Source organism: Planctomycetaceae bacterium, from assembly GCA_039680605.1.
GTDB lineage: Bacteria > Planctomycetota > Phycisphaerae > SM23-33 > SM23-33 > JAJFUU01.
This window is the reverse complement of record JBDKTA010000044.1, coordinates 115,343-173,013: the sequence shown is the minus strand read 5'-3', so window position 1 is coordinate 173,013 and position 57,671 is coordinate 115,343. Positions and strand designations below refer to the sequence as shown.

Here is a 57,671-nt window from a genome sequence, read left to right as displayed (position 1 = left end):
GGATCGCCTCGGCGGCGATTTCGCCGCGCGTGAGTTTCCGCACGACCTTATCGGCCCCGTGCTTGGTGCGCGTGAACACCAGCGCGCGGGAGATTGCCGCGTCGCGCAGCAGGTGCTCCAGCAGGGCGATCTTGGTCCGCGTCTCGACGAAGTAGATCGCCTGCTCGACGGTGTCTGCAGCCGGCGACTCGGCGGCCACCTTCACGTGGACCGGGTCGCTCAACAGCGTGTTAGCCAGGTCGCGAATCTCGCGGGGCATGGTGGCCGAAAACATCAGCGTCTGGCGCTTGGCGGGGATCTGTGCGATCACGCGGCGGATGTCGTGGATGAACCCCATGTCCAGCATGCGGTCGGCCTCGTCGAGCACGAGGATCTCGACGCCCTTGAGCGTCAGCACGCGCTGATTGAGCAGGTCCAGCAGCCGCCCGGGCGTGGCCACAAGAATATCCACTCCGCGATGCAGCGCCGTGGTCTGCGGGCCTTGCTTGACGCCGCCGAAGACCACCGTGTGGCGCAGCGAGAGGTTCTTGCCGTACGCGCGGAAGCTCTCGCCGATCTGGGCCGCCAGCTCACGCGTCGGCGTCAGCACCAGCGCCCGGACGGGGCGCCGCTGACCGCCACTGTCGGCCGGCCGGTGCGAGTGCAACCGCTGAAGGATGGGCAAAGCGAAAGCCGCTGTCTTGCCCGTCCCGGTCTGGGCGCAGCCCAACAGGTCGCGCCCTTTCAGGACGTAGGGGATGGCTTCCTTCTGGATCTCGGTGGCGATCGTGTAGCCTTCGGATTCGACAGCCAGCAGCAGCGGTTGGATGAGGTCTAGGGTCTTGAATGGCATGGGGGACGCTTGAGTTTCTTGTTCTGGAGGATTCTGAAGGCGGAAGTGTACCAGCAATACCCGGCGGATACAACGCTATAAACAGGTTCATGATTGACCGGGGTGATCCATTGCCATAGAATGGTACCGTCAGCCGCCCGATTCATCAGCGTCTGACATGCTGGAGAGGTGGCTGAGTGGCTGAAAGCGACGGTTTGCTAAACCGTTGTACGGGGTCATGCCCGTACCTCGGGTTCGAATCCCGACCTCTCCGTTAGATTCGCAATACATTTCCACAACACGCTGTAAGTCTGTGATCTCCGCGACACGGCGGTGAGATATCCGCGCTAACCCTCTCCGGACCGGACTGGACGGAACCTGTAGAGCGCGTATCCCTGCGGTTCAATGCGGACGGCGATTCTTTGGAGATCGCGGCCTCGGATCTTGCCCAGGTCATCCCAATCGCGCTGCATGCTGTCCAGTCGCCAGACGTGATAGGTGGCATGGCGACGGATAGCGTCGTGCGCCAACAACGGTCCCACCAGCATGCGATGGCGCGAGCTGGCGAACAGGAGGATGGATTCGTCCGGTCGCTCAAAGACGGCCGCTGTCATGCCGCCGGTCAAGGGCTCGACGCTGCTGCGCAGGCACTTGCGATAGCGATGAACCGGGAAGTGGGACTTGATGTCGCTGCAGGTGTACAGGTGCAAGCCGTCCTTCTGGCGCGTGACGAAGAACGAATGTCGGCGTCCGCGAAAGGCCAGGTTGTCTACCTGCATCCAGGACCACTGGCCCGGGATCCTGGGGTTGACGGTGAATTGCTCCTTTTTGATTTCCACTCCGGCCAGGCCTTCCAGGGCGGCCCAGATGAATCTGGGCGGCGCCCAGGGGGACAGGGGCATGCCTCGATTGACGAGGGTCTGCCCGTCGCACCACTCGTTGAACTGCCCGGGCACGGTGTTGTAGGTCTTGGGGTCCTGGACGATGTACCGGTACGCGCGCTCGAGCGAGTCGCCCATGATGCGGTTGTGCATGCCCAGGCACCCCATGGCAAACCACCAGGTGGCGCCGGGCCAGACCCCGCCCAGGCAACCGGACTGCCCTGAAGGATCCCATCGGGGGCTGTTGGAGGGCAAGGCTCGCAGCCCGTGGTCGGACATGAAGTCCGGCGAGAACAGGCGGGTGATGACGGCTTCCCGAACGTCCGGCGTCGCCACGTGGAACAGCAGCGGAAAGACCATCTCCACCGTGGGCTGGGTGAACCGGCGCCCGTCAATGTCGATGTTGCGGATGTACAGGTGAGTTCGCGGGTCGACGAGTTTGTCGTTGATGCGATCTCGCAATCGCGAGGCTTCGTCATCGTATCGCGACGCGTCAGACGCTTCGCCTTTGGCGCGACAGAGGTCGGCCGCGCACCGCAGGGCGTCATAGCACTCGGCGTTGACCTCGGTCACCGCGCCGTTGATCTGATCGTGCTCAAGCACGTTTCGCCACCCGCAGATGCCCTTGGCTCCGATACCGCGGGCGGTGCAGAAGACCAGTCCGTCGTCGTTTCGCTGGGACAGGATCAGCTCGGCGGCCTTGCGCGCGGGGGCGTACAACTCGTCCAGGCACCGCCGATGCCGCGTCACGGACCAGTGATGGTCGACAGCCGTCACGAACAGCGGCGTGTTGTCGTTGATGTTGAAATCCCAGTATTCCGCATCGCCGCTGACGGCGTCGACGAACTCCGGGATCAGCCCGTCGCCGCGCTGATGGTTGGCCAGCAGGGTCAGGAGTCCGCAAGCGGCCTCGGGACGCACAAAATCGCAGCCGTGGACGTACCAGGCCGCATCCCGCCCCACGACGTGCGAACTGTGTCCGGGGTCGTTGGTGAAGGCGTTGCCTTTGGGATAGCGCGCCAGCGGACGGAGCATGTTGGCTTTGGCCCACTGCATGCCCTGGGTCAACATGTCGCTGGGAATCTTGAGGTCGCTTATGGCGATCTGATCTCGACAGTGCTCAATCGTGTCACGGAGAAGGGCGTTTTTCTTTCTAAGGGCGCGGAAGGCCTTTAGGGCAGCGGATCGGCCTTCCAGACTGAAACCGGCGTACAGGCGGATCTTCTTGCGGCGGGAAGGCAGCAGCAGAAAGTCGAACTGAAGCGCGCCGGTCAGATCGCCGGTCTCCTCCGTACCGTCGCCCAGGGGCTGGCTGGGCGAGAAGGCTTGTTCTTCATCGCAGGTCGCCAGGTAATGATCCGGCCGCTCCGAGGCGCCGAAATAACGCACGTATTCAGGTTGGGACTGATTCCATGCCAGCAGCACCCCGCTGCCACGGTCATAGGTGGCCGCCAGGTCGCCCTGGGTCTGGCCGCGCAGGTCCAGACACCCCACCACGTTGATGCGGATCGGATGGTCCGTGGCATTATGAAGGCAAACCGTCGTACAGGCCACCGCCGGATCGTCCAGACCCGTCCGGGGCACAAAGAATGAATGCAGCACCTGCAGACCGTCCCCGATGACAAACTCCCGTTGCTGAAGAGCCGGATGAAGATGGAGCTTGCCCGTGGCATAGGAAATCGTGGCTGTCAATTGGCGTCGCCCCCCCGAGCGCCGACCGCTGCGGCCGAGCACCGACAGGTCGGTGAACGGCAGCAGGTATCCGATGCTCATGCCACCCAGGAGCTGCAGCGACGTGAGGGTGCTGGTCAAACTGAGCATGTCGCCGTTGCCCTTGGTCAGGGCCCAGACTGACCCGTTGCCGAAGGAGGCCCCGTGTCCGAGATGGTTGTCGGGAACATGATAGCAGTAGATGCCGTCCTGCTGACTGGTCGTGACGGCATCGGAGATGTTGTAGTGCGGAGAGGCCGAACCGGCATGGTGCGTCTCCAGATCGTCGAATCTGCGGCTGATCTTTTCCACCCAGTCCAGGATCGTGCCTTCCAGACTCATCGCTAGCCCCTCGATTGCAGGACGCCTCGCGCGTGCTGGATCATCTTGTCGACGGCCAGACCCGCCTGGTAGATGCCGCCGAAGCCCATGCCCTCGATCATTTCATTCTGCATGTAGGACTGGGGCACGGGCGATCCGGGCACGAACGCCACGCGCGGGTCGTACTTGTACTTGTCCTGTGCCGCATCGTCGAGCACGATGTACGGGCCGTCCTTGAGGTGCTGCTCGAAGTCCGGGTCGTCCGCGTCGCCGAACAAGAACGTCGGCGTGCCCCGCAGCGTGAAAAGCTTCCACAGGCCCACTCCCATCCACCCGTCGGCGATGGTCTTCCAGTGCCCCAGTGTGCCTTCGATCGTCGCCCCGCGCCGGCCGACGATCACGTTGCACGGAAAGCGATGCACGCTCGGATCGGCGGGTTTGACCTTGCGAAAGGCCTCCTCCAGCGTCGCTCCGGTCAATTCGATCTGCTCGGGGTCGCAGACGCCCGCTCCGATCTTCGCCGCCTCGTTGGCCATTCGGATGTTGGTGTGGTCCAGCCCGAACAGCCGCGCGACGGTCACGTCGACGGCCACCGGGTCGGTCGAGGCGAGGATCCATCCCCACCAGAATGGGTCGTTTCCGCCGGGGCCTTGTCCCTCGCCGGCCCAGGCGCCGTCGACGACATTGAGCGTTGGGCGGAACTTCTTGAGCAGCCAGGCGTTTCCGGCGTAGTAGGGTTCAACCTCGCGCTGGGCCCAGAGGCGGAAGCTCATGGGCATCACGCCGATCCAGTTCTTGCAGGCACAACTGATCGGGTCGACAAAATGCGTCTTGGCCTTGGGCACGTTGATGATGACGTCGGCCCGCTCCATGATCTCCGGCACGGGCATGTAACGCACTGCCCCGGCCTGGGGCCCGAAGTCGACAACCTTCTCTGCGATCTCGTCCAGGAAAATCAGGTGCGCCATGGTGTCTTTGACCCCATGCACCATGCCGGTGTTGGTCATGACGTTGCGGCTGCGCTGGGCGTGCCCTGCCGCTTCGCCACTGCTCCAGACCCGCGGGCTCATCCGGGAATCGAATCGCGAAGCTTCTCCAGCAGGCGCCGGCCTTCGTCTACCGACGGCGCCGACGTGCTCATAATGATGTTCCGCTTCCGGGGCCACTGGCCTCTGAGCAGGCGTTCGATCTGGGGACTCTTGCCGTCGAAGTAAGTCACCAGGACCACCTGCGGGGGCGTGCGGTCGCAGAGGTCGAAGAAGTCGTGCCGCCCGACGTCGATGTCCAGGCCCGTCAGTGCGGGGATGGCCAGGAAGTCGTCGATGACCGCGCCGGTGATCCCGCAGTAGTGCATTCGCCCGCCGCCGATGGTCTCCAGGAATCGCACGTCTCGCGACAGGACGTGGCGGCGGTACAGCTCCGGCGAGATCAACTGCATCGTGCAGTTGCTGATGCGGGCGGCGCCTTTCCACATCGAGCCCCAGTCGAAGAACCAGTCCCGGTCGTCGCTGATGGCGGCCTTGACGTGCCGCGTGATCGCCAGCATGAAGTCGGTCACCTTGTCCAGCAGCAGGTCGAGCTCGGCCGGGTGGTCGAAGAAGTCCGTCATGATGTCGTTGCCGCGGATCAGGTGGGCCGAGTTGAAGGCGCTCTGGATGTCGGGGTGCTGGATATGCACGCCCGGCGGGAGGTTGGCCTTCCAGATCTCCGTCCACTGCGCCAGCTTGCCATACCATCCGGCGTCGAGAGGCGGAATCTCCAGGTCGTACACGTCTTGGGCGCGCGACATCACGCTGGTGCCCGCGGCAGGGGGGCTGTCTTCGTTGATGTGCATGCGGCAGCCGAAAGCGGCCGCCACCTGCGCCGTGCCGAACTGGACCCGCACCGTGGGCACGCGGTCGTCGCCGAGTTCCAGGTGCGGACGAATCGCGTCGAGCTCCGATTGCAGCATGACCAGCGGATCGGCCAGTCGCTGCTGCCACGTCGGCTGGGGCGGCAGGGGCGTGTTCACGATAATCATCGGCTGACAACCGCCCGGGTCGTCGTACAGCCGCCGGTAGCGGGCATACATGTCGTCGAATCGCCGCAGTTGGACATCGTCGATCACGAGATAGTCGGTCAAATTCATCTCAGTCCCATTGTGCCTTCCTCTTGTTCGGACCCGGCGTCCGCTTCACGGACAACGGGCGGGCCGCCATTCTAAGGCACTTGATGCCTGTAGGGAGCTTTTTTGTATTTGGCCAATCTCGCGGCGGTTGGCGGGTCCTTGGGATCGATGTGCGGAATCTTCGCCAGGATCTCGCCCAGGCGATTGCGGGCGGCCTGGACCTCCGGATCCTTTGAACCGGTCACTTCGCGGTAGGGGCGGCCGCTGCAGTCGTACATCCGGCCGGCGGCTTTACCGCCCAGCGGATCGACGCCTTCGAGCAGCCATCTCCGGTCGCGGATCATCCGGGCCGTGCCGATGTAGCTGTAGATCCACTCCCGCGTCGCGCCGGCTTGACCGGCCAGGAAGGGCGCCAGGCTGCGCCCGTCGAGCTCATAACCCTTGGGCAGATCGGCCTTGGCGAAATCCAGCAGTGTGGGCATCACATCGGCGAAATCGGTCAGGGCGCTGGTGGCCCCGCGGGCCTTCACGCGGCCGGGGCAGTTGACGATCATCGGCACGCGCGCCCCCTGCTCGGTCGCCCATGTCTTGCCTCGCGGGCCGTCGCCGTTATCGCTGGTGAACAGGATGATCGTGTCCTCGCGCAGGTGCAGTTCGTCCAACGCCTTGACGATGCGTCCGACCAGAACGTCCAGATAGCTGTTGCAGTCGTCGACGGTGCCGCCGGTGTTCTTGCCCGGCCGCCCGGACGCGGGCGTTGTTGGCAGCCCCCCGCCGGCGATGCCATGCACCAGGTCCATCGGCAGGTACGTCAGGAACGGGCGGTCCTTGTGCCGCTTGGCGAAGTCGATCGCGAAGTCGATGTAGATGTCCTGCCCGAAATCCCGCGGGCCCGTTTTGACGGCCTTGCCGTTGCGGACGATGCAGGGGTGCCAGTAGCGGCTGGGGATTGGCTTGGCGTTGGGAACCTTGTACGAGCCCTCAGAAGGCCCGTCGAACCGCGAGCCGTCGGGCAGCGTGAACGACTCGTGGTTGACGCAGTGCTCGTCGAAGCCGACCTCGGGCGAGCCGAGCTTGCCGCCGAGGGTCATTGTCTTTCCGGCGATGGCCGTGGCGTATCCGGACTCTTTGAGCACGCGGGCGAAGGTCAGGTGCTGTGAGGCAAACGCATTGGGATTCGCTCCCCTGACCGGGATTGACAGCGAATTGTGATAGATGCCCGTTCGCGAGGCGTAGTGCCCCGTCGCCAGCAGCGCCCGCGATGGCCCGCACATGGGCGTGGCCCAGCAGGTCCGGAACGCCACGCCGCCGCGGGCCAGGGCGTCCAGGTGCGGCGTGCGCGCCTTGGCATTGCCATAGCAGCCGTAATGGCCGGCGCCGATGTCGTCGGCCAGGATGACGATAAGGTTAGGCCGCCGCGCCGCCGGCGCCGACTGCCCCAAAACCAACCGCGGCAGCACTGCCGCCGCGGCCGCCGCCCCCGCGGCACGGAGAAACTCACGTCGTTTCATTCATTTTCCTCAATCGTCAACGAGTGAACGCATCGGTCCCGTAGCACGGGCGGCTTGGCATGTCGCGGCGATTTGCACGGGCGGGACGCCCGTGCTACTCATGGGCAAGATGCCCATGCTACTTCTGAGATAGCCCCGCGTCCAGCCCACAGCGCCGCTGTCGCCGGCCGACGGCCTGCTGCAGCTTGCCGATCACCGGCAGCGCTTCCGACGACGCAGGATCATCCCAACGGCCCCGATCACCAGCAGCGAGGCGGAGGCGGGTTCGGGGACGGGCGTGAACATGCCGCCCAGATGGTCGGTCCGCTGGCCGGAGGCATCGACATAACCGCTCAGGCGCGAAACGATCATCGCCAACTCTCCCGTGAAGGTTGTCCCCGGGGCACAAAGAACCGGTGCGGGCACCTGGCCGACCAGCGAGACCAGCAGATCGCGCATGCCCGCGTCGAGTTGGCGGCGAGGCACGAGCAGGATCGTCTGGTCGATAATGCTTCCCTCGGCCACATCGTACATCGTCAGCCCGGGAAGAATGCCGATCCCGTTGTTCCAGTCCATCGAGTTCACCTCGTACTTGTCGGCGGACCCGTCGGAGACAATCTGCCTCTTGCCGAAGACCAGCCCCACGGCCGTACTGGAGGCATAGGCGTCTTCATCGTAGACCACGGCGTAGCCGTTTGTTTGAGTATCGACGTCGAAGCCCGGGTACATGGGGATGTTGTACCCCGCGCGGTACCACCAGTTGGGATTGCCCGCGGCGTCGAGGCCCAGCGCCAGGGCGTTGAAGGTCGTGCTGGAGCGGTCGAAGGGGCTCCAGCCCTCGATGTAGAGGTGATCGAATGTGGCGGGCGCGCCCTGCAGCGTCACCGCTCCGACTCGGATGACTCGCCGGACGGCCAGCACACCCTGGTCGAGCATCTCATAGCGAGTCAGGGCGCTGAACTTGCTCTGCATGGCCGCGGCGTTCTCGGTCTTCCACTGGTCCTGCGGAACGGAGTAGACGTCCAGACGTCCGGCGGCGGGGTTGTACTCGACGGCCATCGTCGGCGAGATCGTGCCGGCGAAATTGCCGCCCTGGGTTAGGTTGAATCGCTTCTCAAAATCGGGAAGACTCGTCGCCTCGTAACGGACGGTATTGGACCAGGCCGTCCACTGGACGATGCGGTCGGTGGCTTCTCCGGCGTAGCTGGGGCTCAGAAGGCGCTGATACGCGTCGGGCACGTCGCGCATCTCGGAGATCGCCCCGCTGGCCCCGATACGATAGTCAAACGTCGGCACGCCACCGCCGCTGCTGGCCAGCCAGATGTCCCCCCCCGAGACCGCCACGTTCCACGCCCAGTCCTGCCCCCGCGCAGAGGCGGAAAGGGGGATCAGGATGCACGCTGCCAGAAGGGCCGGGCAATATCTCATGCCCGCCTCCGCCTCAGCATGGCCACGGTGCCGGCGGACAGCAGCACAACCGTCGCCGGCTCGGGGATGTACGTGATGGTGATGTTGTCTTCCATGGTGATGTAGTCGCCGCCCGCGGGGGCGTGCGGCTTGATCCCGAACTGGATGAAATCACCGGCGTCCAAGGTCAGCGTGACGGCGTTGAATGTAAAGATCGACGTGGTGCTGTAGAGGGTTGACGCCACGCTGCCCGGCGCGACAGCGGTGTATGTGTTCGCTGAAGCGTCATACCACACGGCGGCGAAGTCGTAGTTGCTCGTCCCTACCGTAGTGCTGCGCGTCAGCGTCCCGTTGATCTCAACGACCGTTCCGTTGCCGGCGGGATTGATCCACTGCACCAGAGGCGCGTAACTGGCTGATACACCGCTCTGAGATGCGTAAACCATGGCTGAGCCCCAAGCAACCGGGGTCTTGTCATTCGCGCGAGCCCACACTGCGCCCCCGCCAAACCACGACGAATCCCATATCAGGGCCGTGCCGGTCTGTTGATACCACTTCGCGCCGCTCTGGTACGTGAAACTGCCCCCCGTCGAATACGCGCACCTCCAGACGGCATTGCCTTGGCTGTCATTGTCGGGATTCGTGATGGGCGCCAAAGCAAAATCGGCCGAGCGATCCCACACGTAGCCGTACGAGTACGCCGCATTTGCCGCCGTCCCCGCGGCAAGCACGAGTGTGGCCGTCGCGATGAATGCCCATGCCATCTTTTTCATAACCGTATCCTTCCTTTCAGAACTCATGGTGATGTCTTGCGCAGATGACCGCCTATCTGTATTGAGTATATCATGCAGCCGTATTTTTACAATATATGTTGTTATAAACAGGACTTGACATTATTATAATATGCGTCTGAACCGCCACAAGGAGCCTGCGATGAAGAAAACGCGCCGCCCCAAGGCCGTCAGCGCCTCGCCTCGACGGGTGCTGTTCATGCACACGGACCACTTTCACCCGCTGGCCTTGGGCGCCCTGGAATACGCCGCATCGGCCGGGTGGGTCCTGACCTTCTCTCACCGGCGCAATCTTCAGCCCTCGGCCGAGATCCATCTGGCACAAGCCGAGGCGGTGATCGCCGGCCAAGTGCTGTGGGCCGACGAGGCGGACTGGTCTGACGTGCGCGTTCCCGTCGTCTGCGCGACCTATCCGCCCCACCCGGTGGTTCGCGCGGGGTACGTGCTGCTGGACTTTTGCGCCAGCGGGCGACTGGCGGCCGAGCACTTCCTGGCGGCGGGCTTTCGGAACCTGACCTACTGCTGGATGGGCGAAAGCTGGGCGCTGAACGAGCAGCGCAAGGGGTTTATCCAAGCCGCCCGCGCGGGCGGGGCGGCGCTGCACGAACTGGACTGGGCCGCCCGCGGCAGCGAGTACACGTGGGACTTCGAGAGTTTCCGCCGCTGGCTGGGCGTGCGTGTCGGCCAGATGCCCAAGCCGCTGGGCCTGATGGTCGACAGCGACTGGACGGGCATCGAGGCGGTGACGGCCCTGCGAGCGGCGGGAATCCTCGTGCCCGACCAAGTGGCCATCATCTCCTGCTACAACATGGAGCCGATCTGCAAGGGGTGCATCATCCCTCTGTCCAGCGTGGACATGGACTGGCACGCTCAGGGCTACCAGGCCGCGGCCATGCTCGACCGCCTGCTCAACGGCGGCCGCCTCCCCCGCAGGCCCCTGATCGTCCCGCCCAAGGGCGTGATCGTGCGGCAAAGCAGCGACGTGATGGCCGTGCCGCACGCGGGCGTGGCCAGGGCGATGCACATGATCCAAAACGATTTTGGCGACCGGAACCTGAGCGTGGGCAGCATCGCCCGCAGCGTGGGAATCTCAATGGTCGGTCTGAACCTGGCCTTCAAGAAGCATCTGGGCCGATCGCCCAGCAACCTCTTGAGCCAGAGACGGCTGCGGGAAGCGAAGAAGCTGCTGGCCGCCACCGACCTGATGGCCAAGGACATCGCCGCGGCCTGCGGTTACGGCACCATCGAGCAGTTCATCCGCAACATCAAGACCGCCACCGGCCTGCCCCCCCGAGCGTGGCGAAGAAAGACTAACGCCCAGACATCAGAAGATGCCCTGGACTCCTGCAAAGAACACTAAGACCGCCAATCAGTAGAAGCACTGCGGAGGCGGGTTCGGGAACGGGGACGCTTTCCCACGTCAGCACCAGTTCCGGCGGGGTCACATCGTAGGCGCCGCCGAAGTACTTGGCCGTCAGCGAGAAGCCTTCCGTGCCGCGGAGGCTCAGGCCGCGATTGCTCGACGGGTCGACCAGCCAGGCCTGTACGATGGCCGTGATGTCGATGTCCTGATAGAAGTCCAGGTTCGCCGCGTCGTAACCGAACGACATGCCCGACCCGACGGATTGGTTGTACGCCACGGTCGCGGCAGTCCATTGCGAGAGAACCTCGTGCAGTTTCACGCTGCCGTAGGTGCTGCCCGTACCGTCAGCCTGGTAGAGCCGCAGCGTGGCCGCCAGAAGCTTGCGGCCTTGCGGCGCATCGGACAAGTCGAAGACCAGGAATGCGCGGTTGTCGCTGCCGGCGGTGGAGTTGGGGTTGCCGGCTACCAGGTCGCCCGTGGTCACACGGGTGCCGTCGGGCTTGACGTACAGAGCTGCTGCCAGCGATGCGCGGGTCTGGTTGGGCGCCAGCCATGAGGTGAAGCTCGCCCCGGCGGTCCAAGGCGCAACACCGCGCTCGAACGCCCCGGCGTCCGGGGCGGCGCCGGTGTAGCCTTCGGTGATTCCGGCGATCACGCGGCCGTAGTCGATTGCCGCGACGCCGTCGCGAAGCTGGAAGTTCCCGGCCGCCGCCGAGACGAACGGGCTTGTGGTGGTGGAGAGGTTGTTGCCCTTGGAGTTGCCCAGCCAGGTGCCCTGGTTGGCGAGGTTGTTGTAGGTCTGGCAGCCGGTCATCGTGCCGCCGTCGACGGCATAGGTGGCCATCGCGGCCGAGACGCCCCAGAGGGTGTTGTTGGCGATGACATCGTCGGAGGCGGGCGTGTTGAGGCGGATGCCAGTGGCGACGTTGTAGACGACGTTGTGGTGGACGGTGGTGCCGGAGTTGTAGTTGTCGAGGTAGATCCCGTCAGCCAGTCCCGGCGAGTCGGCGTCGTGGACGACATTGTAGGCGATCTCTGTGCCCTCGCCGGTGCTGCCCCAGGTGTAGGTGCCGCCGAGATCCTTCGTCAGTTTGCCATAGCGGGAGATGTCGTTGTGGGTGATGGTGGTGTTCTGCGTCGCGCCGCGGTGGAGCACGCCGCTTCGGCCGGCGTTGTACATCGTGTTGTGCATGATCGTGTTATCCGAGGCGCCGGAGGTCTTCACGAATGCCCCGTCGGTGCCAGACCAGTCCACGTCGTGGATGACGTTGTTTTGCACCGTGTTGTGCGAGTTCTGCAGCGTCACGCCGTCACCATAGGAATAGGCGATCTCTGAGTTGCTCAGAGTGTTGTACTGCCCGCTGAAGGTCACGCCGGCCGGACTGGCCCAGCCGCCGGGATCTGTCGGGGCGCTGGGGTAGAGGATCTGGCAATTCGTGATGGTGTTGTGGTCGCCGGCCGCCTTGACCGTCGCGGCCTGAAACCGCACGCCGCTGACCGTGACATAAGACTGATTGCCGATATCAAGGCCGACGTCGCGCGTGCGGATTTCGACGTTCTGGGTGGCCGGGCTGCCGCCGCCGGGGGCGACGAAGTAGAGCTTTCCGGCGGTGGAATCGTGATACCACTCCTTCTGGGCATCGACGGCCGCCACGGTGCCGTAGAGGTAGTACGGATTGCCCGCCTTGGGGCTGTAGCTCGACGAGGTCGAACCGGTCCACTGGATCGACAATGTGCTGCCCGACTGACCGGTGACTGCGGCGCTGGAGGTGACCCACTGGCTGCCGGAGGTGACGGCCACTTTCGCGCCGGTCCAGGTGCCGCTGGGAGCGGTGATGGCGCTGTCGGTGATGGTGGTGGTCGCCGGGGCGGCATGCACCGAGGCCGCCTTGACCGTCGCCATATTCGCATCCAGCGGGTTGTTGTAAACCGGGTTGGGCCAGCGGGCCTGGTTCATCGCCTTGCCGTCGACGAAGACCTGGCTGACCGGTGTCGAAATGTCGGTCTGATAGATCGGCCCGCTGTAACTCGTCCACGTGGTACTGACCGGATCCAGGCCGGTGATTGTCACCAACTCGCCCGCGCAGGCCTGGAAGGAGATCGGCGCCGCGGCCGTGCCCGAATGCTGAACCGTGACGCTCTCGCGATAGGTCCCGCCGCGGATCAGGACGCGGTCGCCGGCCTGGGCGACGTTGGCGGCCGCCTGGATCGTCGCGAAGGGGTTGGCGGCCGTGCCCGCGTTTGTGTCGGAGCCGCTGGTCGAGACGTAGTAGTCGGTTGCCCCTGCCAGTTGCGGGCAGACTGCAACCGCCAGGAGCACCAGGACTGCAAGTTTCATTGGGACCTCGATCAGTCGGCGGTCCGCCGCCTGCGGAGGAGCACCCCGGCCAGGCCAAGGCCCAGCAGGACCATTGTCGCAGGCTCAGGAATGACGATGGCACTGAGCGTGTAATTCAGGTCACCGGCGTTGCTGTGGATGGTGATATCGGTGGAGTAGTTGCCCTCGGCCAATCCGGTCGGATCGAAGCTGAACATAAGGTTTTCGAGGTCCGGCCCGCTACCGGAGACCCCGTCGCCGACGAGGGTGGCGTTGGCGTTGCCGCCCTGAAGGCTGAACCCATTGCCCAGCCCGGTAATGCCACTCAGGATCAGGTTGGATCCCGCGTCGAGAGTATTCTCAACCGCCAGGCCAAGCGCCAGCGGCGGTCCGCCGGCGCCCACGCTGCCCAGGTCCAGCACGCCCGGAGAGGGAGTTCCCGTGATGGCGGCCAGAAGATAGTCGATGACCAGCGTTGGCCGGCGGCTGGCGGTGCTGTACTCGGCCGAGGCCAGGCGAAAGCCCGTTTGAGTGAATCCTTCGGTGCCTCGGATGCTCAAGCCGTAGTTGGCCCCGGCGTACCAGCTTTGGACGGTTGAGGTAATCGCCTTGCTGGGCGAGGAACCCGCGGTAACCGGCGAAAGACCTCCCAATGAAGTCACGCCCAATGCACGGATCGTGCTGCCGGCCATGGCGGTAGTCCAGGCAGAGTTCACCTTGTACAGGTCCAACCCGCCAAAGTTGTACTTCTGCGTGACATAGAAGGTGACGGTTGCGCTGGTGATCGTAGCGCCAACTGGGATGCCGCTAAGGTCGAAGTGGATGAACGCGCGGCTGTCCCGGTTTGCCACCTGCGAGTCCCAATTACCCGCGTCAAAAGTCGTGCCCGTCCAGTTGGCGACGGAGTTGTAAGCAACAAACCCGTCATAGTTGGGCGTCAGCGTGATCGTGGCCGCCGAGGCCGAAACGTCCATAACCGAAAGCAACCCAATCGCCAATGCCACTCGCGATTTCATGCTAGGCATCATTCTGCGATCCTTTCTGCTTTTGACAGCAGACTCAATCTCATCTCCCGCAAGACGTAATTAAAAGATACTCAGACGCTCTTATTTGCCACACCCAAATCAGGTCGTCGCCTTGACACATCGCCCGATTCACGTTATAAGATACATCGAATCCAAAATGCGCCAAGGTCTGAAAAGAGCAAGCGTGTTGCCCCAAAAGAACATCGCCAATTCCTTCCTTTATCAGCCCGGTCGCAATTACGATTGCTGGATGTGCGATGCCGTAGTGCTGCCGGCTCTGGAGAGGTTGGGCATCGAGAAGGTTTACATCGTTACCCACTGCGGGAAAGACCAGTACCGCGAGCCGTCATTCCCCTGCTATCTGGTGTCGGCCCAGGTCCGGGGAGCGGGGGCATCTCTGTTCGACGGAACCTGGCATATGGTGTCTGCCCCCGGCGTTCACCTCTGTTGCCCCGGCCAGCAGGTGCAGACTCATTCGGTCGGCCGCCCCCCGCATCAGTTTGTCCAAGTCCGCTATCGGGCCGATTGCGAAGATCCAATTGTGCGAGGGATCACGTCCCAGCAGGTGCTTTCCGCCGACATCGATTCGTTGCGACTGGCCGCCGAAGGCCTGCGGCACGAGCATCAGACCAGCGGCAACCAACACCTGATGGCCCACTGGGCGGGGCTGATCGATGTATGCGCGAAGGAGTTGATCGATCGCTCTCGCCCCCCCAGCCGGTTGCGACCAGTCTGGAAGGCCGTCGATGCCGACCTGACCCACCGCTGGACGCTGGACGAGATGTCCGAAATCGTCAACCTCTCCGTCCAGCACTTGCGGCGCGTCAGCATCGCCGAGACAGGGGTCAGCCCCATGCGCTACGTCGCGCGCCTGCGTCTTGAGCGGGCAGCGATACTGATCCGATCCGAAAGAACCAGCATCGAGCGCGTTGCCTGGGCGGTCGGATTCTCGACGCGCCACGCGTTTACGCGGGCATTTATCCGGCACTTTGGCACGACGCCCGGCAGGTTCCGTCAACAAATGAAGGGATAGCACCGGCGAATTTGAAAACCTCTTGTCGACTATTTTCGACGCCGGCGCGCCAAGGCCGTAACGGCTCCCAGCGCAAACAATGACACCGAGGCGGGCTCGGGGATGACGCGGATGAATCCGTCGCCGCCGGCGGTCAGACCGCTGGTGTCCCACGTGAGGCCGGCGATGCTGGGCAGGATGATCTGGTCGAACTCGCCCGTCAGCGTGTCGGCCAGCAGCAGGCGGTATGCCCCCGGCGAAATCGCCGCCCCGTCCAGCAGGCCGATCTCCAGGATCGAGCCGTTGAGGTCGAGGATCGCCTCGTTGACGGCCCCGAACTTGTACGCCAGGAGCTGGTCGAAGCCCGCGAGGTCGCCCAGTTCGAAGACGTAGGTCTGCCCCTGGGCCATCGTCGTGATCGTCTGGCCGAGGTCCACGTACACGCGCAGGGCGGGGCGCTCCGCCTCGCCGCCCTCGGAGGTGGTCACGTCCATGCCCTTGGTGTCGAACAAAGCCGTCGGCGGCAGAGCCCAGCCGTAGTTCTCGTCGGGGTGATCGGAGAAGTACGCGATCTCGCCGGTCATGTTGATGGCGTACCGGAAGTACGCATAGCGGGCGCCGGCCGGGATGATCCAGGCGATGGCGTTCTGGGCTTCCACGCCGTCATACTGCAAGCCCGGCTCGGTGTTGCCGTTGAGCGTGACGTTGTCCCAGGTGAGCGTGTCTTCATCCCACGAGCCGTTCATCCGGCGGGCGTACACCCACCAAGGGGCGTAGCCGATGCCGTTGGTCTGCGAGAGGTCCAGGACAGCCGTATGCACGGGCGTGCCCGCGGCAATCTGCCCGGGCCCGCTGCCGAAGATGCCCTGGAACTGCAGGAATCCCTGCGCCTGGTCGTAGCTCGACCCGCTCGCCGATGGGTCGATGGTCATGCTGCCATCGTTGCCGTGGGTGTTGGCCGTACCCGCGTCGCCCGCCCATACGTACGTGTCCTGCGTGCCCGTGTAGACCACCGGCTGGGGCTCGCCCTCGACGACGGTGGTCACGGCTTGGCCGTTGATCGTAATCGGCGCATCCTGGCGGAAGACGTACTCGGTCGTCAGGTCCGTGCCGATTTCGCTTCGCACACCGGCAGCGCCTTTGCCGGCGACATTGATCTTGCCGTCGACCAGGACCGTCAGCCGCGCGTTGTCCACGCCGCCGTACATGTACACGCCAGCGGGGTTCTGGTAGGCGTCCAGGCGGATGTAGAGATGGTTGCCCGCGTCGGCCTCGGTGGCGGTGTACTGGAAGTTGAACTCGCCCGTGCCGGTGGCGACCGCCACGGTCTGCGCAGCCGTGCCGCCCAGGGGCGCAGCGGCCCGCAGGGTGTCGGCGTCGGCCCCGCCCGCAACGCCGATGAAGCTGCCGATGGCCTGGAAGGTGTTGGGGTTGATTCGCGAGTTGAACGCCTCTGCCGTGAAGATATACGTCTCGCCGGCCGTCATCACGCCCAGGTCTTGCGCGATGCGTCCGGTCTTGTACGGCGTGACCTGCCCGTCCGGGTCGGCCAGGCGAAGATAACGGCTGGTGCTGGGGGTCGACTCGTAGGCCGCATACTCGCCACAGGCCATGAAGGCATGCGCCGGGTCGAGCGTCAGGTTGATCCAATTGGGCAGCGCGTAGCGCCCCTCGGTCTCGCCGAAGACCGCGTGCCCCGTCAGGTCGGCGCCGAAGGTCTCAAAGTCGCCGTTGAGCAGGACCGGCTCGCCCCAGGCCGCCGCCGGAAGAACGGCCACGGCCAAGACCAGCAAGATCACTCTAGAGATTCCACATTTGTCCGACATGCCCTGATCTCCTGCCCACACAGCCTGATGAGCCAACGGGCGCCCGCTGCACTTTTGAGTACTTCGCATCTGACTATTTCCATCGTCGTCGGCGTGCTGATGCCGCCAAGGCACCGAGCACCAACAGCAAGGCCGAGGCGGGCTCGGGAATGGGGGAATATTCGATCACCAGTTGCGGACGCATGGCGGGTGTGGCCGACTCGCTGGAATGAACCTGCCAGGAGGCGTTGTAACCGCCGTAGATCTGGAACCCGGCGTTGTCGGACCCGCCGCCTCGCGTCCAGAGATCGACGATCTCCGTCAGCGTGTCGACATTGGCTGCCAGAGCAGCGGGGTCGACGTTGATCTCGACCATCGTGCCGACGGGGGTAGTCGCGGTGGACAGCGTGAAGGTCGCCACGGCCCCGTAGACGTCGGCCGCCAGCCGCGCTCCGCTGGTGCCGCCAAGCCACTGCTGGGTGTTGTACACGCGATAGTTCCACGTTGAAGTGCCGGTCTCGGTCGTTCCGTTAGACGATCCCTCGACCCATCCGGCGTTGCCTTCGCGCAGCAGGTTCAGGTTGAAGGTGGCGCTGGAGGAGGTGTTGGAGACCCAGAATCGCAGCTTCATCGACTCGATGCTCTCGTACTGCCCGGCGATCGAGCTCAGGTCGAACTGGATGATGGGAGCCCGCTGCTGGCCGGAACCGGGCGGGCCCATGATGAGCGTCGTCCGCCCGCCGTAGTTGTTGTTGGCTGCATTCTGCACCAGGGACGTGTCTTCAGTGCCAGCGTAGCTGTTCAGTCCGTCCTGGAACAGCACCTCCGCCGCCGGCGCCGCCGAGGCACCCGCCAGCACCGCCGCGACCAGAACTGAGATCGCCAGATGCTTCATTTTCTATGCCTCATGCGCTTCAGCAGCACACCCAGCCCGCCGATGGCCAGCAGGCAGGCCGTCGCCGGCTCGGGGATGACCGTCAGGAGAATGTCCTGGCCGGAATCGTCTACGCTCAACGTGGCACTGTATCCACCGATGGTTCCGCTCAGGTTTGCACCCAGCGCTCCGCTGTTTCATCATCCTGCTCCTTCCGTTTTCGGCGACATGACAGAGACCAGAACTGATGCCACAACCACTGCCGTCGCCTCATTTGTCCGCCCATATGGCCCTCGCCCCATGGCCAGGCATTGTCCATCGTGGCCTATTATGCCACAGACTCGGTAAAAGGATACCCCATATCTTTATTTTTTATGTTACGATTCGTATAACCATGGAAAGGAAGAAAGGCCGTGCCCCCAACCTCCGGCGATTCTCCTCGCGTGCTTCTTCTGGGACACGACGTGTATCATCCTTTTGCTCGTGGGGCGGTCGAGTACGGCAGACGGGCGGGATGGGCAACGGTCTTTTCCCATAGACAAAACCTTACCCCCATGGGGCAGGTACAAATGTCCCGCCCCGACGCGGTGCTGACAACAGGCGTGTGGGAGTGGCAGATCCGCCCGGACGAGATTACGGTTCCCCTGGTCGCCACCGAATACCCACCCAACCCATCCATCCGCGCCGCCTACGTGCTTCTAGACTACCGCGCCAGCGGGCAGATGGCCGCACAGCACCTTACCGACGCGGGCTTTCGACACTTGACCTACTGGTATATGGGCTCAAGTTGGGCCCTGGACGCACAGCGCGACGGGTTCGAGCAGGCCGCCCGCGACGCGGGAGCGACCGTGCATGAACTGGATTGGTCGAAGCGCGGGCCGGGGTTCTTCTGGGACTACGCCGACCAGCGCCGCTGGCTCGTCCAGCATGTCTCGGCCATGCCCAAGCCGCTGGGGCTGTTCGTCGACAGCGACTGGACCGCCCTGGACGCCCTGGCCGCGCTGGACGAGGCCGCAATCGCCGTGCCCGAAGAAGTCGCCGTCATCTCCTGCTACAACATCGAACCGATCTGCGAAGGCGCGTCGGTTCCTCTGACCAGTATCGACATGGACTGGCACGCCCAGGGCTATCAGGCGGCGGCCGTGCTCGATGGCATGCTGAAGGGCAAGAGACCGCCCCGCAAGCCGGTGTACGTGGCGCCGCGCGAGGTGGTGGTGCGCCAGAGCAGCGACGTGACTGCCGTGGCGCACCCGGGAGTCGCCAAGGCCATGCAGATCATCCGCCAGCGCTATGGCGATCCGGAGTTGACGATCCAGAGGCTGGCCGACGATGTGGGGATCTCGATCATCGCGTTGAACAAGGCTTTCAAGAAGCACCTGGGCTGCTCGCCGAGCACGCGTCTGCGCCAGCGGCGGATACGGGCGGTGGAGGAGTTGCTTAAGAGCACAAAGCTTCACGTCAAGGAGATCGCCGCCCGCTGCGGGTACGGGACGGTCAACCACATGATCTACATCCTGCGCCAGGCCACCGGCTTGTCTCCCACCGCGTGGCGAAGAACCTTCACCGCGAATATCGCGTCGCGGGATTAGTCCGCAGATATTTCTTCATGTAATCATGGCGGGCAGATCGGCCGGCGCGGGATAATGATGCCTTTGATAAGGAATCGGCCCATGATCGAAGGTCTGAAGATCCAATGCACCGCCCCTCGCACAGCGATGGTGGAAAAGTGCGCCGAACTGCTGGAGCGCGTCGCCAGCCGGCGATGCTCTGCCGCCGACGCGAGCGTGCGCCTGGCGATCGCCGCGGGGATCGGGACCCAAGGATATTCCATTGCCGACGCCGGCGAGTCCGCGGTGGCCATCACCGGTAACGACGAGCGCGGGCTGCTCTACGGCGTCGGGCGGTTTCTGCGCGACGCCTCGTACGACAACGGGCGCTTCCGGGCCGGGGCGTGGCGCGGCACGAGCGTGCCGGTCAAGCCCGTTCGGGCAATGTACTTCGCCAGCCACTTCCACAACTTCTACCATGACGCGCCGATCGCCCAGGTGCAGCGATACGTCGAGGAACTGGCCCTGTGGGGCTGCAACGCCCTGAGCGTCTGGTTCGACATGCACCACTACCAGGGCATCGACGACCCGGCCGCACGCGAGATGATCGACCGCCTGCGGGCTATTCTCAGCACCGCCAACTCCGTCGGCATCGCCGCGGGGTTGACCACGCTGGCCAATGAAGGCTACGCCAACAGCCCCCAGCCACTCCGGGCGGACTGGACAGCCGGGCACGACGGCTACACCAGCCCCCCCGGCGGACACTATCACGTGGAAATCTGCCCCAACGTACCGGGCGGCATCGAGCAGATCGTCGCCGACCGCCGACAGATGCTGGAGGCTTTCGCCGACCTGGACATCGAGTACGTCTGGATTTGGCCGTACGACCAGGGCGGGTGCACCTGCAGCCGCTGCGCCCCCTGGGGCGCGGCGGGATTCCTCAAGGCCGCCAAGGCCGAAGCGGGCGTCATCCGCCAGGTCATGCCCGCGGCCAAGGTGGTCCTGAGCACCTGGTACTTCGACCACTTCACCAGCGGCGAGTGGTCCGGGCTGAGTCGCACGTTCGAGGCGGAAAGACCCGACTGGGTCGACTACCTGATGATCGACGACTACGGAACCTTTCCGCAGTATCCCCTCACGCACGGCGTGCCGGGCGGTTTTCCCGCCGTCAACTTTCCGGAAATCAGCATGGAGGGGATGTATCCCTGGGGCGGCTTCGGGGCCAACCCGCGGCCGGCACACTGGCAGAAACACTGGGACAAGACCCGCACCCTGGTGGAAGGCGGATTTCCCTACTCCGAAGGCATCTACGAGGACATCAACAAGATCATCCTGCTGCAAATGGAATGGTCGCCCGACCGCCCGGCGCTCGATGTCGTGCGCGAGTACGCCCGGTACGAACTGTCGGCCGCCGTCACCGACGACGCCGTCCGCCTCGTCGAGGCGCTGGAACTGGCCCACGGGCACTACAGCGACTGGAAGATCGGCGAGTGGCCGCGAACCCCGGTCAATCACATTTTGGGCAGCGTGACAGCCGAGACGGCCGCGAGAACGCGGGCCCTGGCGGAATCTATCGACGCCAAGCTGCCCCCCTGGGCCCGGACCGCATGGCGGTGGCGCATTCTGTTCCTGCGGGCCGCCCTGGATGGCGAGCTGACCGCCTCGGGCGGACAGGCCACCGAGGCCTCCGAGCGGTATTTCCAGGAATTGGGCGACATCTATCATTCCGCCCGCGCTCTGCTGCACGTCTCGCCGCCGGGCGCCAAGACGTTCGACCGCGTCGCCGCCGTCGGCCTGGAACAAACCTGAGGACTGCCTGGCGGCCTGTCCAGGTGCGCGATAATCGTTTTAGGCGAAACGGCAACTGGGGCTGGGGGTTTTATCTCCCGCGAACTATCGGGATCACCCAATGCGATTGTATCTGTCCAGTTTGACGTGCTTGCTGCTGGCTGCGGCGTCTGCGGCAGGCGAGATCCATGTTTCGCCTGCCGGCAGCGACGCGGCCGACGGAACCGCTGCGGCGCCCTTTGCCACCCTTGCCAAGGCGCGCGACGCGATGCGGGCGACGATCGCCGGCGGGATGTCCGCTGACGCGACCATCGTCCTCCACGGCGGCAAGTATTACCTCGACGAGCCGCTGCGCCTCGACGAACGCGACGGCGGGCGAGGCGGACACTCTGTCGTCTACAAATCCGCCGCCGGCGAGCAGGCGGTGCTGTACGCCGGCAAGCCGGTCACCGGATGGCAGAAGTGGAAGGGGCAGATCTATCGCGCGCCGGTGCCCAAGGACCGGCGGTTCTTCCAGCTCTTCAACGGTCTGCGCGACGAGCCGATGGCCCGCACGCCCAATCGCGGCAGCGGGTATCTCGGCGGCCGCGGCGCCGGGCGCGACGGGTACTTCTACCCCGCCGGCGTGCTGCCGGACAAGTTCGACTTCGCCGACGCCAACGTCTTCATCTGGATGAAGAGCAACTGGTTCTCGAACTTCTGCCAGGTGATGGCCGTCGACTTCGCCGCCCGCCGCCTGACGGTCAGCCCGCAGGCGGGGCTGGAGCCCTACGGCGGTCGGGCGTGGATCCAGGGCGTGCTCGAACTGCTCGACGAGCCTGGGGAGTGGTGCCTCAAGCACAAGGAAGGCTGGCTGTACTATTGGCCTCGCGGGCCCATCGAGCGCCAGGAGATCGTCATTCCCACCGCCCCGCGCGTGCTGGACATCCGCGGCAGCGGGCCTGACAAGCAGGTCTCCAACATCCGCATCGAAGGCCTGACCCTCGGCGGGACCGACTTCGCGTCGAGCTTCGGCCTGGCGGGCAACAACAGCTTTTCCGACGCCAACGGCGCCATCCACATCGAGAACGCCCACCACATCACCGTCGAGGCCTGCAAGATCCTCAACGCGGGCATGGCCGGGGTATACATGGCCGGGCGCGCGAAAAATAACACGCTCAAGAACTGCTGGATCGAGCGGGCGGGCTTCGCGGGGATCTACATGTGCGGGTTCCGTCCCGGCGATCCGCAGTTCACCTCGGCCGCCGAGTCGGACGTCAACAAGGGGCACGTCATCACGAACAATTTCATCCACGACTGCGGGCTCTTCGCCGGCCACGGCGTGGGCATCCAGTTCTACCAATCGGGCGACAACGAGATTTCGCACAACCGCATCGCCCGCACGCCGCGCTACGGCATCAGCTACAAGGGTCTGCGAATGGGCGCGCTGGGCAAGACACTTTACGGAAAAGCCAAGACGCTTGAGACGTACTTCGAAGCGGCGCACGGGCGCAACGTGCATGTGGCATACAACGACATCTCCAACGTCTGCCGCGACAGCCACGACTGCGGCGCCATCGAGAGCTGGGGCGTCGGGCGCGACTGCGTGTGGGAGTACAACGCCCTGCACGATATCGACAAGGCCGTCGACTGGAACGGCTACGGGTTCGTGATCTACGGCGACGACGGCAGCCACTACCTGACGATGCGGGGCAACGTGATCTATCACTGCTACGGCGGCGGGCTGTTCGGCATGACGAACCTCAAGGGCCTCGACAACGCCCTGGAGAACAACGTCGTCGCCGACAGCAGCTTCGGCCGCACGGTCACGGTCTTCCCGCAGTACGAACCTGGGGGGAACATCTCGATCTCGCACAACATCTTTAACATGCGCGGCGGGCTGTATACCACGGGCATGAACCGCGCCGCGCGGCTCAAGGAGATCGACTACAACGTGATCTTCCCGCCGCACCGGGAGTTCCGCCGCCACGGGTTCGACCCGCACAGCGTGCAGGAAGACCCGCAGTTCGACCGCAAGGGCCCGGCGTGGGATTCGACATACGCCGATTACGCCCTCAAGCCCGCCAGCCCCGCGCTCAAGCTGGGTTTCAAGCCCATCCCGCTGGAAAAGATCGGCCTGACCAAAGACTTCCCCTTCGACAAGTCGCTGATGTTCCGCAAGGCCGCGGCTGACCGCATCCAGGCCGAGGACTACGACCGCATGCAAGCCCTGCGCACCATCGGGGGCACGGGCGTCTACGACATGGGCAACGGCGCCTGGGCCCGCTACGTCAACGTGGACTTCGGCGCCGGCGGGCACAAGACCTTCAAGCTGATGGGTGATCTGGGCAAGGACACGACCGTCACGGTACACTTGGACAATCCGACCGGTCCAGTCGTCGCGACAATCAAGAGCGCCGACGCCAAAGGCGCGCATCTCCACACCGCCCCCGCCGCCGGCGCCACCGGCGCACACACGGTCTATCTGGTCTTCACCGGCGGCGGTTTCGTCGACTGGTTCACATTCGAGTAACCAGCAGGGTGCGCGTCCCGGGTGCCGTGGCGCGCAGGGCCGCAGGCTCGGAAAGCCACGATCCCCGGACTCGCCGCCCCCCAACCGTCGTGGCTGTCGGGCTAAAGCCCTCCCGCCACGGCACCCCCTCTTGAGCCTCTTGCACCACACGGCGGAGTTGCAGCTTGATAATCGGCTGCCGCAGAGTTACGCTCATTCCGTCTTTCTCTGATTGGCGGGTTCCTTTATGACAGAGGCCGATTCCAGATCGTTCCCCACTGGTGCGCAGGATGTCGTTGCTATCGTCGATGAAATCCTCGCCAAGGCTACCGCCGTCGCCGCCAGCGATGTGCATTTTGAGCCCACCGCCGGCGGCATGCAGGTCCGACTGCGACTCGATGGCGTGCTCAAGACCATTGAGGAACTCCCTCGCAGCGTGGCCGAGAACATCATCGCGCGGCTGAAGGTGATGGGCGGATTGCTCACGTACCGCACGGACATTCCACAGGAAGGGCGCATTGCCTCTCCCGGCGGGTCCGGCGTGCAGGACAAGCGCCTGGCGATTTTCCCGACCATCCACGGGCAGCGGGCGGTGGTGCGGATCTTCCAGCAGGACCAGTCACTGGACGATCTGGCAAGCCTGGGTCTGCCCGCGGCTATCACGTCGGTGCTGGAGGGCATCGCCGAGCAGAACCAGGGGGTGCTGCTGATGACCGGACCGGCCGGCAGCGGCAAGAGCACCACGCTGGCGGCGATCGTGCGGCACATTCTGCAGCGATTCCCCGGCCGCAGCGTCGTGACGCTGGAAGACCCGGTCGAGCGGCATTTGCCCGGCGCCACGCAGGTGCAGATCGGTCCCTACGGAGAGATGACATTTCCGGTGGCGCTGCGGTCGCTGCTGCGGCAGGACCCGGAAGTGCTCATGATCGGCGAGATCCGCGACGCCGAGACCGCCCGCATCGCCGTCGAAGCGGGACTGACCGGCCATCTGCTGCTGAGCACGATGCACAGCGGCAGCCCGGCCTCAGCCTTGCTGCGATTGCTCGAAATGGGCGTCGAGGCGTACCAGGTGACATCGAGCATCTCTGGGGTGATCAATCAACGGCTGCTGCGCCGCCTTTGCGCCGCTTGCCGCGGCGGTGACCCTCAGTGCCCGTGCTGTCTGGGCACCGGGTTCTCCGGCCGCGCGCTCATCGCGGAGATGATCCAACTCGACGGCGACCTGCGGCGGGCGCTGCTGGCCAAAGCCGATATCGACACGCTGCGCGATCTCCTGACCCGCAAAGGGCACATGAATCTGCGGCAGAACGGAATGCACCTGGTGCAGACCGGGGTGACGACGCGCGAGGAACTGCTGCGGGTTTGCGGCCGCAGTGACGATGGGGAGAACTAATGGCCACGTATGAATACCAGGCCCTGACCGAATCGGGGCGGAGCATGCTCGGGACGATCGATGCCGACTCGGACCTGCACGCCCGCGAGCAGTTGCAGGGGATGAACCTGACGGTCAGCGCGCTGTCGGTGCAGGCGAGCAAGCGGTTGGCCACGCCGATCGGTCGCAGCGAGTTTCTGCTGTTCAACCGGCAACTGGCTGCCATCGCCGGAGCGGGGCTTCCGCTGGAGCGTTCGCTGCGCGAGTTGGCAGGCGACGTGTCCTCGGCGCGCGTTCGCAAACTCGTCGAGCAACTTGCGGCTGATCTGGAAGCCGGAGCGACCATTGAGGAAGCCTTCAACAAACACCGCCAGTTCTTTCCGCCGCTATACGGCCAGATCTTGCGCGCGGGCATCAGCACCGGCCGACTGGCGGAAATGCTCACCAGCCTCAACCGCCACGTCGAAATGTCGGGCACCACGCGGCGGATCGTCTGGGAAGCCGTGACGTATCCGCTGACGGTGCTGGCGATCGCCGCGGGGGTGGTGACGGCCGTGCTGTATTGGGTCACTCCGGAGTTTTCCCGGTCGTTCCAGGGCTTGCACGGCGGCGGGGCCTTGCCGTTCTATACGCGAACGATGCTGACGCTGTCGGAACAGTTGGGCCCCATCTGGCTCTCTATCGCCTGCGTGATTGTGCTGACGGTCGTGGTGGGGTTGGCGCTGCGAAGCACGCGGGTCGGCAGGATGACGCTGGAACGCTCGCTGCTGGGCTTTCCCGTCATCGGACGCGCCTGCCGGAGCGGAATGCTGGCGCGGATGGCCGACGCGATGGCGGTGCTCGTCAGCGCTGGACATACCATGAGCGACTGCCTGCGACTGGCGGGGGCAGCCTCGGGCAGCGAGGTCATCGAGACCGAAGCACAGGAAGCCGCCCGGCAGATCGACCAGGGGCAGGATATCGTCCAGGCCGGCCGACATTGCACCGTGATCCCCGGGTTCTTCCTGTATTCCCTGCAGCTCGGCAGCCGCCGCAATGATCTGCCCGACACGCTCTACGGGCTGGCCGAGATGTATGTACACCAGACCGAGGCCCACCAGTCGCGCCTGCAGGCGGCCATGATGCCAATGCTGCTGCTGTTGGTGGGCCTGATGGTGGGCCTGTGCGTCTTCGCGATGTTCGCCCCGTACATCGAACTGTTGCAGAACATAGGCAAGCAGTTCTGAGGCCAAAACACGATGTGGTGGAGCCTGCTCATCCCGGTGGTGCTGGCGGCATGCGTAACTCTTTCGCTGCGCCGGCCGAAGATCGCGGTGCTGGCTTGCCCGCCGTTGCTGGTGGCGGCGGCAGTGGCCGGCGGCCAGTTCGTCGGGTTAGCGCCCGCCCTGGCGATGCTGGGAATCCTCATCATTGTTCCGGTGCTGGTGTTATCCACGCGCCGGGGGGGCGGGGCCAACCAGTGGCACCACCGGGTGGCCAAAGCGGAACTGATCATCCTGGTGGGCATGTGGGTGCTGAATCTGGCCGGCGGATTCCTGGCGACGCCCCCGCCCTACGGGCCGGTGCTGTTCGTGCTGGCGGTGGTGCTGTGGATTCTCTACGCCAAACGCTCCCGCGACGCGCTGACGGTCGACTTGATCACGACCCTCGCCGCCGGAGTGCGACAGAACCTTCCGCTGACGGTAACAACGCAACTGGCTGCCGAGGGACGAGAAGACCGTATCGCCGCGGTGCTGCGCGGGACCGGAGCCTTGCTCTGGCAAGGCCTGCCTCTAAGCCAGGCGGTGAAGGGCGCATATCCCAATTGCCCCGTAAACGTTCTGGCGGGGCTGGCGATGGCCGAACGACTGGGGCAATTGCCGGCGTATCTCCAGAGCCTTCAGGCCGACTACACCCGCGCCGCCCGCGAGCATCGCCGGATGAGGCCCAGCGCCGTAACCTATGTGGCCGTTGTTCTGGCCATTACGGCCTTCGTTCTGCAAATGGTGGGCATTGTCGTCATGCCCAAGTTCGAAGCTATCTTTTCCAAGATGACCAGAAACCTGCCGGTCATAACGAAATTCATTTTCGAGCGAAACCCCTTGATCACCGGCATCTTGCTTCTTCTGGCCGTGGTCGTGGCGGGCTTTTCGTCGATCTCGCTATTCAGTTGGTTCCGACCGTGGCTGCGCCGAATGCTCGAATTTCCTCTGGCTGCGACTGATCTGTTCAGGTGGTATCTGCCCGGGCTGGGATGGTTCGAACGCAACCGCTGCCTGCTCTCGACGGCCCAGGCCTTGCGCGTGACGCTGCAAGCCGGGCGACCGCTGGATGAAGGCATCGCCAACGCCATGACGCTGGACATCAACACCCGCTGGCGCAGCGGCCTCAAGAGGTGGCATCGCGATACGAGCGCCGGGCAACTTCCCGCCCCGGCTGCGCGAAAGGCCGGGCTTTCCGCGCCGCTGGCCTGGGCCTTCGACACCGAGAACGGCTCCAATCAAGCCATTTCCACACTTGAAGCCATCGAAGGCATTTGCCGCAGCCGCTATGCTTATCGCCTTAATGTGCTCAACAGCGTCCTCTGGCCGGTCATGGTCCTCATCCTGGGCTGCTGGACAGGGATGGTAGTCTTGAGCATATTCCTGCCGATGATCCAACTGATCGCGATGTCGGGCAAATAAATGCCCTTTGAGCTGCTCGGGCTCAGCCCGCCTTGTCCGCCGGGTGCAGCTTCAGCGAAGCCGAGTTCATGCAGTAGCGTTGGCCGGTGGGTTTGGGACCGTCGGGGAAGACGTGCCCCTGGTGGGCGCCGCAGCGGCTGCACAGCACTTCGGTGCGCACCATGCCTTCAGAAAGATCCTCGACGAGAACCACGCTGGCCGGGTCGACGGGCTGATAGAAACTCGGCCAGCCGGTGCCGCTGTCGTACTTGGTGGACGAGTCGAAGAGCGGTTGGTCGCAGCAGACGCAGTGATAAACGCCGGGGGTTTTGGTGTTCCAGTACTTGCCGGTGAAGGGCGGTTCAGTGGCGGCTTTGCGGGCGATGCGGAATTCCTGCTGGGACAGTTGCTCGCGCCACTGCTGGTCTGTCTTCTTAACGGGGAAGTTCATGATAACTCATTCTAACGATCTGCCCGCAGAATGCATAGAATCTGTGCGTCCCATAGGTCTTATTGCCCCCATTGCCTGTGCCGCCGGTTAGCGCTTTCACTGGGGCGCCACATGGGGTATTTTAGCTGAAGAAGGATTATTGCCCAGCGCCGGCGGCGCCAGGACTGGCCAGGTTGTCACAAGACCTTTACACATTGTGGTTGGGGATCGCGGCGGGCCCCCGCCCCGTCGACCACTATACGCTGCTGGGCGTCAAGCCTTTCTGCCAGGACCAGGACGCCATCGAGCAAGCCGTCCGACGCCGCATGGACAAGCTCGACCAGTACGCCCTCCACCCCGACCGCGCCAAACGCCAGGCCGTTCAGAACATGATGAACGAACTGGCCGCCGCACGCGTGCGGCTGGTCAACCCCGAGCAGAAGCTGCGCTACGACCAGACGCTGGCCGCGGCGCTGGGCGTGTCGGCGCCGGCGAGTTCCCCCGCCGTCGCGGCGCCGGCCGACGCCCCGGATGCCAAGCGCAGCCGGAAGCCTCGCGACATCTTCGTCCGCCGCCTGAGAAGCCACCTGCTCAAGTGGTCCATGGACGCGCACGAGGAACGCCTGCTGGTCGCCGAAGCGGCGGCTGTCGGTATCGGCGAGAGCGAGGCCCTCAAGATCATCCGCCACATGGACGCCGAAGCCGAGCGCATCGCCGGCAAATGGCGGCGCAAGGTCACTGCGGGCATCGTCGCGATGGTCATCGCCGGCGCCGCGGCGATTTTCGCGTTCGTGCTGCTTCCGGCAATGATGCGGTCGAAAACCGACTCGCAGTTCGACGCCCACATTGCCGCGGCGCGCGACCTGATCGAAAAGGGCAACCCCAAAGGAGCCTTGGCCGAGTTGGACCAGGCCCAGCAGATTAAGAAGGCCGATCCGCTGCCCGCGCAACTGCGCCTCCGCGCCCAGGGCGCGGTGCTGGTCGACGAGGCCGCCGCGGCCCTGAGGGAAGGGCACTACGAACAGGCCGCCCAGAAACTCACCGCCGCCGAAAAACTGCAGGGCGACGGGTCCGGCGCGCCGGCGCTTCGCGCCCAGGCTCTGGAGGTTCTGACCCGCCAGATCGACTCTGCCGTGGCGGCCGGCAATGCCTCCCAGGCCATCGCCTTGCTCAAGGGCGTGCAGATCCTCGCCGGTCAGGACCCGCTGGTGGCGCGCCTCAGCGAGAGCATCCGCGCCCTGCAGCGCAAGCTCGTTCTCGACGAGGTGCCCAAGGACCTCGAAGCCGGACGCTACGCCGCCGCCCTGGCCAAGATCGACGACCTCAAGCGCCTCGGCGAGAGTTCCGCGGCCACTGACGCCCTCCTGCGTCAGCACAGCGCCAAGCTCGCCCAGACGTTCCGCGCGCAGTGGTCGGCGCGCCAGTGGGCCCCCGCCGCGGCGACCGCGACGGCCCGCCGCCAGATCAGCGGCGACGCCGGGGAATGGGACATCCTGCCGCTGCTGGGGCGGACGACGGCTTCCGACGCCGCCGCGGCGGCGGCCTGGGCTCGCGAGCTGGTAGCGGCGGCGGCCCATCCGGCGACCTCGCCCTGGCCGGCGTTCCGCACGGCGCTGCTGAAGGCGGCGATTCCGGCGGCGATGAAGGACCCCGCCGGCGACGCCGGCGCCTGGCAGGCGGCGCAGGTGCTGGCGGTTGTCGAAGGCCCCGACGGCGCCGCCGGCGAGTGGATGGCGGCGCTGCTTCGCGCCCGCATAGAACGAACCGACGCCCCGCAGGATAAAGACAAACTCACCCGACGGCTCATCGCCCTGCTGACGGCGATGGCCAAACAAAGCCTCGCCGAGGGCAACCAGGCGCGGGCTCAGAAGTATGCCGCCCAGGCCAACACCGCCGCGGCTGCCATCTTCCTCACCACGCAAACCGAGCCGCTGGTCAAGCAAGCTGCCGCCGCCGAGGCGCTGTGCAAGGAACTCGTCGCTCTGCGGGCCAAGGCTCACGGCGGCGATCCGGGTGCGGCCGAGCGAATCTTCCACATCTGCTGGGTCGAGCTGGACGACAAGGACTCCGCCGCCCGCTGGGCAGAACATCTGCCCGCCGCCGACGCCGAAACGTTCATCCTGGCGACCCTCGACCGGTCGAGCCTGTCCGACGCCCAGTGCTCGCAGGTAGAGGAGTGGTACAAGCGGCTGGCCCAGACGCCGCAGATCAGCGATGCGGCAAAAGATCGCATGCTCAAGCTTGCAGACGAATACGGCAAGGCAGCCGCGAGCCGCACCCAGCCCAAGGCCCCGGCGAAGAAGCCCGCCCCGGCGAAAGAAGACCCCGCGATGGTCCCCGACGTCGAACTGGCCGGCGTCACCTGGGTCAAGGGCGCCTCCGAAGACGCCAGAGTTCCGCCGACCTTCGGCAAATGTTCCGAGGGATTCTTCAGGAACAGAGTTCCCGCTGTGGCCGGAAGGCAGTTCAAGAACGGCCTCAACTTCCGCGCTACGAGCAAGGGCGCGGCCGCGGCCGCTCAGGTCGTCTATGATCTCGATCCCAAGTGGAAGGCGTTCGTCGCCCAGGTGGGGCTCGATGACATCTCATCGCTGCGAAACCCCACCAATGCCGGTCCCTGCATCGCCGAGGTGTTCATCGACGACAAGAGCGTCTTCAAGAGCCGCCCCCTGGAGCCTGGCGCCGAAGCGGTCCCCGTCGTGGTGGTAATCCCGCCGGAAAGCAAACGCATTCGCCTGACCGCCGAGATCAGCTCGTCAAGAACCCGTTGCTTCGTCACCTGGGGCAACCCCGGGTTCCAGTTGACGTTGAAGGCGGTCCCCGCGCCCGCCACGGCGGCGGCGGCGACCAAGGTTTCCTCGCGACCTGTGCCGCCGGCGCCGACGGTTTTCCTGGGCGACCTCAAACCGGTCGAGGCCTCCACGCTCTGGGGGGCCGTCACGGCCGACCACAGTCCGCTGGACAATCAGCCCCTTCGCATCGCCGGCACGGAGTACCCGCGGGGACTGGGTCTTCATGCCCCGGCCCGGGTGACGTACGAGCTGACCGCAGGATACAAGTCGTTCGTCGCGCGCGTGGGCGTGCATACGCACGCCATCAAGGCTCTCGACGGCACGCTGGGCGGCTCAATCGTCGCCTCGGTGCTCATCGACGGCAAGATCGTCGACCGCAGCGGCGTCCTTCGGTACGCCGACCCGCCCTGGAACGTCAACGTGCCGATACCCGCCGGCGCCAAACAGATCACCCTGGTCACCACCAGCGCCGGCGACGCGTCGAACCCCGACCTGGCGGATTGGGCTGTGGCGGGCTTCGTCACCAATGCCACGGCGCCCAAGACCCCCGCCCAACCGCCTGCCGACCCCTCGCAGACGCCCTCCAAGGCGCTGCAGGAAATCCTCGCCGCCCTCGACGCCGCCCAGTATGACGCCGCCGCAGCAAAGGCCGCCGCCTTCCGCCAGCCGAACCCCGCCTCGGGCGAACTCGATGCCGCTATCGCCCCGTGGGTCCGCCGCACGTCGACGGCCTTCATCAACGCCCTCAACGCCAAGGCGCCGCCGGCCTACCAGCAGGCCGCGACCCTCGCCCGCGCCGTCAGGGCTGTCACCGCCCCCGATGCGCCCTACAACGTCAATCTTCTGATGGGGCTCGAAGGCGCCGCCCAATCCGGACCCGAACCCTCGCTTGAGCTGGCACGCAAGCTCCTCGAGGCCGCCGCCGCTTTGACCGGCGAGCCCGAACTGGCCAGCGCCCTGCGACTGGCCGCCTACGACCGGGCGCTGGCGCATCCGGAGAACCTCGAACAGGCCCAGAAACTCCTGGCCGATCTGGCCGCGGCCCACCGGACAGAATACCAGCCCAAGCTCCTGCCGGCGTTTCGCAAGAACTACGAATCGCTCCCTGCCGGAAACGCCAAGCTCACCGCCGGGCTGAGCCTGGTGGCCCTGCTGATGGACGTCGGCTCTGCCGCCATTGTCGCCGGGCAGTGGGACCATGCCGCCAAGGCCTACGAAGAGGCCCAGGCGCTGGCGCCGGGCGTCGAGTCGCCGCACCAGCGCGAGATCCAGTTGAGGCTCAAACTCGTCCGCTCGCGACAGACGTATATCACGCAGGCCGCAGAGGCGGCCCAGGCGCTCGAGCTCGCAGAGCCCGACACTGCCTCCACCCTCCGCAAGAGACTCTTCACGTTGCACTATGTCGAGCTCGGCGACGTCGCCAACGCCGCCGCCTACGCCGATGCCGACGAGGCCAATATCGAGCCCCAGCGACTCATGGCCCTGCCGATCAAGGACCTGGCCCCCGAGCAGTTCGCCGCCCTGGAACGCTGGCACCGCGATCTCGGCGCCGCCGAAAACGTCAGCCAGACCGGCGCCGAACGCATGGCCGCCAAGGCCGCCGAATACGCCCGTCGCCGCCGGGCGCTGCTCATGGCTCGCCCCCTGGTCATCAACAACGCCACGATCCAGGCGGCGATGGATAACTTCAAGGAGACCCGCGTCGTCGCCACGGCGTTGACCGTCAACGGCCTCAAACAGGCCCTGGCCCCCAAGGGGGCCGGGACGCTGATCGTCGGCGGCCAGCGCGAGGTGAACCTGCAGGTTGGCGCCAGACCCGACGGTGCGTGCGCGGCCTCGCTCGATCTGTCGGGCCTGGCCAGACTCTTCGCCAATCTCGACGAGATGACGGTAGGGCTCGGGCGCCGCGCCCCGGCCGACACCGCACACGCCACCGGACAGGCTGCCCTCAAACTCGCCCCCATCAGCGTCGTGCAGGCCGAGAAGATTATCGTCGGGCGGGCCGTCGGCGCCGCCGGCGAGGGTATGAGCGGCACGCTGGACCTGGCAGCCGACACCACGCTGCAGGCCAACAGCATCGAGATCGCCAGCGGACCGGCCGCCCAGGGAGCCCTCACGCTGCCCAAGAGCGCCCGCCTGCGCCTGCGAGGACGCAACGGCGGAAACACGCCCGTCAAGATCACCCTGGGCGCCGGGGCCGCCGACGCCGCAACGCCCGCCTCGGCCGTGCTCGACCTTGGCGGCGGATGGACCGACGCCAGAATCTCCACCCTCGAGACGGCGCCCCAGGGCTCACACGCCGCCGCGGCTGTCACCATGGGGATCGGAACCGTCGAGGCCGACGCCATCATCCTGCGCAAAGGCGCCGACGCGTCGCGGCCCACCACGCTGACCCTGGCGGGAACAACCCTGCTGGTCAACAAAACGCTGACGATCGAAGAGGGCGCCGTCGTCACGCTGGCCCCGCCCGACCCCGCCGCCGCGGCCCCAGCCCAGGCTGCAGCCGCGCCCGCAGCGCCGGCGAAAGCGTCACTGCGAATGCCCGCCAATGGCGAAACAAATCGCACGCTGCTGGAGAATTACATCAAGACCGGCCAGATCACCGCCGCTGCCCCCAGCACCTTAACAATTCGCCAAGAAGAGCAGCATCTCATTGTCGAACCAAAGCCTTGATCGACAGAGCCGCCGATGAATTGAGCCGCTGAGGTCGCAGGGGACGCTGAGGAAGTAAGAAGACAAACAACTCTTTCCTCTGCGTCCTCCGCGACCTCAGCGGCTGATTAAATTTCTTTGCTTGTGATAGAACGCTTTGCCATGCGCCCCCACCATTCATCCATCCATCCACCCATCCAATCATCCCCCCATCCGCTCGTCCTTCCATTCTTCCACATTCCCGCAGTACAATCCCCGCCGGTGCTGATATGCGTATCGTCCTCCTTCGACCGCCGCGGTACGTCTGGCCGTTCAACAGCGAGACCTCCGCCTTCTGGCAACCGCTGGGGCTGCTGTGCCTGGCCGGCGCCGCGCGGCGGCATTTCCCGAACGCGGCCGTCGAGGTCTGGGACGCCCCTGCCGCCAATTGGGGATGGGCTACGCTGCAGCGGCGCCTCGCCACACAGCCCATCGACGTGCTGGGCGTGGGCGAGGAGACCGTCTCGGCCCACGAGGCGCTGCGGGCGGCGGCGATGGTCCGCGAGCTTCATCCTTCCTGCGCGGTAGTCGCCGGCGGTACGTACTTCGCCCACACGATTCAGGAAACGCTGCAGACCGGGCTGATCGACGCCGTCGTCCGCGGCGAGGGCGAGATCACGTTCGTCGAGCTGCTGAAGAATCTCGGCAACCGCGCCGCGTGGGACAACATTCCTGGCATGGCGTTCATGCGCGACGGCCAAGTCGTGCGCACGCCGGCACGCGAGCTTATCGACGACCTCGACGCCCTGCCCATGCCCGCCTACGACCTGCTGGACATGTCGCTCTACGGCCGAGGGTCGCGGAACCACCCGGACCTGGTCAGCATCGAGCACTCGCGCGGCTGCACCGACTCGTGCGGGTTTTGCATCCTCTGGAAACACATGGGCCGCAGCGTCGACGGCAACGGCCTGGTGCGCCCCTGCTGGCGCACGCAGAGCCCCGCCCGCAGCTACGAGACCGTGCAGCACCTGCACGATCGCTTCGGCCGGCGCACGTTCGGCTGGGTGGACCCGACCTTCAACGCCTCACCCGAGTGGTCCGACGCCTGGGCCGAGCTCATGCTCGCCGGCGACCTGATGGACGCCCGCGGGCGACCGCGCACGCTGCACACGGCGTGGCTGCGGGCCGACGGCGTCGTGCGCGACGAGAAGCTCGGCGTGCTGGACAAACTCGTGCGGGCGGGCCTGCGGCAGGTGATGATCGGCCTGGAGCGCCCGGACGAGAGCGGCCTGGCGAGCCTGGGAAAGCACAACAACTCGCTCAAGATCTGCCGCGAGGCCTTCGCGATCTTTCGCGAGAAATATCCCTCCGTCTATACCATCGGCACGGTGATCTTCGGTCTGAGCGGCGACACGCGCGACAGCCTCGCGCGGCTGGTCGACTGCCAGTACCGCCTCGGGATGGACTACTGTTTCCTGATCCCGCTGACGCCCAACCCCGGCACGGCCGCCGCCGAGGCCGCCCGCAGCGGCGGATACATAGCCAACGCTGACCTGGCCAGCTACAATTTTCATACGCCCGTCTGCCGGACCGACACCTTGACCCTGCGCGACCTGGAAAGCACGTACTGGCGATTGATGCTCCGCCCGCAGCCGCGGAGGCTGATGCGAAGCCTCCGCACCCTGCTGACCGGCGACAAACGCAAACGCCGCGTACACCGGGCGCTGCTGGCCAAAGGCACGCGCATCGCCGCAACAAGCCTCATCCGCGCCGCCCTGCACCCGCGCGACAAACACCCTGCTTTGCATTCAAGGAGACCCAAATGGTACGACTCTTGAAACAGACCGAAGTTCCAAGTTCGAAGTTCGAAGGAAAAACAGAGCGTCCCGCTCGCGACCGCACGTTTACACCTCGTTGGAAAGCCGCCGTGGCGTTGAGCGTGGCGATGCTGGCGGTGCTGTGGCACCTGCTGGCCTGCGTCGAAAGCCCGATGGCCTTCTCGCCCGACGGCAAGACGCTGGCGCTGACCGTGATGGACAGCAGCCACGGCAAGCTGGGTTCAGGCGACGCCGTCTTTCGGCTCATGGTGATCAGCGGCCGCGAGAAGCTGGTCGTGCTGGAGGAGACGAGCGAGAAGATGCTCTCGGCCCCGACCTACACGCCCGACGGCAAGAGCCTGGCGTACGTGCGCATCCCTCTGCCGACAAAGGAGCAGATCGACGCGATCGTGCAAGCGAGCAAGGAAGGCGACGAAGCGCGCGATGCGCAGGTGGCCAAGTTGATGGCCCTGCTGCAGCCAAAGCAGAAAGCCGCTTCCTCGCCGGTCACGCGGGAGGCCGCCACCGCGGCCACAGCCGCCAGTGCCTCCTCGGCCAAACTGGCCCGCCAGGAACTGCCGCCCATCAATTCGATGATCGATCTGGTCCGCAACTACTACGCCGGACCGGAATGGCCGTGCGAGATCGTCCTGCGCGACGCTCAGTCCTTCGAGATCCGCAAGGTCATTCCGTTCAGGATGCACGCCCTCTCATACACCAATAAGCCCCTGGAAGGCATGGCAACCGCCTATATTTTCACACAGCCACAATTCTCACCGAACGGGGGCAAGATCTACATCGCCTCGGGCGCCGAAGTGGTCGCGGTGGACCTGCCGGGCGGCGAAACCACCCTCGTCGCTGCTCCTGCCACATTGTCTATCCTCTCCCCCGATGGCAAGACGCTGGCGGCTGTCGGCGAAAAGTACATCGCCATCTCGCATCTCGACGGCGACCTGACTGTCTGGAAACATATCCCCGACGCAGAAGCGCTCTGGTCCATAGCCTGGATGGATAATAAAACACTGGGCGTGGTCCGAAAGAGCGGCACCGGCTACGCGCTGATCGGGATCGGGCGCGACGGCAGGGAAACCGTGCAGATCGCTCTGCCTGAGGATGAGAAAGAGATCTATAGCGTTGCTCGCGCCAAGGCCGGCAACATGGCCCTCACCGCCGGCGGCAAGATCAGCCTGCTCGATGCCAAGGGCAAGACCGTCGCGAAGATCCCCGAGATCACGGGCCAGCGCGGCAAGCTGATCGTCAGCAATCCGACCTGGTCGGACGACTCGAAGACGCTCGCCGTCAAGCTGGTCGAAAAAGGCGACAAGGAAGAAGCCACTGTCGCCGTGGCCTTTTTCGACGCCGCCGGCAAGCCGATTGGCCGCGTGGCGATACCGCAGGCCAAACGCCCAGCTTCGCAACCGGCCGATGTGCAGCCCGGGCGGAAAGGCGCTGCCGGCAGCGGCAAACATCTGCCGGGGGCATCGGCGCCTTCAACCTCGCAGGCAGACGAATAGGCGATGAACGCGTTTCTCACGCACGTACTCCACCACGTCTGCGGGCAAGGGGACTGCCTGCGAATGGATGGCCAGGCGCTGGCGGTGTGCTGGCGGTGCCTCGGGCTTTATGGCGGCGCTGCCGTGACGGCGATGTGGCTGACGGCCTCGGGCCTGTGGCGGCGCGGGCTGCCGAGTTGGAGCGTGTTCGTCGCGCAGGTCGTCGCGCTGGTGGCGGCCATGCTCGGCGGGCTGCATGTCGTCAACGGCCCGGCAGCGTGGAAGCTCACGTGCGGGCTTTGGACGGGGCATGTCGCCGTCATGTGGCTCATCGGCGGCGCGCAGCATCTGATCCGGATGGGGAAATGGGGACAGTCCCAAACACTGGGACAGTCCCCATTTCCCCAACTGCCCTGGCGCAAGGGCGACAAGACCGCTTCGCTGATCGCTCTGGCTGCCCTGGCGGCGATGGCGCTCATGCTCGCCAACATGAAGCCATCGCCGATTCTGTTGGACATTCTCGACGTGCTGGCGATGCTGGGGGCCCTGGCGTTGCTGACGGCCTCAGCGGCTGCGGCAGCGACTCTGGCCGTCGCGGCATGGCGAGCATCAAGATGTTGGGCCCCAGAGGCACAGAGCTCACAGAGCAAGAAGTTTTAGTTTTTCTATCCATCTTCTCTGTGCTCTCTGTGCCTCTGTGGTGAGTTGTTTCCCTGAGGTCAGGGAAACAACCGCGTCGGGCAAGCCCGACCGCTAACAATTCCCAAATCATCACTCTCCCATTCGTGTCATTCGTGACATTCGTGGACGTAACTCAATCCCTGACTCGGAGTTTGATCTCGTCGCTGTTGGCTTTGAGCTCGGGGGCGTACATCGCGCTGGCCTTGGTCGGCAGGGCGCTGAACTTGCCCGGGATCTCGGCCCGCATGCGGTAGCTGATGCTGTGATTGCCGCGAGCCAGCGCCCGCACGAAGAACACCACCCGCTCGTCGCGCAGCTCCATGTACGCGCCCAGGCCGCTTTGCGTGTAGCCGCTGCGCACCTCGACGGGCTCAAAGCCTGCCGGCTTCATGTCCTCGAACACGATGTACTCGTAGTCGTTCTTGCTGGCCAGTTCCAGCTCGATCTCGACCATGTCGCCGCTGACAAGCTCGTCGAGGTTCTTCAGCGGCTCGCGCTTGTACTTCTCGACCTTCTCATCCACCGCCTGCCCGCGCGAACCGGCTGTCTTGACGCTCTTGTCCACCTGCACCAGCTTGTAGTACTTGCGCTCGACCTTGATCTCGAGCCCGGCCTTGGTGATCGGGTCCTCGAGCGTAAAGTTGGTCAGGTACGCGTTGTAATACAGCGGGCCGGTGCCGCTCTTGACCAGCTCGATGCGGTGCTTGCCGGTGGTGATCGCCTTGCCCTCCAGCACGAGCTTGTTGTCGTAGCTGAAGAGATTGTCCTTGTTGATCTTCACTTCTTTGACAGCCTTGCCGTCGATGAGGATCTGCACCGTCAGGTCGGGCTTGTCCTCGCCGCTGGCACGGATGTAGTCGCCGAAGGCCTCGACGATAATCGCCGTGTCGCGCGTCGAGTTCCAGTACGTCGCGTGCTTGCGGTTATTGAGCAGGTACTTCACGAGGCGGCTGGCGGTCTTGCCCTTGGGGTCCACCGCGGCCAGCAGCTTGAGGTAGTAGCCCTGGGCCTCGTACTCGCTGCCGTACCAGCACCACCAGTAGCCCTCGTTGCCCAGGCGCAGGTACGCGGTCTGGTTCTCGTCGTCCTGAATGAGGAACTGCTCGATGTTCTGGCGCAGCATGTCCCGCTTCTCGATGTCCTTGACCTTGTGGCACGCCAGGCCAAACATCGCCTTGGCGTAGACCGACAGGCCGTTGCGGTCGCGATAGAGGAACTCGCGCATGTCCTTGTTGTCGGCCTTCTCGTCCACCAGCACCATGTAGACGAACGCGTCGAGGTTGTCGGCGTGTTCCTTCCACGGCTGCGTCTTAGTTTTTGCGTTCTTGAGCTCCCGCACCTCCTGGGCCTGGTAGTTCTTCAGCCACGCCACGCCGCGGGCGAACGCCGCCGGCGGCACGGCCAGGTCGTTATCCTGCGCCAGTCGCAGGCCGTGTACGACCACTGCCGTCGTGTGCGGCCACGAGTGCTCGCCCCAGCCGCTGAACCAGCCCCATCCGCCGTCGGAGCACTGCATGCTCAGGAGCTTCTCGACGCCGGCCTTGGCCATGTCGGCCGCCAGCGCGTCGTCGAAGACGGGGTCGAACTGCCGGCGCCACTGCTTGGCGCGCTCGGCGTCGTCGCCGATCTCCTGGGCGTTGAGGTTAGACCGCTTGGCCTGGATGTCCTTGAGGTTCAGGCCCATGCCGATGAGCACCTTTCGCGTGATGATCGTCGGCAGGAAGCGGTTGAGCGTCTGCTCGGTGCAGCCGTAGGGGTAGCTCATCAGGTACGGCAGGGCGTCGACCATCGCCCCGGCCAGCGTGGGCGAGTAGCGGATCTCCAGCCGGCTCTCGTCGGGCCGCCGCTCGGCCGGCACGGCGATGTCGATCACGCCCTTCTTGTCCTCAGGGCGCAGCGCCCCCGAGAAGCTTTCGGTCTTGAGCATCCCGTGTACGTAGACCGGGAACTCCATCTGCATGGCGTCGGATTCTTCATCCGTCATCGCCTTGACGCGAATGACCGCGTTGCCGGGCTGAGTAACCTTGACGCGCCAATCGACGCGCAATTCGCCGTTGGCGTCTACCTCCACATTCCGGGAGAGATAACCCGCAGGGGAGGTCTTGATATCAAGGATGGGTTCCAGCGTATTCCCCTCCAACTCCAACACCACCTTCACGCGTTTCTTGGTCTTGAGATAGTTATGCACATTCGCCGACAGGACCACCTCGTCTTTCTGGACGAAGAATCGCGGCGCCTGCAGGCGGACGATCAGGTCCTTGGTGGTGATGACTTCGGCGGACCCTTCGCCGCACTTGGTGCCCTCGCCCATCGCCCACACCTTGGTCTTCCAGGTGGTGAGGTTCTCGGGCATGGTCAGTTCGATCTTGGCCGTGCCGTCCTTGCCCGTCTGCACCGCCGCCGCCCAGAAGGCCGTGTCGGCAAAGTTCGTTCGCACGGTCGGCTGCACCATCGGGGCAGCCTGCCCGCCGCCGGGACCGGCCTCGGCCTTCTTCTCACCGGCCATACCGTTCATCGCCATATCCGCCATTGCGGCCGCGGGTGCGCCCGCCGCTTCCATCGCCGGACCGTCGGCCGACCGCATGCGCATGGACTTGGCTGCCATAGGCATGGGCCCGCCACGTCCGTTTCTACCCCCTGAGTATCCATAGCCACCTGCGGTGGTGACTTCGCTGTCGCCGTCTGTAGGCTTGCCTTCCTCACCCTCGGTCACCTCTTCGACGACGAGGTATCCGAAGATGCCCAGGAAGCTCATGCCGATCTCATCTCGCTTGAGCAGGTTGCCGCTGCCTTTTTGCAGGCTGGTCTGGCCTTGGCTCTGATGGTGCCGCCGCCACTTCCAGAAGAACTCCTTGATGTCCGGCACGTTCGAGCCGCCGGAGATGTACTCGACGGCCTTGTCGTACATCGCGATCACCGTCGAGCCGCTGTACGGTTCGCCGTTGGGCTCGGTCAGCTTGACGGTGACCGAGGCTTTTTGGCCGGGCTTGTACTTCTCGGCCGAGGGCGTGACCTTCACGTCCAGCACGCGCTTCTCGGGCGGCACGACGACCTCTCGCACGGTGTTGTGCATCTTGCCGCCGCTGACGGTGACGGCCTCGATGAAGAAGTTGGGCATGTCCTTCTTGACCACCTCGACGCTCTCGGAGACGGTCTTGCCCTTGAGGCGGATGATCTTGGGCGCTTGGTAAACACCGTTTGCCGCCCGCACGAACAGCAGCACGGTCGAGTCCGGCTGCTCGGTGTTGACCTGCAGTGCAACCTTCTCGCCGGGCTTGTAGTCCTGCTTGTCGGTCACCAGTTCGATCTGGTTGAAGCGGAAGTCGCGGCCGTCGGTCCCTTCGCCGATGACCGTGAAGACGTACCCGCCCTCAATGCTGTGGCCTTTGCTGTCGGTCAGCGTGTACGCCAGGCGGTACTGTCCGGCGCGGCTGGCGTCGAACTTGTGCCTGGCGTTGCCTTCGTCGTCGGTGTTGACGTCCCACTGCTGGACGACCGTCTCGACGGGCTTGGCCTTTTCGTACTTGATCGACAGCAGCTTGAGCGTGCCCTTGCCCTTGACGCCCTTGCCGTCGAGGCGCTGGGCGCGCAGGCCGACCTCGACCGCGTCGCCCACGCGGTAGTGCCCGCGGCCCACCCATGTGTAGACCTTGAACGGCTCGCGCGCCACCAGCACTGCACCGGTCCCGGTGATCGTGCGGCGCGACTCGTCGGTGACCTCGGCCGTAATCTCGTAGCGGTGGTCCTTGTCGCCGTGGATGGCCTTGGCGACGGCGGTGTCTATCTGCACCTTCACCACGCCGTCAGGCCCGACAGGCACGGTGGCCTGGCTGACCAGTTCCGGCTGTTGCGGGGCGCGCCACTGCGGCCACCAGCTCCACACCGGCGCCGGGCAGCCCCACTTGTACCAGCCGGGGTACCAGGTGTAGTCGTACGCGTACCACCAGTAGCCGCTGCCGTAGAACCAGTCCCAGCGGCAGATCGGGTACCAGCGCGATTCGTGCGTGGTGCGCAGCACCTTGTACTTGACCTTGGCCTTGGTGACCGGGGCGCCGAAGTAATACTTGGCCGTGATCTTGGCCTCGATCTTCTCGCCCAGCATCACCGGGTCGGTCGGGGCGTCGACCTTGACCTCGAACTCGGGCTTCTTGTATTCCTCGACGCGGAACGTACCCCCGCCGTGAGGCACGCCGATGCGATAAACGCCCAGCGCCGCTTCCTTGGGCAGCGACAGCTCGCCGTCCATCCCGCCGTAGTCGTCGGCCTTGAGCGTCTTTTCAAAAATCTTCTCGCCCTTGGGGTTGTGTACCTGCACGGTGAAGCTGTGGCCGGCGAAGGCGCTCTTGCCTTCCTGGTCGTACTTGGCGTGGTTGATCCAGACCTTGAACTTGACCGTCTGCTGCGGGCGGTAGACCGGCCGGTCGGTAATGGTGAAGGCCTTGGTCGCGTTGTATTCCTGGTCGTACCAGTGCCCGATCCAGATGCCGGTGAAGCCCATGTAAGCCATTCGGCCCTGCGGCGTGGTGGCGGTGATCAGCCAGTTGTAGCCGACGTTCCATTCTTTGCCCAACGTGAGCTGGCCCTGCTCGTCGGTCAACTCGGCGAAGTTCTTGTGATGGAAGATGTAGTACCCCTGCCCGCGCGGCTGGCTGACGTACTCGGACTGGTAGCCGAAGAATTCGACGTTGGCCTTGCTGATCGGGTGGCCGTCCACCGCGTCGCAGATGAAGTAGTACGCCTTGCCGTCGAGGGGCTTGTTGACGATGGCCGTGTCGGCGATCCAGAGGATGACGCGGCTGACGTTGCCGTCTTCCATCTTGGCCGTCAGCAGATACGCCCCGGCCTTTTGCAGCGGCGTGGCGATGGTGATGCGCTTGTCAAAATGCGCCGCCCGCGGCGTCAGGTCCAGGTCCCAGCCGGCCACCTTGGCGCCGATGTACTGGGCCTCGTTCTCGTAGACCAGCCGATAGCCGATGTCGGCAACATTGAGCTTCTGGTGGTCCATCCGCCGGGGGTTGTCCTTGATGTACTGCTTGACGTCCTCGAGAAGCTTGGGCACCTTGATCTCGAAGGCCTCGAAGGAGACCTTCTTGCCGTTGCGGTAGCGGTACTCGACGGTGGCGCCCTTGCCGGACGGCTGCGTCATGATCGGCTCGAAGAGCCCCCAGTTGCCGACGATCTGCGCCAGGCGCTTCTGCTTGGACTGGTTGCTATCGTCGCCGAATCGCTTGATATTCTGCCGCCAGTGTTCTGCGGCCTTGGGGTACTGGCGCCGGTTCTCGAACTCCTGGCACAGGTTGCCCATCGCGTTGGAAGCGTAGCTGCCCTGGCTGTCGGCCAGGCGATGGAAGATGCGGATGTAGTTGAACTCCTTGGGCAGGTTGAACCGCTTGATGCCTGTGGCCAGCTTGGCGATGGTCTCGTCCTCGCCCAGGGTGTGCAGGGCCCAGGTGCCCGACTCGTTCTTCTTGCTGGTGTCGTCGCTGTCGAAGCGGCCGAAGAACCAGCGGTACTCCTGCAGCGTCTGGACGCCGAACTGGGCCTGCAGGAACTGGGCGAAGTGGTAATCGACCTGCGAGATCATCGCCGGGTTGTTCCGCGCCACTTCCGCCAGGGCCCAGCGCCAGCGCTGGCCGTCGTTGGCGGCCTTGGCCCAGCTTTCGGGGACGGTGTAATAGACGGGGACGCCGTTCTCGTCCACCGGCGCGCCCTGCGGGGGCTCGCGGTCGGCGCCCTCGCCGTAGTCGGGCAGTTCCTTGAGGTCCGTCAGATACTGCAACCGCCACGACTCCTGCCATCCGCGGTTGCCCAGCAGCATCTGGGCCAGGTTCCAGTAGAAGCTCGCGACCTCGCCCTTGTCGTCGCCGGCCTTGATCTGCTCCATCGCCTGCTGCATGAGCTGCAGGGCCCGCACGCGGTCGCGCTCGTAGGAGTAGGTGTATTGCCCGCCGCCGCGATGATGGCCGCGCTCGAACTTTCCGGCGATGATGTACCCGTAGTGCGGCAGCGTGTTGAGGTAGATCTGCCCCGCCGCCTGCAGCGTGCGCCACTGGCCGGCGCGGGCCTTGATGACGTCTTCGACGAAGGCGTCGGCCTGGTCGTAGCGGTTGAGGTTGGCCAGGCACGCCACGGCGTTGTGCAGGTCGCTGGGGGTCTGAGCCGGGTCGTCAGACTCCTTCTTCGCCAGGCGTGAGAACAGCTCGTATGCATCTTTGTAGTTGCCGTCTCGCTGGAGCTTCTGCGCGCGGCTGCGCAGGCCCGACGGCGTCTGGGCCTGCTGGGCCTCGAGCGTCGCCAGCGAAAGGGCCGCAACGGCCAGCACGAGAACCGATGTGACAAGCTTCTTGAGTCGCCTCATGGGAGAACCTTTCTGAAGTCCTGCAGTGCGTCCATTGTGACCGGCCGCGCCGGCGGCGGCAAGTACCTCTGCCTCTTCGACGCACGAAGGCTCTTGCGGTTCCTGAGAAACTTACCACAGAGCCACAGAGGGCACGGAGGATGATACAAAGGCCAAGAAGGGATGAAACACTCCATCCCTTGCGTTTGGGCTCTTTGAGACCATTGTGGCAAAATCGTTCCCCGTCTTTCTCTGGGCCTCTGTGCCTCTGTGGTGAGTTGTTCAGAGGGCAAGATGCGCGTCGTCGTCAGGCGTAAACTCGCCCGTGGCGGGATTGTAGTACCAGCCCTTGTTGCCGCCGCCTTTGGCGTCGTCCACTTCGTCGGCCGCGGCAGCCACGAACGGATTGACCGGGAACTGGGCCAGATACGGGCCGCATTCGGTCCCGGGATTGCCTTGGGGATCGGTCCGCGTGGTGATCTGCCGCACCAGGTCCGTCGGAAACGCGCCGCCGTGGTGCAGGCGGTACAGTTCGATCTGCCCGCGGACGGCGGAGAGATTCATCTTGAGCGTGGAGAGCTTGCCCATGTCGCCCATGCCGAAGATCTGCGGAATGGCCACGGCCGCGATGATCCCCAGAATCACCACGACGATCAGGATCTCGATCAGCGTGAACGCTTTAACGCGCATAGCACATTCCGATGCGGTGGACCCGCGACCACGGGAACCATACGATTCAAAAGCGACAGACGCGCCCGTGTGATCCAAGCTTCCATCCATTCCTGCGTCCATTCGATCATCCAGCCGATGGACGTTTTTTCTCCGCTCGGGTCCGCCTCTGTGGTAAATTCCCCCTTTGCCCGGAGGGCGACGTGAACGGCGTGATAGAACGGTTGCGTGCGAATCGGCAGTTGGTTTTGTTCGTGGTCGGCGCCGGTCTGCTGGCGGCCGGAGGCGGCGTCTTTGAGATCGTCTTTCCCAACTATCTCAAGGACACGTTCAACATCGCCGCCGACGCGCGCGGGGCGCTGGAGTTTCCGCGCGAGCTGCCGGGGTTCCTGACAGCCCTGTTCGCGGGGCTGCTGTTCTTTTTGCCCGAGACGCGGATCGCGGCCGTCAGCTCGCTGGTCATCGGCGTGGGGCTCATCGGCATGGGGCTGGGCGGGAGCGTCTGGTGGGGGATGATGGTCTTCATGATCCTCTGGAGCGCGGGCAGCCACCTGATGATGCCCGTCAGCGCCTCGCTGGCGATCGCCCTGGGCACGCAAGGGCGCCACGGGCGGCGCCTGGGTCAGTTGCGCGCGGTCTCACTGGCGGCGGGGATCATCGGCGCGGCGGTGATCTGGACGGGCATGAAGTATCTTCACTGGAGCTACGCCCAGGTCTTCATCGGCGGCGGCGTGGTGGCTATCGGCGCGGCGGTCGTGTTCCACTTTATGAACATGCCCGACGCGCACCTCAAGCGCCCGCGATTCGTCTATAACAGGAAGTACCGCCTGTACTACGTGCTGGCGCTGCTCTTCGGGGCGCGAAAGCAGATCTTCATCACCTTCGGCCCATGGGTCATCATCGAAGTCTTCAAACAGCCGCCGACGATCTTCGCCGAAATGCTCGTCATCGGCGCGGTCATCGGGATCTTCTTCCAGCCGCTGCTGGGGCGGGCGATCGACCGCTTTGGCGAGCGGACGGTGCTGATGGTCGACGCCGTGTTCATCTTCGGCGTGTGCATGGGCTACGCTTTTTCGCACGGCATCGCCAATAAGGCGCTGGCGCTGTGGGTCGTCTGCGCCTGCTACGTCGGCGACATGCTGCTGTTCGGCGTGAACATGGCCCGCTCAACCTACCTGCGCAAGATCGCCCTCAAGGACGAGGACGTCTCGCCCACCCTGGCGGCAGGCACGTCCATCGACCACATCGCCTCGATGACGCTCCCGGCGGCAGCGGGCGTGGCCTGGGTCACCTCCGCAAACTCGTACCAGACCGTGTTCTTCGCCGCGGCAGGCATCGCCGTGATCATGTTCATCTGCGCCGCCCTGATCCGCACTCCGGCCGCCGCCGGCGCCGCGGAGGCCCCCGCCGCCGCACCGGCGCCCATACCGGATTGATCACCGGCGGTGAATCATGGCCCATGAATGGGCCAGCCGGGTTCTGGCGATGGTTCTCGACAGGTTTGTCCACCTGCGAGGCAACTGAACATGTAAAACTACTTTAACTCCTTTATTGACAGATAGTTATATCTATCCACCTCATCGCACAACGCCTGAAAACAGACAAGAAAGAACAACGATTGAACAATTGCCGGATAACCGTGCAATAATTGCTTGCGATGCAAAAACCGGGATCAGACCAACCCTGTCGGATGGCGCTGCAGGAAGTCGGCGTGGTGCGATCGCCCCGTCTCGCGCAGGCGCTGGCAGTACCGCTCCAGGTGCGGCCGCGTGTGGTACGGGCCGCCTTCAGCCAGCACGGTCTGCAGCGGATCGACATGGCCCTGTGAGGTGCTCATCATTTGATCGTGCCACTGGTCGAGCAGGGTCTGGCCGCGGGCGACCAGGTCCGCCCGCTGGGTCGCCAGGTCGTGCAATTCGTGCGGGTCGGCGGCCACGTTGAACAGCATTCGCTCGGGCAGGTTCTTGAGGCCGCTGTGATACGTGCGGATGTAGAGCCAGTCGTCCCATCGCACGGACCGCTGGCAGCTCCAGCAGCACTGGCTCATGACGACGGTGTCGCGCCCGCCGCGGCGGCCGCTCTTGAACTCGCCGGCGAAGCTGCGTCCGTCCCAGTGGGCCGGCGTTTGTCCCCCGGCCAACTCCACCAGCGTGGCGCCGATGTCGCATTGGTTGTACAGCCCGGCGTCGACTCGCCCGCCCGGCAGGCCCGGCCAGCGAACGATCATCGGCACGCGCGAGGTGGCCATGTCGGCCGTGGCGTGGTCGCCGATGACGCCCAGTTCGCCGAACGCCTCGCCGTGATCTGAAGTGATCACGACGACCGTCTCGTCGAGGACGCCCTGGTCGGCCAGCAGGTTCAGCACCCGCCCGCACCAGGCGTCGGCATAGGCGATGCCGCAGTCGTAGCCGTCGATCCACGTTCGGTAGTCATCCATCGAGGCGATCTGATTGCACATGCGGGCGTAGCGCGAGAAATCGAACAGGCCCCACCCGCCGCCGGGGTCCTGAGGACCGCCCGGACCGAAACTCTCCCACTGCCGCCGGCGAAGGTCCTCGCTGTACCAGCCGTCAATGGGCAGGCCGGCGAAGGGGTTGCCGAAATCCTCCGGGCTCCGATACGGCGTGTGCGGGTCCCAGATGTTGATGTGTACCATCCAGTCGTCGCGCCGGGCGTTCTCGCCCAGCCACCGCATCGCCGCCGGCACGATCTCGTCGGCCGACTCGCCGCCGCACTTGCCGGGGTTGGTCATCTCGCGCCAACCCTCGTAGAACCACCACGCGCTGTGCCGCTCGGCGAAGGGGCTGAAGCTCACCGGGTGCAGCCCCGTCCGCCGCAGCGCCGAGATCAGCCCCGGATGCTGGCCCTGCGTGTTGAAATTGCGGTCGCGCCCGATCGGGAAAGGATCAGCCGCCAGACCGCCGTGATTCACCACGCCGCTGTGGATGCCGAACCGCCCGGTGAACATGGCCGCGCGGCTGGGCAGGCACGGCGCGTCGCTGACGTAGCAGTGATCGTACCGCACGCCCTGTGCGGCGATGCGGTCAATATTCGGCGAGGTGTTCCGCAGATACCCATAGCAGGCCAGATGGTCCGGCCGCAATGTGTCGATGTCGAGATAGAGAATTCGCATATCAACATAATGGCCGCTGGATTGCACCGACGCAAGCAGCGCCCGATAATGCTCCCATATGAAGAAGCACCTCCCATGGTTGAGCCTGGTCAGCGTTGGACTGCTCGCGGCCGCGGGCTGGCGGATCGAACTCGATTGGCATGGCTGGGACGGGCTGATTTGGCTGAAATATGGGCATTGGGCCGTCCCGGCCGGCATGGTGTTGCTGACAATCTGGGTGGCGATATTCTGCGGGGCCGACAGAATTTGGAAACGCGTCCTTCTGCCCATCTCATTTGCTGCATATGTGTATGGCAGTTGGGTGGCGTTTGCCAACTCTGTTGATTTTCATTGGAGCGGACCACCCCAGAACTTTTTGATGTTGTTGGCGTACGGGGAGGAAAAACTGCAACGGTATCACTACCTTATCTACGTGGTCTACGCGGCAATTCCGCTAGTGGGTTGCGCGCTGGCGGGTTTGTGGCAGTGGAGGCTGCGACCGCTGCTTTGGCTGATTTCGGCGGCGATCTTCCTGGCCTCGTGTCCGGTCGCCATCGCCCTGCTTTGGGCCACCGACCATATCGGCGGCCCAGACGAGATCCACGCGATCAAGAGCGGGTTCATCATCCCGATGCTGATGATCGGCATGGCCCTGCCGTTCCTGCCCCCTCGTGAAGAAAAGCGAGCAATCCTATGAAGTCGCACCGTCTCTCAATGTTCATGTTGTTTTGCCTGGTGTCGGCCGGCAGCGGCTGCTCGCAGCCGGATGCAACCGGGCCCATTCAGCTTGTTCCCTCGGACCTGCAGTGGAAGAGCAGCCCGGCGCTTCATTCGCTGCAGACGGCCACGCTGATGGGCGACCCGGCCAAGCCCGCGCCGTACGTGCAGCGCATCAAGCTGCCGCCCAACCACCGCCTCGAGCCGCACAGCCATCCCAACTCGGCGCGCGTGGTGACGGTGCTGTCGGGCACGCTGCACTTCGCCTACGGCGAGACCTTCGACGAAACGAAGCTGCGCCCCCTGCCGCCGGGCAGCTTCTTCACCGAACCGGCCAATATGCCCCACTTCGCCCGCACCGGCAACGAGCCGGTCGTGCTGCAGCTCAGCGCCACCGGCCCCGACGGCACGCGGTATGTCGAGTCGAGACATTGATCGACTGTGCTCAAAGAAATAGTGCGCGCCGCGGAGGGCGATATTGGTACAATAGCCTCCGTTCGGTTCGTCGCCCGAAGATGTCTGTCGCGGGACCGGTTCAGTTGTTCCCGCCAGCAACCCTCGCCTGACGCTCCTGACGCTCCCGGCTGATCACAGCCTCTTTCGCAAGGATCCAAAGAAAGCCAAAAACAGGATCCGCCTGCCCAACGACAGGAAACTCTCACGGGCATAACCAGCGTCCCTGGAGGTTCCTTTGGAGCTACCCCTCCGCGATGAAGGCGACCGCCTGCTGCCCGCCGGCGAGTGCCTCGATATCCGCCGCCGCCTGCGCCGCATCACGCCGCGCCACGACCTGACGGCCGCCGTTATCGCCGCGTTCGACCCACGTACGCGCATCTTGCCCTTCCACTATTCCTCGACCCGGATGGCGCCGGCAGGCCCCCGCGCCATCGGGGCGGCGCTGCACGACAGCGGCGTCGTCAAGACGCGCGTCGTGCTGCAGCAGTGGAACCCGAACATCACTCCCAGCCGCATCCGCATCGACGGGCGCGTGCCCGACATGCTGCTCATCTCGAGCATGCAGATCCATCTGGCCGCCTGTCAGAGACTCATCGAAGACGCCAGCGGGATGGATGCTGCCGTGCGCCCGCTGATCATCGCCGGCGGTCCGCGCGTGATTTACGAGCCCTGGAGCGTCTTCGGCAGCGACGCCGATGCGCCCTGGGGCGTGGACATCGCCGTGCGCGGCGAGGAGTACGTGCTGCTGAACCTGATCGAGACGCTGCTGCAGTGGCGCTCGCCGGGGCAGAGCCTGCGATCGGCCTTGCGGGCGGCGCGCGGCGCCGGCTGGCTTGCCGGCGTCCCGGGCCTGACGTATGCGGCGACCGACGCGCCGGCCGCCGAGGAACTCGTCGACACCGGCGTGCAGCGCCTCGTCGACAACCTCGACGAGCTGCCCGACCCCGCAGCCGGGTACCGCCTGCTCGAGGCCCCCTCGCGCCGGCAGGATATCGCGGCCGCGCCGCTGGCGGCCAATAAGGTGGCCCGGTATTCGCCGCTGGGGGCGATGGTCTTCACCAGCGGCTGCAAGTTCTCCTGCCCGTACTGCCCGATCCCCGCGTACAACCAGCGCCAGCACCGCCTCAAGAGCCCGCAGCGCATCGCCGACGAGATGGTCAACCTTAATCGCGAGTTCGGGCTCAAGTATTTCTTCGGCACCGACGACAACTTCTTCAACAATCCCAAACGCACGGTCGAGATCATCGAGCGACTGGCCGCGACGACCATCGACGGCCAGCCCTTCCACAAGCGGATAGGCTGGGGCACTGAGGCCACCATACACGATACCCTGGCGATGAAGGACCACCTGCCCACGCTCCGCAAGGCCGGCGCGCTGATCCTGTGGATGGGCGTCGAGGACATCACCGCCACCTTCGTCAAAAAGGGCCAGAGCGTCTCGAAGATCGCCGACGCCTTCGACCTGCTCCGCCGCAACGACATCATGGCCGTGCCCATGCTCATGCACCACCAGGGGCAACCGCTCTGGAGCCGCGGCAGCTCGTACGGACTGCTCAACCAGGTCCGCATGCTGCGCAACGCCGGCGCCGTCGACGTGCAGGTGCTGACGATGACCCCGGCCGTCGGCTCGCGCACGTACGAAAGCGCATACGAGAGCGGCCAGATGATCGCCTCCGCCGGCGGGCGCCCCGTCGAGCCGTACATGCTCGACGCGAATTACATCGTCGCCAATCCCGGCCCAGACGCCTGGAAAATGCAGCTTCGCGTGCTGACGACGCTGTGCTATATCTATAATCCGCTGCAGCTCCTGCGGGCGATCGTGCGGCCGCGAAGCAGCGAGTTCCTCGGCGACGTGGGCATCCAGTTGGCCGGCGTCTGGGGCCTGCTGCGCACGATCCCGCGGATGTTGTCCTGGGCGTGGCGCCTCAAGCGAGGCCCCATCGTCTGCCATCGCCTGACCCCAGCCCCAGCAACAAAAGTAACCGCCGCGCCCCACCCGCCCAAATTCCGCAGCGAGCATATCCGAACCTTCTTAAGCGAGAAGACGATCTAGCATCACCGATTCATCGCCGATCCTCTAAATAAGATTGCGTTGATATGCTTCGAGGTGGCGGGGTTCACGGACGCGGAATATAAACCAGGCCAGGGCGGTGGCGCTGAGGGCCAGGCAGGTGAGGAAGACCGGCCGTGTTCCATAGGCCTGCGCCACCGTGCCGGCGAGCAGGGGCGCGGCCAGCAGTGGGCCCGACAGGACGATGTTGGCGATGGTGATGTGCGCCAGGCGGTGGTCGTGTGGACAGGTCTCGAAGAGCATGTTGGAGTGCGAGACGATAGCGCCGCCGACGGCAACCCCCGCCCAGAAGTATGCCGCGATACAGACCGCGATGCTACCGGGCAACAGCAGCAGCAATAGCGTCAGCACCTGCGCGGCTCCGCAGGTGATCAGGCCCAGGCGGTGCCCGAGTAGGTCTCCGATCCGTCCCAGCACCAAGTTTGCGACGGCCATGGCAATCGACATCGCGCCGCCGCAGGCCACCACCGTTCCGCTGTCCAGTCGGCCCGCGCCGGCGGAGCTGAAATGCACCGCCACCAGCGGCAGCATGCAGAATCCGCCGGTAGCCAGGATTCGCCCAATCAGGAAGGCCCGGAAGTTGGAGTCTTTCAGGCTGCCAGCGAACCGCGCAAAGATTTCACGGGTCGTCATGCGCGGCGACGGCAGAGCCTCGATATGCGGCTCGCGAATCATCGCATAGAAAACCATCGATACCAGCGATATCGCCGCGGCCGCCAGATATAGCACTCCGTAGATGTCGGTGCCCGGGAAACGCTCGATTAGCCACCCCGCCAGCAGTTGGCCGGCAGTGGCCGCAAGGGCAAACCCCGCCCACGCCGCACCAAGGACCCTGCCGCGAATTGAGGCCGGAAACAGCCAAGCGAGCCAGTCCATCCAGGCCGGGACCACGGCCCCGACCAGCAGCAGCGGCAGGGCGAAGCACCCCATCAGGGCCCAGCGAGTGGCCTGTGGGCCCATGCGGTCCGCCAGGAGGATTGCCACTGCAGACAGCGCCAGGCATGGCGCGAAAGCCACCATGTGCCAGACCACCAATAGGCGTTTGCGCCGACGGCCGGGCTGAAACAGGTACACTCCCAGCAGTTGCGGCAGGATGAGTACTCCTCCGTCGATTGCCGCGATGGCGCCGATCATCTGCTCGCCGGCGCCCAGACGTTTCAGGAGCACCACCAGCACCGTCATCGACGAGACCATCGCGGTCATCAAGCCCCACAAAGACTCGCCAATGGCGTTGAAGGTCGCATTTCGAAACTCAAGCTGATCCATTCGACCCGTCTCGCTTGCCCGCAGAATGCGGTTCTCTTCCCTGAGACACTCGATAACTTCCCTGCCGATGGCGGTTCGTCCACCCCGCCATCGCCACCATGATCAACTGCCATGGTGTCCTGGTCATAGGGCCCGGGATCGTAGCGGCAGGGAGCCATGGATGGCAAGAGACAGATGAGATGCGTTAGCCAGATGCCCCGATTCACATCACTTCTGACGGCCTGATTCATCCATTTGGCCTAAAAACAGCAGTGGCCTCGGAAGACTCCGAGGCCACTGCGGCCAGTTTACATAGCGGGGGGAGGATTCGAACCTCCGACCTCCGGGTTATGAGCCCGACGAGCTACCTGACTGCTCTACCCCGCGATCGTGTAACAATCGTAAGCGACCTGCGGCGACAAGTCAATGGAGTTGAAAAGAAAGTCATCCGCTATCGGCCGCGCCACTTTCTGCACTTCTTGCCCCTGTCACAGGGGCGAGTCGTTTGTGGCTGACTGCCGCCGGCGTGAAGGGGAAAGATTCTACTTCATCTTCTCTTCAGCTTTCGTTTGGCAGACTTTCTGTCTGTCGCGAACCACCCCCCACCGGAGAATCCGCCGATGATGAAGAATCCAACCGCTCTGGACGAACCGTCAATGCTTAACAAGCTGCCTCTGATCACTGTGGGGTTCTGGCTTCTGAAAGTCTCGGCTACCACGCTGGGCGAAACGGCGGCAGACTATTTGTCACATGACGTTAATCTCGGCTACGCGGCGACCTCCCTGGTCCTGTTCGGCTCGTTCCTGGTGCTGGTGTCTTTGCAGATGTGGTGGAAGAGATACATTCCCTTCCTGTTCTGGGGCGTCATCGTCGCAACGAGCACGGCCGGCACGGCGATGTGGCCCTCGTCCGTGCTTCTGGGAATTCTGATCGTCGGCATCATCATCGTGATGGTCCGGCAGCGGCGTCTGGCATCGCTGCAGCCGGCGATGGAAGAAGTTAACGTCTGAGCCCCAACACCAAATTCTCCGCTTCTATCTATCGGTTGCCGATCAGTTTGTCCACTTCCGCCACCACGGCGGCGACCATGCCGGCAGTCTCGATCGTGCGGACTTTTCGGCCTCGGACGTAGAGGACGGCTTTGTCTTTTCCGGCGCAGAGGGCGACGTCGGCGGCGTCGGCTTCGCCGGGGCCGTTGACGACGCAGCCCATGACGGCCACCGTCAGCGGCGCAGTCACGTCGGCCAGGGCGGCGCGCACCTGTTCGGCGACGGCGGCGATATCCATCATCGCCCGGCCGCAGGTTGGGCAGGCGATCAGGTCGACGCCTTTTCGCGGCCTCAGTCGCAGCGAGCAGAGCAGTTCGACGGCGGCCCGCACTTCCTCGACGGGGTTGCCGGCGTAGGAGATGCGGATGGTGTCGCCGATGCCCTCGGCGAGCAGCGTGCCCAGGGCGGCGGCGGAGCGGATAGCGCCGCTGGCGGGCGTTCCGGCGTGAGTGACGCCCAGGTGCAGCGGATAGTCCCACCGCTGGGCCATCAGGCGGTTGACGGCCACGGTCGTGAAGGCGTCGTGGCTTTTTGCCGAGAGCACGAGGTTGGTGAAGCCCGCGGCGTGGAAGATATCGAGATACTCGGCGAGCTTGTCGGCCATGAGCTCGGCCAGCGGCTGGGCGAGCTGCGCGGCGCGCTGGGGCGTGTCGGCGCGGTCGACGACGGAGCCTTCGTTGACGCCGACGCGGATGGCGACCCCGGCCGCGGCGGCAGCGTCGATCACGCGGCGGACCTGGTCCCGGTCGGCGATGTTTCCGGGGTTGAGGCGGATCTTTGCGACGCCGGCGTCGATAGCCTCGATCGCGCGGGCGAAGTGAAAATGCACGTCGGCGACGATCGGGACGGGACTGGCGGCGATGATCTGTCGCAGGGCGGCGGTGTCGGCCGGGTGCGGCACGGCCACGCGAACGAGGTCGGCCCCAGCCGCGGCGAGCTCTCGCACCTGGGCGATGGTGGCCGCGGCGTCGGCGGTGGGTGTGTTGGTCATGCTCTGGACAGACACCGGCGCGCCGCCGCCGATGGTGAGCGGTGCGGCCGATCCGGAAGCGACCGTGACAGAACGAGTTTTCCGCCGCTGGATTTCAGGAAGCTGCATGAGGTCATTATGGGCGGCGCGCGGGGGAAAAACCAGTCCAGGAATGCATTTGATCGCAGTCGAGGACACCCATCCCTTTACTTCGTGCGCAGCTTCGGGAACGTCTTGATCAGGAACCACAGCAGGGGCAGGGCGCCGAAGATGATGATCACCATGTCCGGCACGATGCGCCACTCGGCAAGGCCCCGCACGTGGGGCAACTGCCAGAAGGCGGCGCTGCGGGCGGCGTGGAACCCGTTGGTGGCGACCTCGTTGATCTGCATCAGGGCGATGGGAAGCAGGCTGGTCGAGAACATCAGGAACAATCCGCCGTTGAGACCCCAGAAACTGACCTTCAGCAGGCGGTCGGACCAGTGCTTTTCGTCGATCAGCCCGCGCCAACTGAACAGCAGCAGCGAGATCGCCAGCATGCCGTACACGCCGAACAAGGCGGTATGCGCGTGGTTGGCGGTCAGGTACGTCGCGTGGGTGTAGTAGTTGATGATCGGAAGGTTCATGATGAAGCCGAAGATCGCCGCCCCGACAAAGTTCCAGATACTGCTGGCGACCAGAAAGTAGAGCGGCCACTTGTAGGGGAACTCGCGGCCTTGCCGGCGGATGGCGCGGTACTCCATCCACGCCCGCACCACCAGCAGGATCAGCGGGACTGGTTCAAGGCTGCTGAACACCCCGCCCAGGGCCAGCCAGTAGCTCGGTCCGCCGACCCAGAAGTAATGATGCGCCACGCCGGGAATGCCGTAGAAGAGCACCAGCGTTGCGGTCAGATACGCTACGCGCAGGGCCGCCCGCGCCTGCACCAGCCCCATGAAGACCAGGAACAGCGAGATGACGGCCACGCCGAAGAACTCGAAGATGCCCTCGACCCAGATATGCACCACGAACCATCGCCAGTACTCGGCGATGGTCAGGTGCGTGCCGCGCCCGTAGAAGAGCCCGAAAGCAAAGAAGACGACGATCAGCACGGCGCTGATGATGTAGAAGACGATCAGCGAGCGGCGATCGGAGGCGACGGTGCTGCCGATCTCGGCGCCCCCGGGATTGCGCAGGGCGGGGATCATCGTCCGGTACACGATGACCAGCCAGAACACCAGGCCGCCCAGCAGGAGGATTTGCCACAGGCGGCCCAGTTCAAGATATTCCCACCCCTGGTGCCCCAGCCAGAACCACCAATCGCCCATGAGCCCCTTGATGCTCAACACTTCGCCGGTGAGGCTGGCGACGACGACGCCGACGACGGCCCAGAAGAGCAGGTTCACCAGCAGGCGCTGGCGGCGGGGTTCGCTATGGGTGATGAACGGACCGATGTAGATCGCCGTGCCCACCCAGGCCAGGGCGATCCACAAAATCGCCAACTGCACGTGCCAGGTCTTGGCCCAGCTATACGGATAAAGTTTGCCGATGGTCTGGATGTAGAACTGCCCCGGACGCACGGTGTAATTGGCCAGCAGCCCGCCGTTGAGGATTTGCACCAGGAACAGCAGCACCGCCACGAGGAAGAACTTGGCCGTGGCCCGCTGACTGGGCGTGACGGGCGTTTCCAGCAGGCTCTGGGAGATATCGGCGGCCTTGGCCTCGCCGAAGAAGAACCCGTAGCGGTGTACGATGTAGACGATGACGCCCAGGACCGCCAGCAGGGCCAGGATCGACAGCACGCTCCAGAGAAACGCCTCGGGCGCCGCGACGTTGCCGACGGTCGGGTCGTACGGCCAGTTGACGGTGTAGGTGGCCGCCTCGCCCGGGCGCAGGGCGCCGGCGGCCCAGGCGGCCCAGAAGAAGAAGTCGGAGATATCCTGCCGCTGCTGCGGTTGGGCGACCGTGTTGGGCAAGAAGCCCACGCCCGTGTCGCCGTCGCGGAATTTATCTCCCCAATGGCGGCGGTTCTGCTCGAAGGCGTACGCGAGCGCCGGCGTCAGCGTCAGCACGCCATTGTCGACGCGGCTGTGCTTGATCTCGCCGATGACCCGCTGGTCGACGGCCGCCTTGCGGTCTGGCGGAAGGTTCTCGTACGCCACCGCCTGGCCGCCGGCGTGGAAGTCGCGGGCCCATTGCCCCATCAGGTGCAGCGTATCTGCCGAGAAGTCCATCCCGCGCAGCGTCCCGTGCCCCCAGAGGCTGCCGTGGTCCATGAGCCCGTGGCTCTGGTAGACATCCTGCCCGCGCATGATGGCGTCGCGGTCACTGAGCGTTCCGCCGGGGCCTTCGACCCGCTGCGGGATCGGCGGGACCTTGTCGCGGGCGTAGTACCCGCCGACAAGGATGATGGCCACGGCCACGATAAACGCGGCGATAACGATGTTCCGCAGAAGTTTTGTTCCGCCGTCGGCGCTCATGTCGAATTCCTTACGAGGTGAGTCGGGGAATTATAGCCGGCGCTTCGGTTTTTCCCGGCGGTGATGCAATTAACTCACAGTCTGGAAAGCCGATGTTGCCATCGCTACAATCGCGTCACAGACAGGGCTGTCCGCTATGAGCAACTCGTCAGGAACAAACGTTGGCACTGAAGCCGCACGATCGACCGATCCGGCGGGCGGATTTGCCCAGGCATTCGCCGCCGCGGCAGGAAAGCTGCTGGCCGCGGACGTGCGGATATTCTTCCCCGCCCTGTCCCGCGAGCCTGCTGAACAGTTCTTCCAGTCGTGCCAGGGCGCCTGTTATGCGCTGCATGCCGGGCAGGGCGCCCAGGCCGACGCCTGGTGCGACATCGAGCCGCCCCTGGCGCTGGCCATCGCCTGCCGCCTGCTGGGCTGCGATAAGACCGAGACAATCGATCAGCGTCCGCTGACGGAGGTCGAACGGCGTCTCGGGGCTCGCGCGGCCGAGGCGGCCGCCCAGGCCGCCGACGACTCCCGCCAATGGCGCGCCTCGCCGACGACGACTCCCGGCGGCGCCGCCGATCTGCTGACGGTGCTGCGCCTGGGCGTGTCGCTGGGGCGCAGCAGCGGCGTGCTGAGGCTGGCGATGCGAAACGCCCTGCCCGTCGGCGGCGACGCCCCCGCGGCGCCGGCGCCGGCTGGACCGATCGAGCTGCGCGTGACGACGGAAGACTTCAACGTCAGCGACGAGACGCTGGCGACGCTGTCGGTCGGCGACGTGCTGGCGACGGACCTGGACACGGATGGCGAGGTGATCATCCGCGTGGCGGGCGTGCCGAAGTTCGCCGGCCGCCTGGGCCAGTTCAAAGGCCGCCGCGCGATCGTCATTACGCGCAAGCTGTTCTAGGTATTCACCGCAGAGATCGCAGAGACCGCAGAGTAAGAAACGTAGAAGAAACCTTGGAACGGTGGAATGTTGGAAGAATGTAATAATTCCACCTTCCCT

The 57,671-nt window shown here is 64.9% G+C and carries 37 protein-coding genes and 2 tRNA genes (1 of these 39 cut by a window edge); 19 read left to right on the top strand and 20 right to left on the bottom strand.

Features of this window, described 5'->3' with window-relative positions; genetic code table 11:
- Positions 1 to 832 carry the 5' portion of a DEAD/DEAH box helicase gene (locus ABFD92_13560; protein ID MEN6505565.1) on the bottom strand. 491 nt of this gene lie to the left of the window's left edge, so 832 of the gene's 1,323 nt are visible here — the first part of the coding sequence; it begins with the start codon at positions 830 to 832; the stop codon falls past the left edge of the window.
- A 162-nt stretch (positions 833 to 994) separates the two neighbouring features.
- Here ABFD92_13560 and ABFD92_13555 point away from each other — a divergent pair.
- Positions 995 to 1,085 (top strand) — tRNA-Ser (locus ABFD92_13555).
- A 73-nt stretch (positions 1,086 to 1,158) separates the two neighbouring features.
- Here the strand turns inward: ABFD92_13555 and ABFD92_13550 are convergent.
- From ABFD92_13550 to ABFD92_13525, 6 genes are all read right to left on the bottom strand, one after another.
- Positions 1,159 to 3,744, bottom strand: a complete 2,586-nt coding sequence (locus tag ABFD92_13550; GenBank protein MEN6505564.1) for a hypothetical protein — start codon at positions 3,742 to 3,744, stop codon at positions 1,159 to 1,161.
- 2 nt (positions 3,745 to 3,746) lie between these two features.
- Positions 3,747 to 4,793, bottom strand: a complete 1,047-nt coding sequence (locus ABFD92_13545; GenBank protein MEN6505563.1) for a DUF362 domain-containing protein — start codon at positions 4,791 to 4,793, stop codon at positions 3,747 to 3,749.
- Positions 4,790 to 5,851 carry a hypothetical protein gene (locus tag ABFD92_13540; GenBank protein MEN6505562.1) on the bottom strand — a complete coding sequence of 354 codons (1,062 nt, stop codon included), beginning with the start codon at positions 5,849 to 5,851 and terminating at the stop codon, positions 4,790 to 4,792. The genes ABFD92_13545 and ABFD92_13540 overlap by 4 nt, the downstream gene beginning before the upstream one ends.
- A gap of 71 nt (positions 5,852 to 5,922) precedes the next feature.
- On the bottom strand, positions 5,923 to 7,341 hold the full coding sequence (locus tag ABFD92_13535; GenBank protein MEN6505561.1) for a sulfatase-like hydrolase/transferase: 1,419 nt from the start codon (positions 7,339 to 7,341) through the stop codon (positions 5,923 to 5,925).
- A 192-nt stretch (positions 7,342 to 7,533) separates the two neighbouring features.
- Positions 7,534 to 8,748 carry a PEP-CTERM sorting domain-containing protein gene (locus tag ABFD92_13530; GenBank protein ID MEN6505560.1) on the bottom strand — a complete coding sequence of 405 codons (1,215 nt, stop codon included), beginning with the start codon at positions 8,746 to 8,748 and terminating at the stop codon, positions 7,534 to 7,536.
- Positions 8,745 to 9,500 (bottom strand): PEP-CTERM sorting domain-containing protein, encoded by a 756-nt coding sequence (locus tag ABFD92_13525; GenBank protein MEN6505559.1) that lies wholly within the window; start codon positions 9,498 to 9,500, stop codon positions 8,745 to 8,747. Before ABFD92_13525 ends, ABFD92_13530 begins: the two co-directional genes overlap by 4 nt.
- Before the next feature lie 160 nt (positions 9,501 to 9,660).
- On the opposite strand from ABFD92_13525, the gene ABFD92_13520 reads away from it, so the two are divergent.
- Positions 9,661 to 10,878, top strand: coding sequence for a substrate-binding domain-containing protein (locus ABFD92_13520; protein MEN6505558.1), 1,218 nt, complete (start codon positions 9,661 to 9,663; stop codon positions 10,876 to 10,878).
- Here ABFD92_13520 and ABFD92_13515 read toward each other — a convergent pair.
- Both ABFD92_13515 and ABFD92_13510 read right to left on the bottom strand, forming a co-directional pair.
- The gene (locus ABFD92_13515) at positions 10,829 to 13,219 is read right to left on the bottom strand and encodes a right-handed parallel beta-helix repeat-containing protein (GenBank protein MEN6505557.1); all 2,391 of its coding nucleotides are present in this window, start codon (positions 13,217 to 13,219) and stop codon (positions 10,829 to 10,831) included. The genes ABFD92_13520 and ABFD92_13515 overlap by 50 nt on opposite strands.
- A gap of 11 nt (positions 13,220 to 13,230) precedes the next feature.
- Positions 13,231 to 14,214: a DNRLRE domain-containing protein gene (locus ABFD92_13510; GenBank protein ID MEN6505556.1), complete on the bottom strand. Its 984-nt coding sequence runs from the start codon at positions 14,212 to 14,214 to the stop codon at positions 13,231 to 13,233.
- A gap of 166 nt (positions 14,215 to 14,380) precedes the next feature.
- Here ABFD92_13510 and ABFD92_13505 point away from each other — a divergent pair, with 166 nt between their 5' ends.
- Positions 14,381 to 15,256, top strand: coding sequence for an AraC family transcriptional regulator (locus ABFD92_13505; GenBank protein MEN6505555.1), 876 nt, complete (start codon positions 14,381 to 14,383; stop codon positions 15,254 to 15,256).
- Between the two features lie 29 nt (positions 15,257 to 15,285).
- Here the strand turns inward: ABFD92_13505 and ABFD92_13500 are convergent, their stop codons facing one another.
- The 3 genes from ABFD92_13500 to ABFD92_13490 form a co-directional block, all read right to left on the bottom strand.
- Positions 15,286 to 17,034, bottom strand: coding sequence for a DNRLRE domain-containing protein (locus ABFD92_13500; GenBank protein ID MEN6505554.1), 1,749 nt, complete (start codon positions 17,032 to 17,034; stop codon positions 15,286 to 15,288).
- Positions 17,035 to 17,134: 100 nt separating this feature from the next.
- Entirely contained in the window at positions 17,135 to 17,935 is an 801-nt protein-coding gene (locus ABFD92_13495) for a DNRLRE domain-containing protein (GenBank protein MEN6505553.1), read from the bottom strand.
- Positions 17,932 to 18,054 (bottom strand): PEP-CTERM sorting domain-containing protein, encoded by a 123-nt coding sequence (locus ABFD92_13490; protein MEN6505552.1) that lies wholly within the window; start codon positions 18,052 to 18,054, stop codon positions 17,932 to 17,934. Before ABFD92_13490 ends, ABFD92_13495 begins: the two co-directional genes overlap by 4 nt.
- A gap of 429 nt (positions 18,055 to 18,483) precedes the next feature.
- Here ABFD92_13490 and ABFD92_13485 point away from each other — a divergent pair, with 429 nt between their 5' ends.
- The 6 genes from ABFD92_13485 (at position 18,484) to ABFD92_13460 (ending at position 27,775) form a co-directional block, all read left to right on the top strand.
- The gene (locus tag ABFD92_13485) at positions 18,484 to 19,503 is read left to right on the top strand and encodes a substrate-binding domain-containing protein (protein MEN6505551.1); all 1,020 of its coding nucleotides are present in this window, start codon (positions 18,484 to 18,486) and stop codon (positions 19,501 to 19,503) included.
- 81 nt (positions 19,504 to 19,584) lie between these two features.
- The gene (locus ABFD92_13480; protein MEN6505550.1) at positions 19,585 to 21,270 is read left to right on the top strand and encodes a hypothetical protein; all 1,686 of its coding nucleotides are present in this window, start codon (positions 19,585 to 19,587) and stop codon (positions 21,268 to 21,270) included.
- A 100-nt stretch (positions 21,271 to 21,370) separates the two neighbouring features.
- Positions 21,371 to 23,761, top strand: coding sequence for a right-handed parallel beta-helix repeat-containing protein (locus tag ABFD92_13475; GenBank protein ID MEN6505549.1), 2,391 nt, complete (start codon positions 21,371 to 21,373; stop codon positions 23,759 to 23,761).
- 226 nt (positions 23,762 to 23,987) lie between these two features.
- The gene (locus ABFD92_13470) at positions 23,988 to 25,133 is read left to right on the top strand and encodes a GspE/PulE family protein (GenBank protein ID MEN6505548.1); all 1,146 of its coding nucleotides are present in this window, start codon (positions 23,988 to 23,990) and stop codon (positions 25,131 to 25,133) included.
- Positions 25,133 to 26,338, top strand: coding sequence for a type II secretion system F family protein (locus tag ABFD92_13465; protein MEN6505547.1), 1,206 nt, complete (start codon positions 25,133 to 25,135; stop codon positions 26,336 to 26,338). The genes ABFD92_13470 and ABFD92_13465 overlap by 1 nt, the downstream gene beginning before the upstream one ends.
- Positions 26,339 to 26,350: 12 nt before the next feature.
- The gene (locus ABFD92_13460) at positions 26,351 to 27,775 is read left to right on the top strand and encodes a type II secretion system F family protein (GenBank protein MEN6505546.1); all 1,425 of its coding nucleotides are present in this window, start codon (positions 26,351 to 26,353) and stop codon (positions 27,773 to 27,775) included.
- 22 nt (positions 27,776 to 27,797) lie between these two features.
- Here ABFD92_13460 and msrB read toward each other — a convergent pair whose 3' ends face one another.
- Complete coding sequence (msrB, locus tag ABFD92_13455; protein ID MEN6505545.1) at positions 27,798 to 28,205, bottom strand: peptide-methionine (R)-S-oxide reductase MsrB; 408 nt, start codon at positions 28,203 to 28,205, stop codon at positions 27,798 to 27,800.
- Between the two features lie 173 nt (positions 28,206 to 28,378).
- Here msrB and ABFD92_13450 point away from each other — a divergent pair, with 173 nt between their 5' ends.
- The 4 genes from ABFD92_13450 (at position 28,379) to ABFD92_13435 (ending at position 37,577) form a co-directional block, all read left to right on the top strand.
- Positions 28,379 to 33,649, top strand: a complete 5,271-nt coding sequence (locus ABFD92_13450; protein MEN6505544.1) for an NPCBM/NEW2 domain-containing protein — start codon at positions 28,379 to 28,381, stop codon at positions 33,647 to 33,649.
- A 248-nt stretch (positions 33,650 to 33,897) separates the two neighbouring features.
- Complete coding sequence (locus ABFD92_13445) at positions 33,898 to 35,445, top strand: radical SAM protein (GenBank protein MEN6505543.1); 1,548 nt, start codon at positions 33,898 to 33,900, stop codon at positions 35,443 to 35,445.
- Positions 35,446 to 35,534: 89 nt separating this feature from the next.
- Entirely contained in the window at positions 35,535 to 36,938 is a 1,404-nt protein-coding gene (locus ABFD92_13440) for a hypothetical protein (GenBank protein MEN6505542.1), read from the top strand.
- A 3-nt stretch (positions 36,939 to 36,941) separates the two neighbouring features.
- Positions 36,942 to 37,577, top strand: a complete 636-nt coding sequence (locus ABFD92_13435) for a hypothetical protein (protein MEN6505541.1) — start codon at positions 36,942 to 36,944, stop codon at positions 37,575 to 37,577.
- Positions 37,578 to 37,731: 154 nt separating this feature from the next.
- Here the strand turns inward: ABFD92_13435 and ABFD92_13430 are convergent, their stop codons facing one another.
- Both ABFD92_13430 and ABFD92_13425 read right to left on the bottom strand, forming a co-directional pair.
- Positions 37,732 to 43,956, bottom strand: a complete 6,225-nt coding sequence (locus tag ABFD92_13430; GenBank protein MEN6505540.1) for an MG2 domain-containing protein — start codon at positions 43,954 to 43,956, stop codon at positions 37,732 to 37,734.
- Positions 43,957 to 44,217: 261 nt separating this feature from the next.
- Positions 44,218 to 44,625: a prepilin-type N-terminal cleavage/methylation domain-containing protein gene (locus ABFD92_13425; GenBank protein MEN6505539.1), complete on the bottom strand. Its 408-nt coding sequence runs from the start codon at positions 44,623 to 44,625 to the stop codon at positions 44,218 to 44,220.
- Between the two features lie 182 nt (positions 44,626 to 44,807).
- On the opposite strand from ABFD92_13425, the gene ABFD92_13420 reads away from it, so the two are divergent.
- Entirely contained in the window at positions 44,808 to 46,040 is a 1,233-nt protein-coding gene (locus tag ABFD92_13420; GenBank protein MEN6505538.1) for an MFS transporter, read from the top strand.
- 236 nt (positions 46,041 to 46,276) lie between these two features.
- On the opposite strand, the gene ABFD92_13415 is transcribed toward ABFD92_13420, so the two are convergent.
- On the bottom strand, positions 46,277 to 47,737 hold the full coding sequence (locus tag ABFD92_13415) for a sulfatase (protein ID MEN6505537.1): 1,461 nt from the start codon (positions 47,735 to 47,737) through the stop codon (positions 46,277 to 46,279).
- Between the two features lie 58 nt (positions 47,738 to 47,795).
- Between ABFD92_13415 and ABFD92_13410 the strand changes: the two genes are divergently transcribed.
- From ABFD92_13410 to ABFD92_13400, 3 genes are all read left to right on the top strand, one after another.
- Positions 47,796 to 48,413, top strand: a complete 618-nt coding sequence (locus ABFD92_13410; protein MEN6505536.1) for a hypothetical protein — start codon at positions 47,796 to 47,798, stop codon at positions 48,411 to 48,413.
- Entirely contained in the window at positions 48,410 to 48,868 is a 459-nt protein-coding gene (locus ABFD92_13405; GenBank protein MEN6505535.1) for a cupin domain-containing protein, read from the top strand. Before ABFD92_13410 ends, ABFD92_13405 begins: the two co-directional genes overlap by 4 nt.
- A 256-nt stretch (positions 48,869 to 49,124) precedes the next feature.
- The gene (locus ABFD92_13400; protein ID MEN6505534.1) at positions 49,125 to 50,942 is read left to right on the top strand and encodes a radical SAM protein; all 1,818 of its coding nucleotides are present in this window, start codon (positions 49,125 to 49,127) and stop codon (positions 50,940 to 50,942) included.
- A 24-nt stretch (positions 50,943 to 50,966) separates the two neighbouring features.
- Here ABFD92_13400 and ABFD92_13395 read toward each other — a convergent pair whose 3' ends face one another.
- Positions 50,967 to 52,226 (bottom strand): MFS transporter, encoded by a 1,260-nt coding sequence (locus ABFD92_13395; protein ID MEN6505533.1) that lies wholly within the window; start codon positions 52,224 to 52,226, stop codon positions 50,967 to 50,969.
- A gap of 292 nt (positions 52,227 to 52,518) precedes the next feature.
- A tRNA-Met gene (locus tag ABFD92_13390) sits at positions 52,519 to 52,592 on the bottom strand.
- Positions 52,593 to 52,825: 233 nt separating this feature from the next.
- Here ABFD92_13390 and ABFD92_13385 point away from each other — a divergent pair.
- The gene (locus tag ABFD92_13385; protein ID MEN6505532.1) at positions 52,826 to 53,215 is read left to right on the top strand and encodes a hypothetical protein; all 390 of its coding nucleotides are present in this window, start codon (positions 52,826 to 52,828) and stop codon (positions 53,213 to 53,215) included.
- Between the two features lie 28 nt (positions 53,216 to 53,243).
- Here the strand turns inward: ABFD92_13385 and ispG are convergent, their stop codons facing one another.
- Positions 53,244 to 54,353: a flavodoxin-dependent (E)-4-hydroxy-3-methylbut-2-enyl-diphosphate synthase gene (ispG, locus tag ABFD92_13380; protein ID MEN6505531.1), complete on the bottom strand. Its 1,110-nt coding sequence runs from the start codon at positions 54,351 to 54,353 to the stop codon at positions 53,244 to 53,246.
- Between the two features lie 77 nt (positions 54,354 to 54,430).
- Positions 54,431 to 56,683 carry a cbb3-type cytochrome c oxidase subunit I gene (locus tag ABFD92_13375; GenBank protein MEN6505530.1) on the bottom strand — a complete coding sequence of 751 codons (2,253 nt, stop codon included), beginning with the start codon at positions 56,681 to 56,683 and terminating at the stop codon, positions 54,431 to 54,433.
- Positions 56,684 to 56,819: 136 nt separating this feature from the next.
- Here ABFD92_13375 and ABFD92_13370 point away from each other — a divergent pair, with 136 nt between their 5' ends.
- Positions 56,820 to 57,572 carry a FliM/FliN family flagellar motor switch protein gene (locus ABFD92_13370; GenBank protein ID MEN6505529.1) on the top strand — a complete coding sequence of 251 codons (753 nt, stop codon included), beginning with the start codon at positions 56,820 to 56,822 and terminating at the stop codon, positions 57,570 to 57,572.
- Positions 57,573 to 57,671 lie beyond the last annotated feature (99 nt).

What these genes read in the sequence shown, in the direction of transcription:
- ABFD92_13550 (MEN6505564.1), bottom strand. Translation starts at nt 3,744, where the DNA reads ATGAGTCTGGAAGGCACGATCCTGGACTGGGTGGAAAAGATCAGCCGC.
- ABFD92_13545 (MEN6505563.1), bottom strand. Translation starts at nt 4,793, where the DNA reads ATGAGCCCGCGGGTCTGGAGCAGTGGCGAAGCGGCAGGGCACGCCCAG.
- ABFD92_13540 (MEN6505562.1), bottom strand. Translation starts at nt 5,851, where the DNA reads ATGAATTTGACCGACTATCTCGTGATCGACGATGTCCAACTGCGGCGA.
- ABFD92_13535 (MEN6505561.1), bottom strand. Translation starts at nt 7,341, where the DNA reads ATGAAACGACGTGAGTTTCTCCGTGCCGCGGGGGCGGCGGCCGCGGCG.
- ABFD92_13530 (MEN6505560.1), bottom strand. Translation starts at nt 8,748, where the DNA reads ATGAGATATTGCCCGGCCCTTCTGGCAGCGTGCATCCTGATCCCCCTT.
- ABFD92_13525 (MEN6505559.1), bottom strand. Translation starts at nt 9,500, where the DNA reads ATGAAAAAGATGGCATGGGCATTCATCGCGACGGCCACACTCGTGCTT.
- ABFD92_13520 (MEN6505558.1), top strand. Translation starts at nt 9,661, where the DNA reads ATGAAGAAAACGCGCCGCCCCAAGGCCGTCAGCGCCTCGCCTCGACGG.
- ABFD92_13515 (MEN6505557.1), bottom strand. Translation starts at nt 13,219, where the DNA reads ATGAAACTTGCAGTCCTGGTGCTCCTGGCGGTTGCAGTCTGCCCGCAA.
- ABFD92_13510 (MEN6505556.1), bottom strand. Translation starts at nt 14,214, where the DNA reads ATGAAATCGCGAGTGGCATTGGCGATTGGGTTGCTTTCGGTTATGGAC.
- ABFD92_13505 (MEN6505555.1), top strand. Translation starts at nt 14,381, where the DNA reads ATGCGCCAAGGTCTGAAAAGAGCAAGCGTGTTGCCCCAAAAGAACATC.
- ABFD92_13495 (MEN6505553.1), bottom strand. Translation starts at nt 17,935, where the DNA reads ATGAAGCATCTGGCGATCTCAGTTCTGGTCGCGGCGGTGCTGGCGGGT.
- ABFD92_13485 (MEN6505551.1), top strand. Translation starts at nt 18,484, where the DNA reads ATGTCCCGCCCCGACGCGGTGCTGACAACAGGCGTGTGGGAGTGGCAG.
- ABFD92_13480 (MEN6505550.1), top strand. Translation starts at nt 19,585, where the DNA reads ATGATCGAAGGTCTGAAGATCCAATGCACCGCCCCTCGCACAGCGATG.
- ABFD92_13475 (MEN6505549.1), top strand. Translation starts at nt 21,371, where the DNA reads ATGCGATTGTATCTGTCCAGTTTGACGTGCTTGCTGCTGGCTGCGGCG.
- ABFD92_13470 (MEN6505548.1), top strand. Translation starts at nt 23,988, where the DNA reads ATGACAGAGGCCGATTCCAGATCGTTCCCCACTGGTGCGCAGGATGTC.
- ABFD92_13465 (MEN6505547.1), top strand. Translation starts at nt 25,133, where the DNA reads ATGGCCACGTATGAATACCAGGCCCTGACCGAATCGGGGCGGAGCATG.
- ABFD92_13460 (MEN6505546.1), top strand. Translation starts at nt 26,351, where the DNA reads ATGTGGTGGAGCCTGCTCATCCCGGTGGTGCTGGCGGCATGCGTAACT.
- msrB (MEN6505545.1), bottom strand. Translation starts at nt 28,205, where the DNA reads ATGAACTTCCCCGTTAAGAAGACAGACCAGCAGTGGCGCGAGCAACTG.
- ABFD92_13445 (MEN6505543.1), top strand. Translation starts at nt 33,898, where the DNA reads ATGCGTATCGTCCTCCTTCGACCGCCGCGGTACGTCTGGCCGTTCAAC.
- ABFD92_13435 (MEN6505541.1), top strand. Translation starts at nt 36,942, where the DNA reads ATGAACGCGTTTCTCACGCACGTACTCCACCACGTCTGCGGGCAAGGG.
- ABFD92_13430 (MEN6505540.1), bottom strand. Translation starts at nt 43,956, where the DNA reads ATGAGGCGACTCAAGAAGCTTGTCACATCGGTTCTCGTGCTGGCCGTT.
- ABFD92_13425 (MEN6505539.1), bottom strand. Translation starts at nt 44,625, where the DNA reads ATGCGCGTTAAAGCGTTCACGCTGATCGAGATCCTGATCGTCGTGGTG.
- ABFD92_13415 (MEN6505537.1), bottom strand. Translation starts at nt 47,737, where the DNA reads ATGCGAATTCTCTATCTCGACATCGACACATTGCGGCCGGACCATCTG.
- ABFD92_13410 (MEN6505536.1), top strand. Translation starts at nt 47,796, where the DNA reads ATGAAGAAGCACCTCCCATGGTTGAGCCTGGTCAGCGTTGGACTGCTC.
- ABFD92_13405 (MEN6505535.1), top strand. Translation starts at nt 48,410, where the DNA reads ATGAAGTCGCACCGTCTCTCAATGTTCATGTTGTTTTGCCTGGTGTCG.
- ABFD92_13395 (MEN6505533.1), bottom strand. Translation starts at nt 52,226, where the DNA reads ATGGATCAGCTTGAGTTTCGAAATGCGACCTTCAACGCCATTGGCGAG.
- ABFD92_13385 (MEN6505532.1), top strand. Translation starts at nt 52,826, where the DNA reads ATGATGAAGAATCCAACCGCTCTGGACGAACCGTCAATGCTTAACAAG.
- ispG (MEN6505531.1), bottom strand. Translation starts at nt 54,353, where the DNA reads ATGCAGCTTCCTGAAATCCAGCGGCGGAAAACTCGTTCTGTCACGGTC.
- ABFD92_13375 (MEN6505530.1), bottom strand. Translation starts at nt 56,683, where the DNA reads ATGAGCGCCGACGGCGGAACAAAACTTCTGCGGAACATCGTTATCGCC.
- ABFD92_13370 (MEN6505529.1), top strand. Translation starts at nt 56,820, where the DNA reads ATGAGCAACTCGTCAGGAACAAACGTTGGCACTGAAGCCGCACGATCG.